The sequence below is a fragment of the Halomonas sp. SS10-MC5 genome (assembly GCF_015992245.1).
Classification (GTDB): domain Bacteria; phylum Pseudomonadota; class Gammaproteobacteria; order Pseudomonadales; family Halomonadaceae; genus Halomonas; species Halomonas sulfidoxydans.
In genome coordinates, this window is the sequence record NZ_CP065435.1 from 2,536,169 (window position 1) to 2,593,839 (window position 57,671).

The 57,671-nt window shown below is 64.1% G+C and carries 35 protein-coding genes (2 of these 35 running past the window's edge); 10 read left to right on the forward strand and 25 right to left on the reverse strand.

Features of this window, described 5'->3' with window-relative positions; all coding sequences use genetic code 11:
- A protein-coding gene (locus I4484_RS11930) for an SRPBCC family protein (RefSeq protein WP_197447512.1) crosses the window boundary here: on the reverse strand, window positions 1-107 show its start. Its footprint begins 304 nt before the window's first position; 107 of the gene's 411 nt are visible here — the first part of the coding sequence; it begins with the start codon at window positions 105-107; its stop codon lies off the left edge, out of view.
- 180 nt (window positions 108-287) lie between these two features.
- Between I4484_RS11930 and rimO the strand changes: the two genes are divergently transcribed.
- Window positions 288-1,649 carry a 30S ribosomal protein S12 methylthiotransferase RimO gene (gene rimO, locus I4484_RS11935; protein ID WP_197447513.1) on the forward strand — a complete coding sequence of 454 codons (1,362 nt, stop codon included), beginning with the start codon at window positions 288-290 and terminating at the stop codon, window positions 1,647-1,649.
- A 90-nt stretch (window positions 1,650-1,739) separates the two neighbouring features.
- Here the strand turns inward: rimO and rpsA are convergent, their stop codons facing one another.
- The 7 genes from rpsA to I4484_RS11970 form a co-directional block, all read right to left on the reverse strand.
- Window positions 1,740-3,416, reverse strand: a complete 1,677-nt coding sequence (rpsA, locus tag I4484_RS11940) for a 30S ribosomal protein S1 (RefSeq protein WP_197447514.1) — start codon at window positions 3,414-3,416, stop codon at window positions 1,740-1,742.
- Between the two features lie 178 nt (window positions 3,417-3,594).
- Window positions 3,595-4,284, reverse strand: coding sequence for a (d)CMP kinase (cmk, locus tag I4484_RS11945; protein ID WP_197447515.1), 690 nt, complete (start codon window positions 4,282-4,284; stop codon window positions 3,595-3,597).
- Entirely contained in the window at window positions 4,281-6,563 is a 2,283-nt protein-coding gene (locus I4484_RS11950) for a bifunctional prephenate dehydrogenase/3-phosphoshikimate 1-carboxyvinyltransferase (RefSeq protein WP_234283471.1), read from the reverse strand. The genes cmk and I4484_RS11950 overlap by 4 nt, the downstream gene beginning before the upstream one ends.
- A 2-nt stretch (window positions 6,564-6,565) precedes the next feature.
- A complete protein-coding gene (gene pheA, locus I4484_RS11955; protein WP_197447516.1) occupies window positions 6,566-7,657 on the reverse strand; it encodes a prephenate dehydratase in 1,092 nt (363 codons plus the stop codon).
- 3 nt (window positions 7,658-7,660) lie between these two features.
- The gene (gene serC, locus I4484_RS11960) at window positions 7,661-8,746 is read right to left on the reverse strand and encodes a 3-phosphoserine/phosphohydroxythreonine transaminase (RefSeq protein ID WP_197447517.1); all 1,086 of its coding nucleotides are present in this window, start codon (window positions 8,744-8,746) and stop codon (window positions 7,661-7,663) included.
- A 176-nt stretch (window positions 8,747-8,922) separates the two neighbouring features.
- Complete coding sequence (gyrA, locus tag I4484_RS11965) at window positions 8,923-11,661, reverse strand: DNA gyrase subunit A (RefSeq protein ID WP_197447518.1); 2,739 nt, start codon at window positions 11,659-11,661, stop codon at window positions 8,923-8,925.
- A 187-nt stretch (window positions 11,662-11,848) separates the two neighbouring features.
- Window positions 11,849-12,277 carry a thioesterase family protein gene (locus I4484_RS11970; protein WP_197447519.1) on the reverse strand — a complete coding sequence of 143 codons (429 nt, stop codon included), beginning with the start codon at window positions 12,275-12,277 and terminating at the stop codon, window positions 11,849-11,851.
- A 169-nt stretch (window positions 12,278-12,446) separates the two neighbouring features.
- Between I4484_RS11970 and I4484_RS11975 the strand changes: the two genes are divergently transcribed.
- The 3 genes from I4484_RS11975 to I4484_RS11985 are packed head-to-tail and all read left to right on the forward strand — an operon-like array spanning window position 12,447 to window position 15,762.
- The gene (locus tag I4484_RS11975; RefSeq protein WP_197447520.1) at window positions 12,447-13,376 is read left to right on the forward strand and encodes a recombination-associated protein RdgC; all 930 of its coding nucleotides are present in this window, start codon (window positions 12,447-12,449) and stop codon (window positions 13,374-13,376) included.
- Between the two features lie 26 nt (window positions 13,377-13,402).
- Window positions 13,403-14,590, forward strand: a complete 1,188-nt coding sequence (locus tag I4484_RS11980; protein ID WP_197451023.1) for a 1-acyl-sn-glycerol-3-phosphate acyltransferase — start codon at window positions 13,403-13,405, stop codon at window positions 14,588-14,590.
- Complete coding sequence (locus tag I4484_RS11985) at window positions 14,587-15,762, forward strand: cation diffusion facilitator family transporter (RefSeq protein WP_197447521.1); 1,176 nt, start codon at window positions 14,587-14,589, stop codon at window positions 15,760-15,762. Before I4484_RS11980 ends, I4484_RS11985 begins: the two co-directional genes overlap by 4 nt.
- Before the next feature lie 113 nt (window positions 15,763-15,875).
- Here I4484_RS11985 and I4484_RS11990 read toward each other — a convergent pair whose 3' ends face one another.
- The 5 genes from I4484_RS11990 to tssI form a co-directional block, all read right to left on the reverse strand.
- A complete protein-coding gene (locus I4484_RS11990; RefSeq protein WP_234283470.1) occupies window positions 15,876-16,757 on the reverse strand; it encodes a tetratricopeptide repeat protein in 882 nt (293 codons plus the stop codon).
- Window positions 16,758-16,861: 104 nt separating this feature from the next.
- Complete coding sequence (locus I4484_RS11995) at window positions 16,862-17,851, reverse strand: tetratricopeptide repeat protein (RefSeq protein WP_197447522.1); 990 nt, start codon at window positions 17,849-17,851, stop codon at window positions 16,862-16,864.
- 23 nt (window positions 17,852-17,874) lie between these two features.
- A complete protein-coding gene (locus I4484_RS12000) occupies window positions 17,875-20,988 on the reverse strand; it encodes a hypothetical protein (protein WP_197447523.1) in 3,114 nt (1,037 codons plus the stop codon).
- Complete coding sequence (locus I4484_RS12005; protein WP_197447524.1) at window positions 20,985-21,836, reverse strand: DUF4123 domain-containing protein; 852 nt, start codon at window positions 21,834-21,836, stop codon at window positions 20,985-20,987. Before I4484_RS12005 ends, I4484_RS12000 begins: the two co-directional genes overlap by 4 nt.
- On the reverse strand, window positions 21,821-23,974 hold the full coding sequence (gene tssI / locus I4484_RS12010; RefSeq protein WP_197447525.1) for a type VI secretion system tip protein TssI/VgrG: 2,154 nt from the start codon (window positions 23,972-23,974) through the stop codon (window positions 21,821-21,823). Before tssI ends, I4484_RS12005 begins: the two co-directional genes overlap by 16 nt.
- Window positions 23,975-24,215: 241 nt before the next feature.
- Between tssI and I4484_RS12015 the strand changes: the two genes are divergently transcribed.
- A complete protein-coding gene (locus I4484_RS12015; RefSeq protein WP_197447526.1) occupies window positions 24,216-24,923 on the forward strand; it encodes a transglutaminase-like cysteine peptidase in 708 nt (235 codons plus the stop codon).
- Between the two features lie 76 nt (window positions 24,924-24,999).
- Complete coding sequence (locus I4484_RS12020) at window positions 25,000-26,922, forward strand: EAL domain-containing protein (protein ID WP_197447527.1); 1,923 nt, start codon at window positions 25,000-25,002, stop codon at window positions 26,920-26,922.
- 54 nt (window positions 26,923-26,976) lie between these two features.
- On the opposite strand, the gene I4484_RS12025 is transcribed toward I4484_RS12020, so the two are convergent.
- The 7 genes from I4484_RS12025 to I4484_RS12055 form a co-directional block, all read right to left on the reverse strand.
- The gene (locus I4484_RS12025) at window positions 26,977-27,267 is read right to left on the reverse strand and encodes a tryptophan synthase subunit beta like protein (protein WP_330932854.1); all 291 of its coding nucleotides are present in this window, start codon (window positions 27,265-27,267) and stop codon (window positions 26,977-26,979) included.
- 128 nt (window positions 27,268-27,395) lie between these two features.
- Entirely contained in the window at window positions 27,396-31,049 is a 3,654-nt protein-coding gene (locus I4484_RS20985; protein ID WP_197447529.1) for a retention module-containing protein, read from the reverse strand.
- Between the two features lie 228 nt (window positions 31,050-31,277).
- The gene (locus I4484_RS12035) at window positions 31,278-38,621 is read right to left on the reverse strand and encodes a retention module-containing protein (RefSeq protein WP_197447530.1); all 7,344 of its coding nucleotides are present in this window, start codon (window positions 38,619-38,621) and stop codon (window positions 31,278-31,280) included.
- Between the two features lie 174 nt (window positions 38,622-38,795).
- Complete coding sequence (locus I4484_RS12040; protein ID WP_330932852.1) at window positions 38,796-39,407, reverse strand: response regulator transcription factor; 612 nt, start codon at window positions 39,405-39,407, stop codon at window positions 38,796-38,798.
- On the reverse strand, window positions 39,407-40,849 hold the full coding sequence (locus I4484_RS12045) for an HlyD family type I secretion periplasmic adaptor subunit (RefSeq protein ID WP_197447532.1): 1,443 nt from the start codon (window positions 40,847-40,849) through the stop codon (window positions 39,407-39,409). The genes I4484_RS12040 and I4484_RS12045 overlap by 1 nt, the downstream gene beginning before the upstream one ends.
- Window positions 40,849-43,020 carry a type I secretion system permease/ATPase gene (locus tag I4484_RS12050; RefSeq protein WP_197447533.1) on the reverse strand — a complete coding sequence of 724 codons (2,172 nt, stop codon included), beginning with the start codon at window positions 43,018-43,020 and terminating at the stop codon, window positions 40,849-40,851. The genes I4484_RS12045 and I4484_RS12050 overlap by 1 nt, the downstream gene beginning before the upstream one ends.
- A gap of 115 nt (window positions 43,021-43,135) precedes the next feature.
- Window positions 43,136-45,367, reverse strand: coding sequence for a TolC family outer membrane protein (locus I4484_RS12055; RefSeq protein ID WP_197447534.1), 2,232 nt, complete (start codon window positions 45,365-45,367; stop codon window positions 43,136-43,138).
- Between the two features lie 472 nt (window positions 45,368-45,839).
- On the opposite strand from I4484_RS12055, the gene I4484_RS12060 reads away from it, so the two are divergent.
- The 3 genes from I4484_RS12060 (at window position 45,840) to I4484_RS12070 (ending at window position 51,082) form a co-directional block, all read left to right on the forward strand.
- On the forward strand, window positions 45,840-46,124 hold the full coding sequence (locus I4484_RS12060; RefSeq protein ID WP_197447535.1) for a hypothetical protein: 285 nt from the start codon (window positions 45,840-45,842) through the stop codon (window positions 46,122-46,124).
- 127 nt (window positions 46,125-46,251) lie between these two features.
- Window positions 46,252-47,727: a tRNA uracil 4-sulfurtransferase ThiI gene (gene thiI / locus I4484_RS12065; RefSeq protein ID WP_197447536.1), complete on the forward strand. Its 1,476-nt coding sequence runs from the start codon at window positions 46,252-46,254 to the stop codon at window positions 47,725-47,727.
- 136 nt (window positions 47,728-47,863) lie between these two features.
- Window positions 47,864-51,082, forward strand: coding sequence for a biosynthetic peptidoglycan transglycosylase (locus tag I4484_RS12070; RefSeq protein WP_234283468.1), 3,219 nt, complete (start codon window positions 47,864-47,866; stop codon window positions 51,080-51,082).
- Window positions 51,083-51,124: 42 nt separating this feature from the next.
- On the opposite strand, the gene I4484_RS12075 is transcribed toward I4484_RS12070, so the two are convergent.
- The 5 genes from I4484_RS12075 to I4484_RS12095 form a co-directional block, all read right to left on the reverse strand.
- Window positions 51,125-53,500 (reverse strand): DNA polymerase II, encoded by a 2,376-nt coding sequence (locus I4484_RS12075; RefSeq protein ID WP_197447537.1) that lies wholly within the window; start codon window positions 53,498-53,500, stop codon window positions 51,125-51,127.
- An 85-nt stretch (window positions 53,501-53,585) separates the two neighbouring features.
- Window positions 53,586-54,440, reverse strand: coding sequence for a penicillin-insensitive murein endopeptidase (gene mepA, locus I4484_RS12080; RefSeq protein ID WP_197447538.1), 855 nt, complete (start codon window positions 54,438-54,440; stop codon window positions 53,586-53,588).
- A 33-nt stretch (window positions 54,441-54,473) separates the two neighbouring features.
- A complete protein-coding gene (locus I4484_RS12085) occupies window positions 54,474-55,679 on the reverse strand; it encodes a S9 family peptidase (protein WP_197447539.1) in 1,206 nt (401 codons plus the stop codon).
- Window positions 55,680-55,822: 143 nt separating this feature from the next.
- Window positions 55,823-56,092, reverse strand: a complete 270-nt coding sequence (locus I4484_RS12090) for a hypothetical protein (protein WP_197447540.1) — start codon at window positions 56,090-56,092, stop codon at window positions 55,823-55,825.
- A gap of 128 nt (window positions 56,093-56,220) precedes the next feature.
- The gene (locus I4484_RS12095; protein WP_197447541.1) at window positions 56,221-56,790 is read right to left on the reverse strand and encodes a DUF421 domain-containing protein; all 570 of its coding nucleotides are present in this window, start codon (window positions 56,788-56,790) and stop codon (window positions 56,221-56,223) included.
- A gap of 149 nt (window positions 56,791-56,939) precedes the next feature.
- On the opposite strand from I4484_RS12095, the gene metG reads away from it, so the two are divergent.
- Window positions 56,940-57,671, forward strand: the 5' end (the start) of a protein-coding gene (gene metG / locus I4484_RS12100) for a methionine--tRNA ligase (protein WP_197447542.1). Its footprint extends 1,311 nt past the window's final position; 732 of the gene's 2,043 nt are visible here — the first part of the coding sequence; the start codon lies at window positions 56,940-56,942; its stop codon lies off the right edge, out of view.

Here is a 57,671-nt window from a genome sequence, read left to right on the forward strand (position 1 = left end):
GCCTTGATCAGGTCGGAGTAGTCGGCGAAATCCTCGACTCGCTCCAACAGGGCAAAGACCCGCTCCGGCGGGGCCTTGAGAATGGCGCTGTGTTCGATCGTGGCCATGCGGTTCCCTATGCTGCTGTACGACGCTAAAATGCTCCACTTTCATTCCGCAGGTTACCCGTCCTGCTAGGCGATAGCTAACGCGAATAGCTAATCTTCGCTTACGCAAGCATTCGTCCAAGGTAACCCAACAAATCGTCGAGCGAGATAAAACGCCACATTTTTCCTCTGAGGTAGACCATGTCCACACCCAAGGTCGGTTTCGTCTCACTGGGCTGTCCCAAGGCGCTGGTGGATTCCGAGCGTATCCTGACCCAGCTGCGCACCGACGGCTACGAGATCGTGCCCAGCTATGACGATGCCGACGTGGTGGTGGTCAACACCTGCGGCTTCATCGACAGCGCCAAGGCGGAATCGCTCGACGCCATCGGCGAGGCCATCGCCGAGAACGGCAAGGTGATCGTCACCGGCTGCATGGGCGTGGACGAGAGCGCGATTCGCGACGTTCACCCCAGCGTGCTGGCGGTGACCGGCCCGCAGCAGTACGAGCGCGTGGTCGGTGCCGTGCACGAGGCGGCCCCGCACCAGCACCGGCACGACCCGCATATCGACCTGGTGCCGGCCCAGGGCGTCAAGCTCACCCCGCGCCACTATGCTTACCTGAAGATCTCAGAAGGCTGCAACCACAGCTGCAGCTTCTGCATCATCCCCTCCATGCGCGGCAAGCTGGTCAGCCGCCCGGTGGGCGACGTGCTGCGCGAAGCCGAGGGCCTGGCCAAGGCGGGCGTGAAGGAGCTGTTGGTGATCTCCCAGGACACCAGCGCCTATGGTGTGGACCTGCGCTATGCGCCGAGCGAGTGGCGCGGCCGCGAGGTCAAGACGCGCCTCACCGAGCTGTGCGAGGCGCTCTCGGAGCTGGGCATTCGCGTACGGCTGCACTACGTGTACCCCTACCCCCACGTGGACGAGCTGATCCCGCTGATGGCCGAGGGCAAGATCCTGCCCTACCTGGACATTCCCTTCCAGCACGCCAGCCCCAAGGTGCTCAAGGCGATGAAGCGCCCCGCCTTCGAGGACAAGACGCTCGCCCGCATCAAGCGCTGGCGCGAGCTGTGCCCCGAGCTGACCATTCGCTCCACCTTCATCGTCGGCTTCCCCGGCGAGACCGAGGAGGACTTCCAGTACCTGCTCGACTGGCTGAGCGAAGCCCAGCTCGACCGCGTGGGCTGCTTCCAGTACTCACCGGTTGAGGGCGCGCCGGCCAACGAATTGGGCCTGGAGCCGGTGCCGGACGACGTGAAGCAGGAACGCTGGGAGCGCTTCATGGCGCATCAGCAGCAGATCTCTGCCGCCCGCCTGGAGCGGAAGATCGGCCGCGAGGTCGAAGTGCTGGTGGACGAGGTCGACGAGGACGGTCCCATCGGCCGCAGCGAAGCCGACGCCCCCGAGATCGACGGCATGGTGTTTCTGGCGTCCAAGCGCACCCTGCGCCCCGGCGACGTGGTGCGCGCTCGTGTCACCAATGCCGACGAGTACGACCTGTGGGCGGAGGTGGTCGAGGAGGCGCAGCCGGTCAAGTTTCTAGACTTCTACTCCGCATAGAAAGCCCAGACGCAAGAACGCCGCCCTTCGAGGCGGCGTTCTTGTTTGAGCCTTGGCTCGTGGGCTCCGCGAGCGGAGCCCGGAGGACGATCAGTCCTGACCCATCTGCTGCTTGATCAGGTCGCCGATGGTGGTCGGGCCACCGGTCTCGACTTCCTGCTCGCGCAGCTTCTTCAGGTTCTGACGGGTGTCGTCCTGATCCTTGGCCTTGATCGACAGGTTGATCGTGCGGTTCTTGCGATCGACGCTGACGATGCGGGCTTCGACGGTATCGCCTTCGCTCAGCACGTTGCGCGCGTCTTCGACGCGGTCGGCGCTGATCTCGGAGGCCTTGAGCACGGCGACGACGTCAGTCGCCAGCTCGACGTGGGCTTCCTTGGCGTCGACTTCGACCACACGGCCGGAGACGATGGAGCCCTTGTCGTTGACCGCCAGGTACTCGGCCACCGGGTCGGAGTCGAGCTGCTTGATGCCAAGCGAGATGCGCTCGCGCTCCGGATCGATGGAGAGGATGACGGCTTCGGCTTCGTCGCCCTTCTTGAAGCGGCGCACGGCTTCTTCGCCGGTCTCGGACCAGGAGAGGTCGGAGAGGTGAACCAGGCCGTCGATGCCGCCTTCCAGACCGATGAAGATACCGAAGTCGGTGATCGACTTGATGGTACCGGACACGCGGTCGCCCTTGTTGTACTGGGCGCTGAAGGTTTCCCACGGGTTCGGGGTGCACTGCTTGATACCCAGGGAGATACGACGACGCTCCTCGTCGATGTCGAGGATCATGACATCCACTTCGTCGCCGATGTTGACGACCTTGGACGGGTGGATGTTCTTGTTGGTCCAGTCCATCTCGGAGACGTGAACCAGGCCTTCGACACCCTCTTCCAGCTCGGCGAAGCAGCCGTAGTCGGTGAGGTTGGTGACGCGGGCCGGTACCACGGTACCCTCGGGGTAGCGGTCCTTGATGTTGACCCACGGGTCTTCGCCCAGCTGCTTCAGGCCCAGCGAGACGCGGTTGCGCTCGCGGTCGAACTTGAGCACCTTGACGTTGATCTCGTCGCCCACGGCCACGATCTCGCTCGGATGCTTGATGCGCTTCCAAGCCATGTCGGTGATGTGCAGCAGGCCATCGACGCCGCCCAGGTCGACGAAGGCGCCGTAGTCGGTGAGGTTCTTGACGATACCGACGATCTGCTGGCCTTCCTGCAGGGTGGCGAGCAGGGCTTCACGCTCGGCGCTGTTCTCGGCTTCGAGCACGGCGCGGCGGGACACGACCACGTTGTTGCGCTTGGGGTCGAGCTTGATGACCTTGAAGTCGAGTTCCTTGTGCTCGAGGTGCGTGGTGTCGCGCACCGGACGCACGTCGACCAGGGAACCCGGGAGGAAGGCACGGATGGAGTCGATGTCGACGGTGAAGCCGCCCTTGACCTTGCCGTTGATCACGCCCTTGACGATTTCTTCCTTCTCGAAGGCCGCTTCCAGCACCTTCCAGGCTTCGGCGCGCTTGGCCTTCTCGCGAGACAGGCGGGTCTCGCCGAAACCGTCCTCGACGGCTTCCAGGGCGACACTGACTTCGTCGCCGACGGCGATGGTGAGCTCGCCGTTGTCGTCGCGGAACTGCGCCGCGGGAATCTGCCCTTCAGACTTCAGGCCGGCATTGACGGTGACCCAGTCACCCTCGATGTCGACGACGGTAGCCGTGACGATGGCGCCCGGCTCCATGTTGATGTCCTGCAGTGACTGTTCAAACAGTTCAGCAAAGCTTTCGCTCATGATTTTCCTACGTGATCAACGGTGTTGAGGCGTTGCCGCCTTCTCCGCACCACCAGCGAGTGCGGGCCTTATTTACCAAACCCCCGGGGATGTTAGCGCTGGTTGGACCTGGCCGGGCTTGCAAGAGTGAGTTGCCCGACCATGCCATGACATCCGCTCGAGGGCGCCGCAAGGGAGATCAAGTCTCGGGGACGAGGCCGCGCTCGGCGAGCCACTCCGTCAACCGTTCCACCACTTCCGGTATCTTCAGGCTCGTGGTGTCAAGCGTGATGGCATCATCGGCCGGCTTGAGCGGTGCCACGCTGCGCTGCATGTCGCGTGCATCGCGTGCCTGAATTTCCTTCAAAAGACTCGATAGACTAGCATCCACCCCCGCCTCCTGCAACTGAAGACGGCGCCTGCGCGCGCGTTCCTCGGCACTTGCGGTGAGGAACACCTTGAGCTCGGCGTCGGGGAATACCACGGTGCCCATGTCGCGCCCGTCGGCCACCAGCCCGGGGGGCTTTTTGAAGTCGCGCTGGCGCTGCAGCAGCGCCTGGCGCACACCGTTCAGCGCCGCGACCCGGGAGGCGGCATCACCCACCTGCTCGGTACGGATCTCGCGGCTGACGTCGTCGCCTTCGAGCAGCACGCGGGTGCTCGCCTCTTCGGCCACGAAGACCACGTCGAGTTCGGCGGCCAGCCGCTCCAGTGCCGGCTCGTCGTCCAGCGCCACGCCATGCCGCAGGGCCGCCAACGCCGTGAGGCGGTAGAGGGCGCCGCTGTCGAGCAGGTGCCAGCCGAGGCGCTCGGCGACCAGGCGGCTGATGGTGCCCTTGCCGGCACCACCGGGTCCGTCGAGGGTCAGCACCTTGGCCGTATCATTCATGCGCGTTCCTCTTGCTCTTCGCTGACTCGGAGCCCCACGACCCTGGCAAGTTCCGTGAAGCCGGGGAACGAGGTGGCGACGTTGGCGCAGTCGTCGATGACGATCTCCTCGCCGGCGCGCAGGGAGGCCACCACGAAGGACATGGCGATACGGTGGTCGCCCAGGCTGTCGATGCGACCCCCGCCGTAGGCCACTTCGCGATCGCCTGCGCCGACGATGTCGATGCCATCCTCCATCACGGTGTGTTCCACGCCCAGGGTCGCCAGACCGTCGGCCATGGCCTGGATACGGTCCGACTCCTTCACCCGCAGCTCCTCGGCGCCGCGCAGGCGCGTGGTGCCCCTGGCGCAGGCGGCGGCGACGAACAGCGCCGGGAATTCGTCGATGGCCAGCGGCACCTGGTCGACAGGGATGTCGATGCCCTTGAGCGGTGCGTAGCGGATGTGCAGGTCGGCCACCGGCTCGCCGCCCACTTCGCGCTCGTTGAACAGGCGAAGGTCGGCGCCCATTAGCTGAAGGATGTTGATCACGCCGATCCGCGTGGGGTTGATGCCCACGTGCTCGAGGATCAGGTTGGAGCCGGGCGTAATGGCGGCGGCTACCAGGAAGAAGGTGGCGGAGGAGATGTCGGAGGGCACGTCGATGGGCGCGGCGGTGAGCTTGCCGCCGCCCTGCAGCCAACAGGTATCGCCTTCGCGGTGGACCTCATAGCCGAAGCCGGCCAGCATGCGCTCGGTGTGGTCGCGGGTGGGCGCCGGCTCGCGCACGCGGGTCTCGCCTTCGGCATACAGCCCGGCGAGCAGCAGGCAGGACTTCACCTGGGCGCTGGCCATGGGCATGTCGTAGGTGATGCCCTTGAGCGCCTGGCCGCCGTGGATCCTGAGCGGCGGGCGACCGCCCTCGGCGGTATCGATCTTCGCCCCCATCAGCCGCAGCGGGTCAGCCACGCGGCCCATGGGGCGCTTGGTCAGCGAGGCGTCGCCGATCAGTTCGGTGTCGAAGGCCTGCCCCGCCAGCAGGCCGGCGAACAGGCGCATGGCGGTGCCGGCGTTGCCCACGTAGAGCGGGCCGGAGGGCGCCTTGAGACCGCGCATGCCGACGCCGTGCACGGTGACCCGCCCCTGGTGCGGGCCTTCGATGGCCACGCCCATCTCGCGGAACGCCTGCAGCGTGGCCAGGCTGTCCTCCCCTTCCAGGAACCCCTTCACTTCGGTGACGCCTTCGGCCAGCGCGCCGAGCATGATCGAGCGGTGGGAGATCGACTTGTCGCCCGGTACGCGAATGCGCCCGGCCACACGGCCACCGGGCGCGGCCCGGAAGGTGAGTCTGCCTTGTTCTTGCATCTGGTATTCCGCCTGATAACTGGTCTGGTTCAGGAGAGAGTCGAAATAGTGCCGGGCGTGGCTGGCACGGTCGAAGATGGCAAGCATAGCATCGCCGTCGCCCGCTTCCACTGCCTGGCGCAGCCGGCCGAGCCCCGCTTGGAAGTCGTCGAGGGAGGCCAGCACCGCCTCGCGGTTGGCGGTGAAGATGTCGCGCCACATCACCGGGTCGCTGCCGGCGATGCGGGTGAAGTCGCGAAACCCGCCGGCGGCGTAGCGGAAGATCTCCAGCCGCTCGTCCTGGCGCGCCAGGGTGTCCACCAGCGAGAAGGCGAGCAGGTGCGGCAGGTGGCTGGTGCGCGCCAGCACCTGGTCGTGGCGGTCAACGTCCATCTCCAGCACTTCCGCGCCACAGGCACGCCACAGCACCTGCACCCGGGCCACGGCGACGGGGGCCGTCTCGGCGGCGGGGGTGAGGATCACCTTGTGGTTGACGTAGAGCCGCGGATCGGCGGCCGCCACGCCGCTCTTCTCGGAGCCGGCGATGGGGTGGCCCAGCACCAGCCCGGCCGGTAGGCGGCCGAAGGCGGCCAGGGCGCAATCGCGCACCGCAGCCTTGGTGCTGCCGACGTCGGTGATCACCACACGCGGGGCTTCGCCGTCCAGCGCCTCCGTCGGCAGTGCGGCGGCCAGTTCGGTCATCACGCTGCGCATGGCCAGCACCGGCACCGCCAGCACGATCAGCGTGGCACCTTCCACCAGCGGCGCGAGGCGAGTGTCGCCAGCGTCGATCAGGCCCATCTCGATGCCGCGCGTGATCTCGCCGGGATCCGGGTCGCATGCCTGGATCGTGCCCGCAAAGCCTGCCGCGCGCAGCGCGGCGGCCAGTGAACCGCCGATCAGCCCCAGGCCGACGATGAGGAGGCGCGCTTCATTCGGTGTCGTACCGCCCACCACGCTTACAGCACACCCACGGGGTAGGAGCCGAGCACCTTGACTTCGGAGGCGCGCAGGCGCACCTCCTCGAGCACCGCGGCGACCCGCGGCTCGTCCACGTGGCCCTTGAAGTCGATGAAGAACACGTAGTTCCACACCCCGGTACGCGAGGGCCGTGTCTCCAGCCGCGTGAGGTCGATGCTGTGCCGGTGGAACGGCTCGAGCAGGTCGTGCAGCGCGCCGGGCTGGTTGCGCATGGCAACCACGATGGAGGTCTTGTCCTCGCCGGACATCGGCACGTGCTGGCTGCCGATGATCAGGAAGCGCGTGGAGTTGTCGGGGCGATCCTCGATCTTCTCGGCGACCTTCTCCAGGCCGTAGAGCTTGGCGGCCATGTCACCGGCGATGGCGGCGCTATGCCACTCGCTCTTGATCATGCGCGCCGCCTCGGCGTTGGACGACACCGGCACCCGCTCGGCGCGCGGGTAGTGGGCGTCGAGCCACTTGCGGCACTGGGCCAGGGACTGCGGGTGGGAGTAGACCCGAGAGACCTTGTCGCGCAGCGTGGTGTCGGCGACCAGCAGGTGGTGGTGGATACGCAGCACCACTTCGCCGCAGATGCGGATCGAGGAGTCCATGAACGAGTCGAGGGTGTGGCTGACCACGCCCTCGGTGGAGTTCTCCACCGGTACCACGCCGTAGTTGACCGCCCCCGCTTCCACTTCGCGGAAGACCTCGTCGATGGCGGCCATCGGCATGCTCACCGCGCTCTCGCCGAAGTGCTTGAGCGCGGCCTGCTGGGTGAAGGTGCCTTCGGGGCCGAGATAGGCCACTTTGGTGGGCTGCTCCAGCGCCAGGCAGGCGGACATGATCTCACGGAACAGCCGCGCCATCTCCTCGCTGTTGAGCGGGCCTGGGTTGAGCTCCATGATCCGGCGCAGCACCTGGGCCTCTCGCTCAGGACGGTAGAAGACGGCACTGGGGTCGTGCTTGGTCTTGACCTCGGCGACCTGCTTGGCGCAATCGGCACGGGCGCTGATCAGGCGCAGGATCTCGTTGTCGAGCTCGTCGATGCGCTGGCGCAGCGAGTCGAGGTTGGTGGGGCTATCGGTCATGGCTTATCCCCTGCGTTGCTCGAAGTCGGCCATGAAGTCGATCAGCGCATCGACGGCCGCTTCGGGTACGGCGTTGTAGAGGCTCGCCCGCATGCCGCCGACGCTGCGGTGGCCCTTGAGGTTGAGCAGCCCGGCCTCTTCGGCTTCCGCCAGGAACGGCTTGTCGAGACGTTCGTCGGCGAGCACGAAGGGCACGTTCGTGCGCGAACGATTGCGCAAGGCGATGGGGTTGGAGTAGAGGCCGCTCGAATCGATCGCCGCATACAGCTTGGCCGCCTTGCGCGCGTTGATGGTCGCCATGGCCTCGAGCCCGCCGATGTCGTGCTTGAGCCACTGGAACACCAGACCCGCCAGGTACCAGGCGTAGGTGGGCGGCGTGTTGACCATGGAGCCCGCCTCGGCCACGGCCTGGTAGTCGAACAGGCTGGGGATGCGTTGGCAGCGCCGATCCAGGAGGTCGTCACGCACCACCACCAGGGTGAGGCCTGCCGGGCCGATGTTCTTCTGCGCCCCGGCATAGATCACGCCGAAGCGCGATACGTCGAGCGGCTCGGCCAGGATGCTCGAGGAGTAGTCGCATACCAGCGGCACGCTGACGTCGGGAATGTAGTCGAACTCCAGCCCGCCGATGGTCTCGTTGGCGGTGTAGTGCAGGTAGGCCGCGTCACTCGACAGCACCAGCTCCGCCTGGGTCGGCACTTCGGTGTGGCCGCTGGCTTCACTGGAGCCTGCCAGGTGCACGGCAAAGCCAAGATGCTTCGCTTCCGCCAGCGCCTTCTTGCCCCAGATACCGGTGTAGAGGAAGTTGGCCGTGCCACCCTGCCCCAGCAGGTTCATCGGCACCATGGAGAACTGCAGACTGGCGCCGCCCTGCAGGAACAGCACCTTGTAGTTCTCGGGTATGGCGAGCAGCTCGCGCAGGTCGAATTCGGCCTGCTCGGCGATGGCCACGAACTCCGGCGAGCGGTGGCTCATCTCCATCACCGAGAGCCCGCGGCCGTTGTAGTCGAGCATTTCTTCCCGCGCGCGCTCGAGCACCGGGGTGGGCAGCGCCGCGGGACCGGCGCAGAAGTTGTAGTGGCGTGTCATCAGCGTGGTGTTCCGTTCTACTCATGTCGTGGCCAGGCGAGATGAGCGCCGGGGACGAGCCGGAGCGAGGGTCTTTTGCCATGGATGGCAAAAGTGGCGCCCAGGGATGGGTTCACAGCGCCCTCGCGAGGCTCGTCGCCGGAACAGCTCATCGCTTTCCGGTTATGCAGACGCGCTTATTCGTCGTTCCGGTTCTCTTCTACACCCTCGTTTCCGTCCGCATCCGGCCCAGCCTGCAGCTCGGCCTTCGGTGCGTCCTCCGCTTCGCCCTCATCGCCATTCTCAGGCTCGCTCTCCGCGTCGGGCTCGTCGATACGCACGGTCTTGACCAGCTTCTCGTCGTTGCCCAGGCGGATCAGCATCACGCCCTGGGTATTGCGTGAGGTGATCGAGACCTCGTCGACGCGAGTCCGCACCAGGGTGCCGCGGTCGGTGATCAGCATCATCTCGTCGGCAGAGTAGACCTGCATGGCAGCCACCAAGGAGCCGTTGCGCTCGCTGGTCTGCATGGCGATGACGCCTTGGCCGCCGCGCCCGCGCAATGGGAACTCCTCGAGCCGGGTACGCTTGCCGTAGCCGTTCTCGGAGGCGGTGAGGATGTATATCTGGCCGCCGTTGCCGTTTTCCAGCGCGGTGCCCTCCTCGCCTTCCGTCTCGCTGTCGGCGTCGGCGTCGGCGTCGATCTGCTGGCTCTGGGGGATGATCAGGCTGATCACCTCGGCATCGCCCAGCAGCTTCATGCCGCGTACGCCGCGGGCGGTACGCCCCATGGCGCGTACGTTGCTCTCCTCGAAGCGAATCGCCTTGCCATTGGACGACAGCATCATGACATGGTCGTTGCCGGAAGTGATGGCGGCGCCCACCAGGCGGTCGCCCTCTTCGATATCGATGGCGATCAGGCCGACGCTACGCGGACGCGAGAATTGGTCGAGGCTGGTGCGCTTGACCGTGCCCTTGGCGGTGGCGAAGAAGATGTAGCAGTCCGGGCTGTAATCCTTCACCGGCATGATGGCGTTGATCGACTCGCCCTCGTCCAGCGGCAGCAGGTTGACCAGCGGCTTGCCGCGTGAGCCGCGGCTGGCCGCCGGCATCTCGTAGACCTTGAGCCAGTAGACCTTGCCCTTGTTGGAGAACAGCAGCACGGTGTCGTGGGTGGAGGCCACCAGCAGGTGCTCGATGACGTCCTCATCCTTCATGCTGGTCGCCGACTTGCCGCGTCCGCCGCGGCGCTGGGCCTGGTAGTCGGAAAGCGGCTGCGTCTTGGCGTAGCCGGTACGCGACACCGTGACCACCATGTCCTCCTCGGCGATGAGATCCTCGATGGAGAGGTCGAGGTGGCTGGCCTGGATCTCGGTGCGGCGGGCATCGCCGAACTGGTCGCGCACCGCGGTGAGCTCCTCGCGGATCACTTCGAGCAGACGCTCGCTGGAGGCCAGGATGGCCATCAGCTCGGCGATCTTTTCGAGAATGCCCAGGTACTCGTCGAGCAGCTTCTCGGTCTCGAGGCCGGTCAGGCGGTGCAGGCGCAGCTCGAGGATGGCCTGGGCCTGGGCCGGCGACAGGCGATACTCTGTGCCGGTGGTGTTGAGGCCGAAACCTTCCTCCAGCTCCTCGGGCTTGCACGAGGTGGCCCCGGCGCGCTCGAGCATGGCGGTGACCTGGCCGGGCTGCCAGACCTTGTCGAGCAGCTTCTCCTTGGCCTCGGCGGCGCTCGGCGAGGCCTTGATCAGCTCGATCACCTCATCGATATTGGAGATGGCCACGGCCAGACCTTCGAGGATATGACCGCGCTCGCGGGCCTTCTTCAGCTCGTACAGGGTGCGCCGTGTGACCACTTCGCGACGATGGCGAATGAAGGCCTCGAGCACCTCCTTGAGGTTGAGGATCTTGGGCTGGCCATCCTCGATGGCGACCATGTTGATGCCGAAGACGTTCTGCAGCTGGGTCTGGGCGAAGAGATTGTTGACCACCACGTCCCCGGACTCGCCGCGCTTGACCTCGATCACCACGCGCAGGCCGTCCTTGTCGGATTCGTCGCGCAGTTCGGCGATGCCTTCGATCTTCTTGTCCTTGACCAGCTCGGCGATCTTCTCGATCAGCCGCGCCTTGTTCACCTGGTACGGCAGCTCGGTGACGATGATGTGGTCGCGGCCGGTCTTGTCATCGTGCTCGATGGTGTGGCGGGCGCGCACGTAGATGCGCCCGCGGCCGGTGCGATAGGCCTCGAGGATGCCGGCGCGGCCGTTGATGATGCCTGCGGTGGGGAAGTCGGGCCCGGAGATGTACTCCATCAGGTCGTCGACCGTCAGGGTGTAGTCGTCGATCAGCGCCAGGCAGCCGTCGATCACCTCGCCCATGTTGTGCGGCGGGATGTTGGTCGCCATGCCCACGGCAATGCCCGAGGAGCCGTTGATCAGCAGGTTGGGCACCTTGGTCGGCAGCACGTCGGGAATGCGCTCGGTGCCGTCGTAGTTGTCGACCCAGTCGACGGTGTCCTTGTCGAGGTCGGCCAGCAGCTCGTGGGCGAGCCTGGCCATGCGCACTTCGGTGTAACGCATGGCCGCGGCGCTGTCGCCGTCGATGGAGCCGAAGTTGCCCTGGCCGTCGACCAGCACGTGGCGCATGGAGAAGTCCTGCGCCATGCGTACGATGGTGTCGTAGACCGCGCTATCGCCATGGGGGTGATATTTACCGATGACGTCGCCCACCACGCGGGCCGACTTCTTGTAAGGCTTGTTCCAGTCGTTGCCGAGTTCGTGCATGGCGAACAGCACGCGCCGGTGCACCGGCTTGAGCCCGTCGCGCACGTCCGGCAGCGCACGGCCGATGATCACGCTCATGGCGTAGTCGAGGTACGACTGCTTCAGCTCGTCCTCGATGTTGACTGGCAGAATCTCTCTGGCGATGTCACCCATGGGTTGTCGAATCCTTTGCGCTACAGCGAACTGGCGCGCTCCTCGGGCCAAACCGTGACCAAGGCGGCGGCGCGCCATTACAGCCTGCCATCATACCACTCCGGGCAACACAAAGGCAGCGTGCGGGACAGTGCAAAGGAAGGCTGGACACAAGCGACAAGATGATGTTGCCGCTCATGTTTCCCCTTCATGCCTCCTTCGGCAGCACCAGCGGCTCCAGGGCCTGGCGGATCTCGCCCTCGATGGGCATGGATTGCTGGTTGCGTACGTCGAACAGCACGAAGGTGAGGTCGGCATCGGCAATCGGCTGGCCGTCACCGATGCGCCGGATCTCCTGATGGATGCGGGCGCTACGGTGGCCCAGCTCGGCGACTCGGGTGAGCACTTCGAGATCGTCACCACCCACCGCGGCCTGGCGATAGTTGATGTTGAGGTTGACCGCCACCAGGGCCGGGTTACCGGAAGCGAAATACCGCGCGAGCTCGGGGCGGTCATCGAAGTAACCCCAGCGCCCCTCTTCCAGGAACTCCAGGTAGCGGGCGTTGTTGACGTGGCCATAACCATCCAGGTGGTAGCCACGTACACGCAGGGTGACGCGGGAAATGCGGTTATCCATGGGCGGGCCCCCTTGCTCGGTCGATGATGCTGCCGCCCGATTCTAGGCCTGCCATCGCGCCGAATTCAAACAACAGTTTGAATTCAGGTGAATCCTGACACCGTTTGCCACTGGAACCCTGATCCCCCCTTCGCCATAATATGCGTCCTTTTGCCCAGGGAATTGCACCATGTGGTTCAAGCACTTGCACCTTTACCGCCTGCACGGGTCGGCGGGGATTCCGGCCGCCGACCTGGAAGCCGCCCTGGCCGAGCAGGTGGCTCGCTCGCCCGGCGGCCAGGAGGCCAGGCGCGTGGGCTGGTGCCCTCCCGCGGGGCGCGCCGGCACCTCCCTGCTGCATGAACTGCAGGGGCAGCGCCTGATGACCATGCTGCGGCATGAGCGACTGCTGCCCGCCGGCGTGGTGCGCGAAGAGTTGGAAGAGCGCGGCGCCGACATCGAGGCCCGCGAGGGGCGCAAACTGCGCCGCCAGGAGAAGCAGGAACTCAAGGAGCAGATCTACGAGGAGCTGCTGCCGCGCGCCTTCATTCGCAGCCAGAAGGTCGACCTGTGGTGGGATACCCGACGCAACCTGATCGCGGTGAATACCAGTTCGCGCAAGCGTGCCGAGGAAGCGCTGGACCTGCTCCGCGAGACCCTCGGCAGCCTCAAGGTGACGCCACTGGCGACCCAGACCCTGCCGATGCGCGCAATGACCCAGTGGCTTGCCGAGGAGGGCTCGCGCCCCGCCTCGCTGCAGCTCGGCGACCAGGTCGAGCTCAAGGCCAAGGGTGACGACGGCGTCCTGCGCGCCCGCCAGGTGGACCTGGACAGCGACGAGATCCAGCAGCTGCTCGCCGCCGGCCGGCAGGCCAGCCGCCTGGGGGTGGAGATCGAGGGCAGGCTCGCCTACGTGCTGCACGACGACCTGACCCTCAAGTCCCTGCGGTTCAGCGATGCCTTGATCGACGAAGCGGGCGAGATCGAGGACGATGGCGATGCCATCGTGCGCCTCGAAGCCGACTTCATGCTGATGGCCCAGGCCTTGGCCGAAGAGGTGGAGCAGCTGATCGCCTGGCTGGGCGGCGAAGCCAATGCCGCCCCGCAGGAAAGTGAATGATTCAACCCGGCAACCAAGACACACCGATGACCGACACCGCGACAGGTACGACTTCCACGGATCCCTGGGCCGACATCCGCCCCTACCGGGACGACGAGGTAGCGGCGGTATTGGCGCACCTGGCCACCAACCGCGAGCTATTGGACGCCCTGACCCGCTACCGGCTGCCCCGCCTGAGCCGAACGCTGCCCTGGCTTGCCCGCGCCCTGGCCTCCTACGTGATTCGCCGCGAGACGCGCGACGTGGCCAGCGTGCACGACTTCCAGATGCGCGTGGCCCACTACATGGCGCGCATGATCCGCACCTCCACCGACGATTTCCGCGTCGAGGGGCTGGAGCGGCTCAATCCCGATACCGCCTACCTGTTCATCGGCAACCATCGTGACATCTCGCTGGACCCGGCCTTCGTCAACTACGCCCTGCACCGCGCGGGGCGCGACACCGTGCGAATCGCCATCGGCGACAACCTGCTCAAAAAGCCCTACGTGACCGACCTGATGCGGCTCAACAAGAGTTTCATCGTGCCGCGTGCCCTGCGTGGCAAGCGCGCCATGCTGGCGGCCTACCAGAACCTCTCGAGCTACATTCGCCACTCGATCACCGAGGACAACCATTCGATCTGGATGGCCCAGCGCGAGGGACGCGCCAAGGACGGCATCGACCGTACCGACACGGCGATCATCAAGATGCTGACCATGGCCCGACGCCAGGAAGACCGCAGCGCCCCCATCGGCGATGCCATCGCCGAGCTGCGAATGGTACCGGTATCGATCAGCTACGAGTACGACCCCTGCGACCTGCAGAAGGCGCGTGAGCTGCACGCCATCCACAACCATGGCCGCTACGAGAAGAGTGAGTTCGAGGACATTCAGTCCATCGTGGCCGGCATCACCGGACACAAGGGCCGCGTGGAGCTGCGCTTCGGCGAGCCGCTTGGCACCGGCTTCGACACCCCGGAAGCGGTGGCCGCCGAGATCGACCGCCAGGTGGTCGGTGGGTACCACCTCTTTCCCAGCCACTACCTAGCCCTGGAAGCGCTGGGCGACGCGCCCGAGCTGCTGGACATGAGCGAGGTCAGCGACGTCGACCGGGCACGCTTCCAGGCGCGCCTGAACGAGGTTCCCACCGAGCTCCGCGACTGGTGGCTGGCCCAGTACGCCAACCCCGTGCGCAACAAGGCGGCGCTGCTCGCAGGCAGCGACACGTCGTCATGAACGCCCCCGGCCACCTGCCACCCGACCGCGGCGCCCAGGCGCGTGAAGCGCATCGGGTCACCTTGATCGGCGCCGTGATAGACCTGGCGGTCGGGCTGCTCAAGATCGTGGCCGGCTGGTTGGTCGGCTCCGCCGCCCTGATCGCGGACGGCATCCACTCCTTTTCCGACCTGGTCACCGATGGCTTCGTGATGGCGGCGACCCACTTCGGCCGCCAGGCGCCGGATAGCGACCACCCCTACGGCCATGGCCGGATCGAGACGCTGGCGACGCTGTGGCTGGGCAGTGTATTGATCTTCGTGGCCGGCGGCATCGCCTGGGCCAGCCTCACCCGCCTGCTCGCCGGCGAGCCCATCCCCGCCCCCGGTCTGTGGGCCATCGGTGTGGCCGTGGCCTCCCTGGCCGCCAAGGAGTGGATCTTCCGCTACACCATGATCGTGGCCAAGCGCATCCGCTCGCGACTGCTCGAGGCCAACGCCTGGCACTCACGCTCGGACGCCCTCTCCACCGGCGTGGTGCTGGTCGGCCTGGTGGCGGCACAGCTCGGCGCCGGCTGGGTCGATGCGGTGGCCGCCATCATCGTCGGCATCATGGTCGGCCAGGTGGGCTGGCGGCTGCTGTGGGAATCGGGTCGCGAGCTGATCGACACCGCGCTGCCAGAGAACGACCAGGTGCAGATGAAGGCCATCGCCGAAGCGGTGCCCGGGGTGGACAGCGTCCACGACCTGCGCACCCGCTCGGTGGGCAGTCACGTGGTGCTCGACCTGCATATCGTGGTACCGCCCCGGCTGACCGTTTCCGAGGCCCACGAGATCGGCAATGCGGTCAGCCGGCAGCTGCGCAACGCCTACCCCGAACTGGCCGACGTGACTTTCCATATCGACCCCGAAGACGATTCGGACCAGATCGAACACAGCCTGCGCCCCGGCCTGCCGCTGCGCCAGGACGTTGAGAGCATGCTCGACGAGGCGTGGCAGGGTTGCCCCGCCTGGCAAGACCGCATTGCCCTCGACCTGCACTACCTGGCCGAACAGATCGACGTCTCGGTCTACGTGAGTGAACTACCGCCCCAACAGAGCCTGGAAGAGGCCGCCCAAGAGTTGCGCCAAGCCTCCCACGAGCTGACCTGGCTGGGCCGGCTGCGGGTGTGGCAGGGGCCGGGGAAGGGCTGAAGCTGAAGCCGCATCCTCGTCCTTGGCGGCCTGGGTCTCGGCATTCAGTGCCCAGGCGCTGGCCGGGCTGAGCAGTAGCACAGCGAGCGCCCCTATTCCGATACGTGACGACATCAGAAACCGTATCTGGGTGGATACTCAGAAAGAGGCGGCCCCTTTCCCAGCCACTCTTGAGCTTGGGCTTCTGCTTCTTCGATTTCCTCTTCAGTCAGCCTTTCTCTATTCCTGGACATAATATTTCTTGACGCTCTGTCACCAGTTTCTTGATGAATAGAGAACAATATCGCCCATCCTTTAACTCGATCCTCTTCAGGAGGACAGAAGTCTTCTCCTCGCTCCTCAGGGTTAAGTAGACACCAGCCTATATTCCCTCTTGCGCTTTTGTGCCCCCCTTCCGACGCCTTGACAAGCCATGTCCAAGCTTCTTCATCACGCCCTTGCTGTCTCATGACCATAGCCAACCGATCCATTGCAGGGACATACCCTTGCTCGGCAGCATCTTGCAGCCAGCGCTCTGCGGTTCCGAGACGTTCTTCCTCGTCAGGGATATAGCTCTCATCCTCTTGAATAATTACACCCAGCACATATTGTGATACTGGGTCGTGAGTTTCTGCAGCACTTTTCAGCCAATCTACCGCTTCGGTATGTTCACCAAGGGCAAGGTACACATGAAATAGCGTACCCATCGCTTCGGCATCGCCGTCTTCGGCTTGGGGTAGGACGATGCTAAGTGCACTCTCAGCCCAATTGTCTCCTGCTTCAGGACATACGTCCCCGAGCTTGCATACATTGCCTGATTCGAGACGCAGCATGGCATAGGGATCGCCCTGCTGAGCGGCCATGTGATACCAGTCCAGCGCCTCACGCGTCATACCCATGTGACGCAGGCGGTGAGCCTCCCCTAGATAGTACATAATCTCAACGTCACCAGCTTCCGCTGCTTCTTCCAAATAGGGGATGGCTGAGGCACGCTTATGAATATTGTAAAGCCTCATACCCTCATCTTTCGCGGCTTGCTCACTTTCGTCAAGCAGAGCCCAGCTGGACGTCGGGAGCATTAGTAGTGCCAGGAGCACACCTGTTCCGACACGTGACATCATCAGAAGCCATATTTTTCTGGAAAGTTCGATAATGCCGGGTTATTAGAGGACCACTTTTCGACCAGCGGCTGAGCAGCCTCTCGCGCTTCTTCTCTCTGCTCATCCGTCAGCAGGTCATGCCTAAGCCTCATGGCCCGGCGAGAGTATTGGTCGTTAAGAACCTCTTGCATGGCTTCTAACACTGCCCAGCCCTTGATAGGATCTGGGGTAACAATACAGTCAACACTCAAACGCGGGTTAATATAACAGTTCGCTATGCCAAGCAACGCAGTCGTGGATCCTTTGTCTGCGGCTCTTTCCCCCCATTCCCAGGCTTCTTCAAACCTTTCTTGAGCTGATAGCACTGAGTTCAAGCCAAGCATAGCCGGAACATAGCCTTGTACCGCTGCCTGTCGAAACCATTCCTCCGCTAGTTGATGGCGTTCATCATTATCCGGGGTGAAGTTGCGGTCTTCATAGATAAGTGTGCCCAGCCAGTGCTGAGAGTGAGGGTTGCCTGCCTCCGCTGATTTTTCAAGCCAGGCGATGGCCTGCTGATGCTCACCAAGAGTACCATAAATATTAAACAATGCCCCCATGGCGTAAAGGTCACCTTCCTCAGCCTTTGGCAGCGTAATTTCCAGTGCAGCTTTTGCCCAGTTGTCGCCATTCTCGGGACAGACATCTGCTAGTGCACATACTTTACCCGACTCGAGGCGCAGCATGGCATAGGGATCGCCCTCTTGAGCGGCCAGGTGATACCAATCCAACGCCTCACGCGTCATACCCATGTGAGCGATACGATGCGACTCGCCAAGATAATACATGGCCTCGACATCACCTGCTTCGGCCGCAACTTCAAGCTTAGGAATAGCGTCAAGAAGATAGCCAAGGTTATAATCAATCATCCCTTCTTCTTTAGCGGTTTGCTCACTGTCGCCCAAGAGGGCCCATCCAGTTAATGGCACTAGTGTTAGGCAAATTCCCCACAGGGTCTTAATTTTTGACATAAAAACTTCCTGTTAAGACTTAATCAGCGTAAGTGAGAGCTCAGCTGCGCTGAGGACATTTTATAACTAGCGCGAGCATCTTGTGCTTGCTGGGCAATAAGACCTGTAGAGCCACTCAAACGCTTCATGAAATCATCTAGAGCATATATGCCATTCTGATAGTCCAATCCAGCAAAATTGGTGGTCCGCCGTCCATTGACGGTCATGCGAGCCACGGCCTTGGTGAACAATAGCTGGGCAGGGTGAGCCCCGCTTTCTGGCCAACGGCCGTACACATTACGCGTCATGCCATCCACGATCCATTCCAGACAATTGGCGATGGCGATCTGCTGGTAATCGAGAGCCTGGTCTGCGCTGAATGTGGGGCTGTCGTTCCCATCCCCACCATCCCCACTTAAGCTAACCATGGTCTGACGGTCGGCAATCGCGTCCATCGAGAAGCCTTGTGGTGTACTGCTCAGCAAGAAGAGCAGCGATCCCAAGGCTTCTGGCGTGAGTTGTTGTACCCATCGGATACGCTGATTCTCCTGCTCGCGACTTAGCGGGCGTGTCAGGGCAAGGGCAATCGGCCCGGCCCGTTCCGAGCGACTGAGCTCGTGGCGCAGGCTCCGGAACCACTCTCGCCCTTGGGCCAGCAGCAGCCCAGTGTTCAATAGCGTCAGGGTCAGGACATAGCCCAAGTTGCTGAATTCCTCGAAGGCTTCTTCGTCCAGCCAGTCGAGGTGTTCGTAGCCGTTGGCTACCAAGTCACGATGCAGCATGGTGAGCCACAGATCCAGATGGCGGTTATCGAGCTCCATGCCCACACTGCCACTCGCACCGGGGCCGAAGAATAGCGCTGCCTTGGCACGCAGCACGAACTTGCCGTTGTGGATGCCAAGCTGGTAGTCGAGTTCGAAGCCTTTGCCCTTGCCGCTTTCGAGGCTGCCCTTGACCATGCCCAGGCTGCGCCACTCCTGCAGTTGACTCAGCTGGTTGCGCCGGGTGAAGGCGTCCATTGCCTGGTGCATCGGTGCGCGCATCGCAATGTCCTCTGGCGGCTCCCAGCGCAGCTCGCAGCGGCTCTCCAACCCTCCGCGCACCCCGGCGAAAGCCTTGAGGTTGGCACCGACTCCCAATCGCGATACGCGGTCTTCACTCTCTACACTCAGGTCACGGTTGATCGACAGGCCGACCTTGCCGCTGAGAGCCAGGCTGGCCCCGGCGAACCCTTTGGCCACCGTTTCCAGGCGTAAGGCGTAGCGGCCCAGGCTGCGCTCCTCGTTGTCGCGAGCCGGTAATCTCACCGAGACGCGTGGGGCCTCATCGGCCTTGGGGAGTTCCAGCACACCCAGGCTCACCTCGCCACGTGCCAGATGATAGGTGCCTTTGAAATCCCACTCCTGTCGCAGCGGTTCCTCGCTGCTACCAGCGTTGACTTCCAACTGGTGAGTTTCCAGTTCGCTTTCGAGCGGTTCGGCCAGTCGCAGCGGGCCGGAAAATTCCACGGAGATTCCGTCCTTCAACTCCCCTTGGGTCATTCCCACCAATCGCAGCATCTGCGCTTGGGCGCTGGCGTCGAACAGCCGCAGGGTGTCCTTGGCCGGCCCGGTAAACAGGATCCGCTCCAGCGTCTCGCCCCAGCGCGTGCGGGTCGCGTCGTCCGCCAGGCTGGCGATTTCGTATCCTTGGGCGTCCAGGTCGGCAAAGAAACGCTCGGGCTGAAACAGCCCCAGTTCGTCGTCGTGCCACTCACCACGCCAGTCGATGGGTTGGCAACCTTTGAGGCTCAGCCAATGGCTAAGGGCTTGCTCGGGAGCCTCCCATAACGTTTCCGGCAGTACCCCGTCGACTACCAACAATGGAGCCACGGCGTTGCGTTCAGCGGTGGCCATACGGTCCATCAGCACATGCAGGCTGACATGGCTCAAGGAGCGCTCGCCTCCCGCCGCGCTGCATTCACGCAGCGGCCAGTCGTTACGCACCAGCACATCCAGTTGACGTTTCTCATAGCCGAACGCATTGCGCTCGTCCGCCAAGTCGGCCTGCCAGAACAGGACGCGGTGCGGACGCATGGCTTCCATCGCACGCTTGGCCTGCTCGTGCAGGGCATCGAGTTCTTCGGTCATGCTCTGGTAGCGGTCGCGCTCGTCGCTGAACAGGAACAGAGGCAAAGCGGTATGGCCGCCGGTGCTGGCCTGCCACTCCTGAAGCTTGGTTTCCACCTCGGCGAGCAGCTCGGCTTGTTCACGCAGCACGTCGTTGTAGCGGTCGAAGCCACTGATACCGTCCCTCACCGTGGGAGCGGCTGGAGAGGGAGCGGCCAGGGCGTATTCCGGTGTGGCGAAGCCCAATGCGGCGAGGTCGAGTATGCTTTCCAGGTAGTTGCCATACAGGGTGCCGCTGCGAAGCTGTTCCATGGTGAACATGTCGGCCAACTGGCACTCGGCACTGGCAGCATTCGGCGTTTGCGTTTCGCAGCGCTGGATGAAGCCTTGATACTCGACCAAGGCTTCCTGCAAGGTACGCAGCGGCGCCATTTCGGCTTCATCCGCACTGGGCGGCACCGCCCGTGAACGCCGAACGGCGTCACGTCTCGCCTGGCGATAACGCTCCAGAGCTTGCTGGATCTCCTCTTCCCAGGGCCCATAAAACCTGTCGCCAGCAATTTCATAGCCAGCACTTCGGGCGATGCGCTTCCCTTCCTGATAGAGCCGTTGCTGCTCCTGCGCGATGGCTGCCATCTCATAGCCGCCGGTCATCCGCTGCCCCATTGGGGCCCCCGGATCCAGAGAGCGGACCTGAACGTCTTCCAGTTGCCGGCTGAGTCGCTGGTACTTCTCACGGTCTGCCTCACTGAGAAAGCTGATCGGTGAAGCGGGCAGGAAGCACTCCATGATCCCGGCGTTCTCGGACAAGGTGGCGTTGCGCTGGTCCGGATCCTCGAGGCTGGCCCACTGATGAAGCTCATGGGCCGCCTCGTGCAGAAGCTCGGCGGCGTCTTCGGTCAGCAGCCAGAAGCGGCCGGTTCCGACCAGATAGAGGATATCCACCCACTCCGACGCCTGGCATACGTGCTGGCTCTCGCCGACAATGGAACCGCCTGCGGTCGTCGCGGGCATGAATGGTGGCCATTCGGTGGTGTTGTCCTGAGTCATGCGGACGCCTCCAGTGCGTCGACTTTCTTCCAGGCCGGCATGGCCGCTTGAAGGATCTCCGTGGTGGTCGCCTGGGCCCACCAGCCCGTCTCGGGATTCGGCTCATGCTGCACTCTAGGCAGCAAACGCTGGAGATGATGGGCCTGGTGGATACCCGCGGTCTCGAGCCGCCCGAGCCGCTCCAGCCACGCCGGTGGCAGCTCCTGCAGTGGCATGTCGGTTGCCGCGCTCAGCCACCAGGCGCGGGGACTCTCCTTGAGGGCTTGTTCCAGCTCATGGGTCAGCGGCGGTGCCATGGTCTCGCTCGCGTCCTCGCCAACTTCATCGACCTGCTGCCACGCCTGCCAGTGCAGCAGCGGCGTTGGCGTGACGACCTGCCCCAGCGGCCCGATGAGCTGGGCGTAGGCGGTGTCGCTGCCGGCGGCGAGCAGGGCCGTCCAGGCGGTGGGGTCCTGCACGTTGACCAGCGACTGGCCGCCGTGGGGGTCGTCGAGCACGAACAGCTGGCGCAGGTGATCGGCCAGGTCGTCGAGGCGGGTGTCATGCGCGGGCTGGAAGGCCCAGCCAATGCGCTGCTCTTGGCACAACGCGGCGGCGGCCTGCCAGGCCTGGCTGCCTATGCTGAGTTCGACCAGCCAGGGGCTGGCTTCGATGAGCGGCGCCAGTGTCGTGCCGGCGAACAGCGTCAGGTAGTCGCGCCAGCCGGGCTGGCCCACGAGGGCGGCGCAGCGCTCTGGGGCACGGCGCTGGTCGAGCACCAGATAGGCGGGACGATGAGCGGCGAAGCCGCTTGCCAGGGTGTCGACTCGCTGGCTGCGCTCGTCGATTCGACTCAACCAGCCAGGCATGGGCAATCCCCCCGACTGCAGGTGGTCTCGCTCAGCTTGCCGCACAGCGGCATAAGCGTGGCCTCGGAGAGCTGGTAGTCCTTGAGCTTGGGCAGCACGGTGGGCGGTATCGCCTCATGCACCTCCGGCACTGCCCGGCCCGGCAGCAGCGGCGCTTCCACCGCCTGGCCCGAACCGGAGCCGGGGCTGCCGCCGGCGTTGACTTTCACCGTGGGCCCGACCAGGGTCACGCCGCCGCCGTCGAGCTTGAGGAAGCTACCGCCGGCGTTGAGCGTCATTTCGCTGCCGGCTTCCAGTACCACCTTGTGGCCGGCCTTGACGTGCAGTTCGCGGCCGCATTCGCTGAGCCAGGCCTGGCCGGCCTTGACGTGCAGCGTGCCCTGCACCGTGAGGTGCTGATTGCCGTCGGTCTGCTCATGGCAGTTGCCGCGTACGGTGTGGTGCTCGTCAGCGTCGATCTCGCCGATACGGTCGTGATGCACGGTGAGGAAGCTGTCGTGGCCGATCTCCTCGGTGCGGTCGTTGTTGGTCAGCAGCTCCAGATCCTTCTGGGCGTGCAGCCAGATCTGCTCTTCGCCGGCCTGGTCTTCGAAGCGAAGTTCGTTGAAGCCTTCGCCCTGGTGACTCTGGGTGCGAAGGACGGTGCGGGTCTTGTGCGCCGGCAGCGCGTAGGGCGGTGTATTCACCGCGTGGTAGGTGCGCCCGGTGATCAGCGGCTGATCGGGGTCGCCCTCCAGGTAGCTGACGACCACCTCGTGACCGATCCGCGGAATGGCGATGCTGCCATAGCCGCCGCCGGCCCAGCCCTGGGAGACGCGCACCCAAGCGCTGGGCGCTCTTCCAGCGGCTTCGCCTTCAGCCCCGGCGGTATTGGGTTCGGCGTAGCGGTCCCAGGGGAACTGCACCTTGACCCGGCCATGCTCGTCGCAGTGGATCTTCTCGCCCTCGGGGCCGACGACGAAGGCGATCTGCGGCCCGTCGACGCGGGGCTTGGGATTGGGCTTGGGGCGCCAGGCGCGGTCGGCGGGGGTGAGGATCAGTTCGTTGTCGAACTTGGTCATGTGCCCTAGCCCTGCCGCATCACCCTGGGTGATGCCGTCCTCCTCCAAGGCCTGGGGCTGGCTGCCATGGTGGGTGACCTTCACCACCTGCCAGTCGACGTTGAGCTCGTCGAGGTCGTGGTCGGTGAGGGTGAAGCGGGTGCCCGGAGCGAGCTCGGGCAGGTCGCTTTCGGCGGCGCAGGTCAGGGCGTCGCTTCTCAGGTGTTCGAGGCGAATACGGGTGAAGGCCTGGCCGGAGGCGTCGGCCTTGTAGCGGCCGGGGTAGTCGTAGTGTTCGTAGTCGTCTCGCTGCGCGTGTTCTTCCAGGCCGTCCGCGGCATGTTCATGCAACTGGGCGTAGGCGGGGTTCTTGAACGAATAGTCCTTGAGCGTGACCGAGGCCGGGGCGACCCGGGCGAGCTGCTGGAGCTTGCGCACGTGGCGCTTGGGCGGGGTGCCGCCGGCCCGGCCGTGGTAGGTACGCTCACCCAGGTGGGCCAGCGCCTGGGGCGCGTCGGCGAACACCAGGCGGTGGGCGGCGCTGGGTGTCTCGCCGCCCGACTCGAAGCCTATCTCGAAGAACTCGTGAAAGTAGAACAGCCCCTCCTCGGCGGCCAGGCGCTCGACGAAGGCGAGATCCGTTTCCCGGTACTGGGTGAGGTACTCCCTCTCCTGCGGTTCCCGGGTGGCGGCGAAGGCGATATCGGTGAGGCTGCGCTCGTCGCACAGGGTATTGATGACCATGAGCGGCGAGACCTGCTGGAAGATGCGCGAGTTGTGGCGCAGGCCGAGGCGCCACAGCGCCGGGCGGGCGACCAGCGAGTACATGGTGCGGCGGTGGCCGCGGTCGCCGCGACCGAACTCGCTGACGATGGCGTTGACCCGGCGCAGCACCTCGCCGTCCTGCCAGATCGTCAGGGTTACCGGGCGGTCGAGAATGTCAATCGCGGTGAGGCTGCCGTCGCGGCTGGCGAAGCGCAGCGTGAGGGTGAAGGGCTCTGAGAGCGCCTCCTCCAGGGTGAAGTCGATGACCGCCAGGTCGGCCGAGTCAGCCCCGGCAAGCTGCAGGGTGAATTGCAATCCAGTTGCGTCGGCCATGTGAGGTTCCTTCTGGTCACCCGGGTGAAAGGCAAGTGAGAAATACGCAAGGTTACGCAAGCGAAGCGAGGGAGCAAGGCGCAACGTGCACGAAGCGTTTTTAGCTGACGCAAGATGTCGGCAATGTCTTACAAAACCTGGTCATATCGACTTACTCTTTCCCTATCTATCGTGCTGAGGTTGGCACTCCTCTATACTCGGCCCATGGCTTACATTCCTTAACAAGCTTTCGGCGCGCCTGATGACGCATCGCCCTGCCCCACATGGTTTCAAGCCTGGCCGACGCCGATTCCTCTTCGGCCTGGGCGGGTTGCTGCTGACCACGGGGCTGGGGCTATCCCCCACGGCGCTCGAGGCGCGAATCAACCGTGGGCGGCTGCGCGAGAGCATGCAGCGCCTGTATGGCAGTTCGGGCCTCGCCATTCTCGAGGAGTGGTTTGCGCTGCTCGACCGGCTGCAAGGCAGCGACCTCGACACCCAACTGCGCGAAGTCAACGACTTCTTCAACCGCCGCGTGCGCTGGCTCGAGGACACCCAGATCTGGGGAGCCGAGGACTACTGGGCCACGCCGCTGGAAACCATGGGCAAGCGCCAGGGCGACTGCGAGGACTATTCGATCGCCAAGTACGTGACGCTCAAGGAGCTCGGCATCCCCGGCGCGAAGCTGCGCATGATCTACGTCCGCGCCCGTATCGGCCGCAGCCAGATCAGTCAGGCCCATATGGTGTTGGGCTACTACGAGACGCCATCGGCGGTGCCATTGGTACTCGACAACCTGATCCCTTCCATTACGCCTGCCACCCAGCGCACCGATCTCGACCCCGTCTTCAGCTTCAACAGCGAAGGCCTGTGGGCCGGCAGTTCCAGCCAGTCGCGCGCGGATCCGGTGGCACGCCTGTCGCGCTGGCGCAGTGTGATCGAGCGCATGCAGCAGCAGGGATTCATCTGATGACAAAGCCACACAACAAGAAAAGATCGACGCAACGGAACGAATCAGGGCGTTCATTCCCAGGGGGAACGAAGACATGTCATTGATCAAGCAGCTCTGGCTGACCATAACGACACTGCTGCTGCTGGCCTTCGTGGGCAGCCTGCTCATCGGCGTGACGAGCAGCCGTCATTACATCGAGCAGGAGATCGAGATCAAGAACAACGACAACGCCAATGCCCTGGCCTTGTCGATGAGCCAGATGGAGAAAGACCCCGTCATCCTGGAGTTGCTGCTGGCCGCCCAGTTCGACACCGGGCACTACCGGCGCATCGAGCTGCGCGACGCCGAGGGAGAGATCATCGAGCAGCGCACCGCCGGCGAATATGTCGACGACGTGCCGGCCTGGTTCGTCAAGCTGGTACGCTTCGACGTGCCAGCGGGCCATGCGGTCGTACAGGATGGCTGGCAGCAGTACGGCACCCTGGAGCTAGAGAGCCAGCACAGCTTCGCCTATCGCTCGCTATGGCTCAGCACCCTGGAGCTGGCCGGCTGGTTCGCCGTTGCCGGTGCCATCAGTCTGCTGCTGGCAAGCTGGATCGTGAACACCATTCGTCGGCCGCTGCGCAACGTGGTCAACCAGGCCCAGGCCATTGGTCAGCGCCGCTTCACGATGGCAAGTGAGCCACGTACGCGAGAGCTGCGCGAGGTGGTGCAGGCCATGAACCAGCTCTCTTACGCCGTACGCCAGATGCTCGGCGAAGAGAGCGACAAGCTCGACCAGCTCCGGCGCCGCATGCAGCATGACCCGGTCACCGATACGCTCACCCGCGCGCCCTTCCTGGCCCAACTGCAGGCACATCTCAAGAGCGAGAAGGACGATGCCAGCGGCACCCTGGCGATGGTGCGCGTCGCCCGCCTGGCCGAACTCAACCAGCAGCTCGGCCATGCAGCCACCGATGCCCTGCTCGCCCAACTGGCACGTCGTCTCGAGCAAGTCGCCAAGACCCATGGCCTCGGCACGGTCGGCCGGCTGAACGGCAGCGACTTCGGCGTTATCCTGCCACGTCACCACGATCTCGAAGCGATCGGAATGGCGCTGCAGCAGCAACTGGAAGCGCTGAGTGGCGAACAGGCCAGCGCTTCCCTGCCCTCTGCCCTGCGTCAATACAGCCAGGGCGAAAGCCAGGCCGAGCTCTTGGCCAGCCTCGACGGTGCGCTGGCTGCCGCCGAAGGTCGCGGCGAGAACCATCAGGAGATCGTCGACCAGCCCGCCAGCAGTGTGCTCTTCACGCGTCATGACGACTGGCGTCAGGCCCTTGGCGACGCCCTCCAGCAGGGAGTCTTCCTGGCCCACTATCCTGTGCTCGATGCGCGGGGCCAGTTGGTTCACTACGAAGTCCCGTCACGGCTGCGCCTGAAGGGGGAGTGGCGCCCCGCAGGAGTCTTCTTGCCCTGGGTATCGCGCCTGGCGATGGCACCGACCCTCGACCTGGCCGTCGTCTCGGCGGCGCTGACGGATGTCGAATCCAGCGGCAAGGCGGTGGCGATCAACCTGTCGGCCGAGTCGCTCAACGATGGCCACTTCGTTGGCGAGCTGCTCTCTCGCATCGGTGCCCACCGGAGCATTGCCGACAAGCTGTGGTTCGAGCTGCCGCAATCCGTTGCCATACAGCAGCCACAGGCGCTGAAGACCCTCTGCCATGCCCTGCTTGGATTGGGCTGCCGAGTCGGCCTGGAACATGTCGGCACCCAGTTCGGCAAGATCGAAGGGCTACAGGACCTGGGCCTGAGCTTCATGAAGATGGACGGCGCCTTGAGCCAGGAGATCGAGAGCCGTAGCGATCAGCAGAGCCTGCTGAGAGGTATGGCCACGCTGGCTCACTCGCTTGGCATCATGGCCATTGCGGAAGGCGTGGAGAGCCAGGAAGCCGCGAGCATGCTGTTCGAGCTGGGGCTGGATGGCGTGACGGGACCAGGCGTGCGCCATCACGAGGGTAGCGGCGGGAGCGGTGCATGACAGCCGCTCGAAGTGACGAGGCCGGCAAAAGCCGGCCTCGTGGCCTTCTGGAGGTTAGATGATGTCGTCGTCGATGTCCGCCATCAGCCCCACACTGTTCCGACGCTTGCGCAGCGACTGGCGCTCCAACAGCTTCTGCTGAGCCGGCTCTGGAAGATCGGTGAAACTGATCACCCCTTTGTCCATCAAGACGTTGATCACATCTTCGAGAACCCGCACGAAGGCCAGATCGGACTTCGACAGCGCCAGGTTATCGGCATCGCCATCCTCGGCGACGAAACTCTGCAGCTCGGGCGAGCAAGGCGGCACGAATTCACGGCACTCTGCCGTCGCCTCACGGCTCACCTGAACGACCTGCCCTGATTCGTTGCGCTTTATGTACATGGCTCTGCCCTTGAACGTTCCTTACGTAGAGTAACAAACGCCCTGCCCGGTGTCTCCAGGCAGGGCGATGGCGTCGGCTCGACGCCGGCTTACGGGTCGATGTGGAGTTGGCCGCTTTCCAACATCTCCTGGAGGAAGTCCGCCGAGCTGGCCCCTTCCATGTTGACGTTCTCCAGCACGATCACTTGAGTGGCATTGCTGCCATCGGCGCTGATACCGCCCTCGTGACTGATGTAGAGCACGGTGTCGGTACCTTCCTGCGCGGCAAGGATGAAATTGTCGATACTGTCGGTGCTTCCACTCTGCAGTAGATCCACCAGGTCCAGCACGTCTTCACCGAGCCCGAAGTCCTTGATCGTATCGGTAGCCGGCACGCCCTCCTCACCTTGGTCGCCCAGCTGCCATTGGAAGACATCGTCCCCTTCGCCGCCGATCAAGGTGTCATGACCGGCCCCGCCCGCCAGGGTGTCGTCCCCCTCGGTGCCATGCACCACGTCATCACCGTCGGTGCCGGTGATCTCATAAGTGCCGTCTTCGGTGGTCTTGACGAAAACCGTGAACGCCGCGGATGCCAGATCCCCATCTGCATCCGAGCCGGCCAGCTCGAAGTCGAGCTGGTAATCGTCTGGGTAGATCTGGGTCACGTAGCTGGTTGAGACGCCATCGATCTTGAAGCTGTTGTTACCCGCCGGGCGCAGTTCCAGGTAATCGATGTTGTGCGATGGATCGATGTCGAAGAGGAACTCCCCATCGGATGTCGCGAGAGTCGCGGTGTAGATCGTCGAGCTTCCATCCACGTCGTAAACCGTCAACTTGGCCTGGTCACCCGCCTTGGTGCCTCCCGTGCCGGATACGCTGAAGACGAAAGAGGCGATACCGATCGCTCCTGCATCCTCCATGGGGCGGACGTCGAACCTCAGCATGTCGTTCTTGTTGCCTTGAACCACATTGGAATGTACGCCCAGATCCGTTGAGGACAGGCTGACATTCTCTCGGCTGCCGTTACTGAAAGCTTCGACCGCTAGCGCGAACTTGCCATCGAAGAGATCTGCCGAGAACAAGTAGGCGAGCTTGCCCTCCTCCTGGTAGAAGCCGCTTGGATCGAAGGCACTCAACATGCTCTCTATTTCCGTCTCGACGACAGGCGCAGGAGATACCAGTTCGAAGCTGTAGGTCCCGTTCGTATGGAGCGTGAGATTGAAGAACGCGAGGGCTCCCGACTGTGCGGTATAGGTGATCGAAGTATCTGAAGAACCGGTAATGATCAGCTCGTAGCCTGCCGGCATGCCTGTCCAGATCAGCGAACCTTCACCGAAGCTGTCGAGGAAGCCCTGAGCATCCGGCCCCACGTCGAACTCATAAACTCCATCATACGTTCCGGCCACGTTCCCGATGGCCAGGTTCAGGCTGGTCAGGCTAGGTGTGTCGTCAATGATGTCGACCGTCAGCGTCGCCGATGCCGTGCTTCCGCCCACACCGGTCACACTGAGCGACACGCTGTCCGTCAGGGTTTCGTCGGTACTACTGGTCGGCACCCCATGCATCTGGGCTTCACCAAGGGCGTAGACATAGCTGACGGTGCCGGCACTGGCTGTGCCGCTGAAACCGGTCAGGTACAGTGTGCCCATGACGGTGGAAATCGCTAACGATGGCGTGGCCTCGCTGAAGCCCTGCAACTGAGCCAGGGTAAAGCTCTGACCGCCCACCGTGACGCTGGCGATGCCGTCGGTGGCTGCAACATGGAAGCTACCGCTAGCGCTCTCACGGGTATCGGACTCAGAGGTCAGGCCGGCTTCGTGAACGGTGCTGTCGGCGCCGCTGGCATTGACGATCACCTGGGCACTGTCGTCCGCGCCCAGGATGGACAGGCTCAGGGTGGCGCTGGAGGTGTCGCCATCGGCATCGGTAATGGTGTAGCCGAGGCTGAAATTCAGCAGCTCATCGGCGCCCAGCGCCTGCACGGCGGCCAGGTTGTTGTCGAGTGTGAAGCTCCAGCTGCCGTCGGGGTTCAACACTAGGCTGCCGTACTGGCCGAGCTCGGCCAGTTGTTCAGCGCTGACATCCCAGGTCAATGAGCCGAAACCGTCTGCGCCTAGGGTGTCGTTGGCGAGAACGCTGCCGCTGAGTACGTTGCCGGCAGCGTCTTCGGCCACGGTACCGCCGTGGTCGTCGGCAGCCTGGGGCACGTCGTCGACGATGTCGATGACCAGACTGTCACTGGCGGTGCTGCCATCGCTGTCGGTGACGACCAGGCTGAAGCTGTCGCTGGTCGCGTCGCCGTCGGTGGCGCCGTCCAGGGTGTAGGTCCAGCTGTAGCTGCCGTCAGTGAGCGTGACGACCAGGGTGCCGTGCGTACCCGCGACCGTGCCGCCATTGGTGACGTTGACGCCTTTGATGAAGAGCGATTGTAGCCCGTCGTTGCCGGTGTCAATGGCAAGGGTGCCGCTGGTGGCGTGCGAGCCGTCGCCCGCGCTGCCGCTCGGCAGGCCGGCTTCGGCGACGCTGCTACTGTCGGCATTGACGGCGATCACCGGTATGGAGTCGGGCGCGACCGTGACGGTCAGGGTGGCGCTGGACGTGTCGCCATCGGCATCAGTAATCGCGTAGTCGATCACCGCCTCGCCCTCGAAGCCCGGCGCCGGAGTGAAGGTGACCTCCCCGTTGGCCTGGAAGCTCAGCGTGCCCTGGCTGGGATTGCGCAGGCTCGCCGAGGTCAGCCTCATGCCATCGGCGCCCGCACTGTCGTTACCCACCACATTGACGATGACGGCGGTGTCTTCATCGGTGCTAGCACTATCGTCAGCCGCCTGCGGAGCGTCGTCGACGAAGGTAAGCTGGAGCGTACCCGTGGCGCTGCCGCTACTGCTCGACACGGTGTAGACCAGGCTGGCAAGTGCATCGTCCATGCCCATACCGTGCAACAAGTTGTTCACTTGGATGATAGTGAACGCGCCCGTTGCAGGGTCGAGCTCGACGGTAAACACCGTGACCCCACGCGCCTCTGAAATCGCCTGGAGTGTGTTGGTAGCGGCATTCCAATTGAACAGCAGTGTCTCGCCGCCCAGTTGGAGTTGCGCACCGTTCATGCCGGCAAAGGTCACGCTGCCATCACTGCCAGAGCCAAAGGAAGCCGGCAGAACACCGCTGGCAACCGAACTGCTACCGCCCAGCGTTTCGACATCATGCAGCGTCGCTTCGATACTCCCCGCCGTTGGCGGGGTACCGGCAGGCGCTTGAGGTTCCTCCACTTCCTCGGCTTCCTCCGCCACGAAAGCGCCTCCCTGCTCTTCCGACGGCCTGCCCAGTGCATTCAAGCCGAAGTTGTATGCCAGGGGATCGACATTCTCGACGATACGGGCCAAGCGTACGAAACTATGGCCTCCATCGGCCCCACCACCAGGGCCGGCTCCTGCGGCGGTGGCATCGAGCACGTCAAGCAGATCCGCCGAGTCGTCATCCAGCGCCGAGAGCAGCGCTTCGAGGTCCTCGTCGAGGGCAGCGAACTCGCTCGCATCGGCAGGCTGGTCGGCACCAAGCTCTTGTGTCAAGACTACCTGCTCGCCACCTTCAATCAGGGTGGGGGCGAAGCTATCGCCAAAGTCGAGCTGCACACCCCCTCCATTGGATGTGATGACAGTTTCGCCTTCCTGCAGCGCGTCTCCGACATGTAGCTCGCGCAGATTGCCCGAGGCATCACGTGCCCAGGCCTGACCGGAGAGAGAGATAACGGTTGCAATAGACATGAGGGATCACCCCGCAAAATGAAAAAACTGTTTACGAGGCTCGCCACGGCCAAACGGTCCATGCCTGGAGGGCGTGCTTAAGATGAAGTATGGGCCAAGGCTTACAGCGCGATATTGGACCGTAGTACAGTGTGAGAGAAAAAGTTGAGGCCGATCAAGAGTTAGTGTGAGTGGTTATCAATAAAAAATGCCCGGCCTAGGCCGGGCGTCTATAGTCCTTGCGGTAAATCAGTCGATATTGAGGCTCGACTTCAGCGCCTCGAGATCCCCACTGAAGTTCTCCAGCACGATGACCTGGTCGGCCAGCGCATTGTCGAAGTTCCCCTCATCGGTTCCGAAGTTGCCTTCCGTGCTGATGTAGAGCTTGGTGGTGCCGCTCCCATCGGCTTCGAAGCGCAGGTGCTCGAGCCCATTGCCGTCGCTGAGCAATTCGCTCAGATCCAGGCTGTCACCCTGGGCCAACGAGAAGTCCTCGACAGTATCGACCGCGGCGCTGCCCTCTTCGCCCTGGTCACCGAGTTTCCAGGCGAAGGTATCTGCGCCAAGGCCGCCGAGAAGGGTGTCGTCACCAGCACCGCCGATCAGAGCGTCATCGCCCGCACCGCCGATCAGGACGTCATCCCCCGCACCGCCGATCAGGACGTCATCCCCCGAGCCTCCGTCGAGGAAATCATTGCCGCCATCGGCTCGCTGAGTATCTACCAGCTCCTCCCAGCGTGACTTCACATAGGCGATTATCTCAGCGTCGCTCGGGGCCTCACCTGGAGTGCCCTCCGCCCAGCGCAAGTATTCGACCAGCCCCGCATAGCCCAGTCCATCGTGGCTGCCATCGGAGAAGATCTCGCCAGTGTCGAGGTTCGTCCACTCGAGGTGGTCGGAATTGATGGCATCGCCGAAGATGATGTCATCACCGTCACCGCCGGTGAGCACGTCGTCTCCCAGCTCGGCCAACTCATCGCTGCTAGAGCCACCCTTGAGTGCGGCGTCGAGGTCCTCTGCTGTATTGACGATATCCACATAACCGAAGGGAGCCGTGACTGTCGTCGCTCCGTTGCTTGCTGTCAGGTACCCTTCACCAGCCACTTCGGAATTGTCAAAAAACTTCAAGATATGCTCGCTTACACCACTGCCGATACCAGTGGCATGCACGGCTGAGACCGCCGAGAGTTCTTCGAAAGCCTCCACCGAAGCATTGAAAGTATTTATATCAGTTGCATCACCTGGCCCACGCAAATTTCCGTCAGCGTCATAGTACTTTGTCGGATCTCCGTCGGTCAGAAAGTAGGTCAGGTTCTTGAAGCCATCACTAACTGATGCATCGTTTCCATGCTGGGCATTGAACCAGGCAACAGCCTGCTCGAACGCCGATTCATAGTTCGTTCCCCCACCAGCCGAGACCGCATCAATAGCTAGCAAGAGATCGTTTACGTTGTCAGCGTTAAGATTCTGGATGCTGGCCAAGGTGCTAGCGTGATAGGAGAAGACCATCATCTGTACATTGACGGTGCCGTCGTGCTCCTTGAGCTGATTGGCCAAGTTCACCAGCGCCTGCTTGGTCAAGTCCATGCGACTCAGGTAGCCAGTACCCGAGTAGTCATTCATGCTGCCGGAAGCATCGACGATCAGCGAGATATTGTAGTTCTGACCGGGCTCGACGATGGTGAACTTGCCTCCCGCATCGCCTATCAATACATCACTGCCACTGGTGCTGTCGTGATTATTCTCGCTGTTGTTGCCGACGTAGAGCGCATCAGGGGCTGGCGAAGACAACGTAATGCTGCTGTCGACGGTATCCCCATCAGCATCCTGGCCTTCGATCTTCAGTTCGATATCGAAGTCAGAGGCAGTTCCGCCCGTCTGGAACGAAAGGTCACCAAGTTTGAAGTTGTCTCCGTTGGCACCAGTGACCTCGATGGCTTCAAAGGGCTCCTCAGTCTCGACTCGATAGCTCCAGCCATCCTTCACTCCGTCGATGCGGATGCCATCCCCAACCTGGGTCAATGTGACTTCAGAGGTAACGTCGACGCCATTGCCATCGAGAACGACGATGTCGTCTGGCGACAGTGTCAGATATTGATCCGTGACGTCTGAGGGGTGGCCACTGCTGGCCTCGGCATCGGCCACTGCCTTGACGATGAACGAGGCAGTGCTATTTTTCCCGCCGGTCAGGTAAACGTCCTGAGTGAACTGCGTGGCTTGCTGGCGAGCTTCCCATTCGGGAGAACCAGATACGCCTGTGAAACTCAGCCCCTGCAGGAAATCGAAGCGGATGAATTCACCGTTCGTAATACTCTGGCCTTCGCTGACACCCAACCGCCCTGAGCTGGTATTGATCGTGTCATTTGTGGTGGATGAGATCAGCACGTCATTAGCGATATCGCCATCCTCGGAGTTCAGCGCATAGTAGCCAGAGTTGCCGCCGCTGATGCCCGCCGCGATGTTGCCTTCGACCAGTGTGCCGTTCAGAACCTGGTCATTCACCTGGATAGTGAATCCGTCGCCATTCGGCTTGAGCGTCACGACGAAGGCTTCTTCGCCACTCTCGGTCATAGCCGTCAGTTGCTGCCCATCGCTACTCAACGCATAGAAGAGCGGCTGGCCCTCGAACGAGAGTGCATTGCCATCCGTGTCGACGGCCGGCTGACCCTCCAGGCTGGCCTTGAACACAACGTTGCCCAAGCCATCGGCCCCAACCGCATCGGCGAAGTTGAGCTTTCCTGCCGCACCATCGACAAGCGCCGCGGCATCCGGCGTGAACTCGCTGGGAATGTCGTCGACGATATCGATGGTCAAGCTGGCATTGGCGCTGTCACCGTCGCTGTCGGTGACCACCAGTGCGAAGCTATCCTTCACGCCATCAATGTTAGGCCCTTGGGTACTGTGCTCGTCGGTGGCGCCGTCGAGGGTGTAGGTCCAACTGTAGCTGCCGTTGACGAGCGTGACGACCAAGGTGCCGTGCGTGCCCTGCACCGTGCCACCACCGGTGACGTTCTCGCCGTTGATCACCAGCGACTGCAGCCCGTCGTTGCCGGTATCGATGGCCAAGGTGCCGCTGGTGACGTGCGAGCCGTCATTGGCACTGCCGCCCGGCAGGCCGGCCTCGTCGACGCTGGCTTGGCCGTCGTTGACGTCGGGGCCACCGACCTCGATCGTCGGCTCGGAGTCGTCCTGCAAGGTCAGGGTGACCGTGGCGGTGCTCTCGTCGCCATCGGCGTCGGTGATGGTGTAGTCGAAGCTCACCCCCCCTTCCTCACCCGCCGCCGGGGTGTAGGTGAAGGTGCCGTCTTCGTTGTACACCAGCGTGCCGCTGCCGGTGAGGCTGCCGGCCACCAGGGCCACGCCGTTGGTCAGGTCGATGCCATCGGCGCCGCCCGTGTCGTTGCCGAACACGTTGATAGTGACCGGGGCGTTTTCGGTTTCCTGAGTCGCCGCGTCGTCCACCGCCTGCGGCACGTCGTCGATGATGGCGATGGTCAGGCTGTCGTTGGCCTCGTCGCCGTCGCTGTCGGTGACGACCAGGGTGAAGCTGTCGCTGGTCGTGTCACCGTCGGTGGCACCGTCGAGGGTGTAGGTCCAGCTGTAGTTGCCGTCGACGAGCGTGACGACCAAGGTGCCGTGCGTACCGTTGACCGAGCCGCCGCCGGTGACGTTCTCACCGTTGATCACCAGCGACTGCAGCCCGTCGTTGCCGGTATCGATGGCCAGGGTGCCGCTGGTAGCGTGGGAGCCGTCATTGGCACTGCCACTCGGCAGGCCGGCCTCGTCGACGCTGGCTTGGCCGTCGTTGACGTCGGGGCCACCGACCTCGATCGTCGGCTCGGAGTCGTCCGCCACGGTCACGGTCAGCGTGGCGCTGGAGGTATCGCCGTCGGCGTCGGTGATGGTGTAGTCGATCACCGCATCGCCTTCGAAGCCCGCCGCCGGGGTGAAGGTGACCGCGCCATTGGCATCGAAGCTCAGGCTGCCCTGGCTCGGGTTGCGCAGGCTCGCCGCCGTCAGCGTGGCGCCATCGGCACCGGCCGTATCGTTGTCCATCACGTTATAAGTGATAGGGGTATCTTCCGCGGTCCCGGCGGTGTCATCCACCGCCTGCGGCACGTCGTCGATGATGGCGATGGTCAGGCTGTCGTTGGCCTCGTCGCCGTCGCTGTCGGTGACGACCAGGGTGAAGCTGTCGCTGGTCGTGTCACCGTCGGTGGCGCCGTCGAGGGTGTAGGTCCAGCTGTAGCTGCCGTTGGCGAGCGTGACGACCAAGGTGCCGTGCGTACCGTTGACCGTGCCGCCGCCGGTGACGTTCTCGCCGTTGATCACCAGCGACTGCAGCCCGTCGTTGCCGGTATCGATGGCCAGGGTGCCGCTGGTAGCGTGGGAGCCGTCATTGGCACTGCCGCTCGGCAGGCCGGCCTCGTCGACGCTGGCTTGGCCGTCGTTGACATCGGGTCCGCTGACCTTGATGGTCGGCTCGGAGTCGTCCTGCAAGGTCAGGGTGACCGTGGCGGTGCTCTCGTCGCCATCGGCGTCGGTGATGGTGTACTCGAAGCTCACCCCCCCTTCCTCACCCGCCGCCGGGGTGTAAGTGAAGGTGCCGTCTTCGTTGTACACCAGCGTGCCGCTGCCGGTGAGGCTGCCGGCCACCAGGGCCACGCCGTTGGTCAGGTCGATGCCATCGGCACCGCCCGTGTCGTTGCCGAACACGTTGATAGTGACCGGGGCGTTTTCGGTTTCCTGAGTCGCCGCGTCGTCCACCGCCTGCGGCACGTCGTCGATGATGGCGATGGTCAGGCTGTCGCTGGCCTCGTCGCCGTCGCTGTCGGTGACGACCAGGGTGAAGCTGTCGCTGGTCGTGTCACCGTCGGTGGCGCCGTCGAGGGTGTAGGTCCAGCTGTAGCTGCCGTTGGCGAGCGTGACGACCAAGGTGCCGTGCGTACCGTTGACCGTGCCGCCACCGGTGACGTTCTCGCCGTTGATCACCAGCGACTGCAGTCCGTCGTTGCCGGTATCGATGGCCAGGGTGCCGCTGGTGACGTGCGAGCCGTCATTGGCACTGCCGCTCGGCAGGCCGGCCTCGTCGACGCTGGCTTGGCCGTCGTTGACGTCGGGGCCACCAACCTCGATCGTCGGCTCGGAGTCGTCCGCCACGGTCACGGTCAGCGTGGCGCTGGAGGTATCGCCGTCGGCGTCGGTGATGGTGTAGTCGATCACCGCATCGCCTTCGAAGCCCGCCGCCGGGGTGAAGGTGACCGCGCCATTGGCATCGAAGCTCAGGCTGCCCTGGCTCGGGTTGCGCAGGCTCGCCGCCGTCAGCGTGGCGCCATCGGCACCGGCCGTATCGTTGTCCATCACGTTATAAGTGATAGGGGTATCTTCCGCGGTCCCGGCGGTGTCATCCACCGCCTGCGGCACGTCGTCGATGATGGCGATGGTCAGGCTGTCGTTGGCCTCGTCGCCGTCGCTGTCGGTGACGACCAGGGTGAAGCTGTCGCTGGTCGTGTCACCGTCGGTGGCGCCGTCGAGGGTGTAGGTCCAGCTGTAGCTGCCGTTGGCGAGCGTGACGACCAAGGTGCCGTGCGTACCGTTGACCGTGCCGCCACCGGTGACGTTCTCGCCGTTGATCACCAGCGACTGCAGTCCGTCGTTGCCGGTATCGATGGCCAGGGTGCCGCTGGTAGCGTGGGAGCCGTCATTGGCACTGCCACTCGGCAGGCCGGCCTCGTCGACGCTGGCTTGGCCGTCGTTGACATCGGGTCCGCTGACCTTGATGGTCGGCTCGGAGTCGTCCTGCAAGGTCAGGGTGACCGTGGCGGTGCTCTCGTCGCCATCGGCGTCGGTGATGGTGTACTCGAAGCTCACCACCCCTTCCTCACCCGCCGTCGGGGTGTAGGTGAAGGTGCCGTCTTCGTTGTACACCAGCGTGCCGCTGCCGGTGAGGCTGCCGGCCACCAGGGCCACGCCGTTGGTCAGGTCGATGCCATCGGCACCGCCCGTGTCGTTGCCGAACACGTTGATAGTGACCGGGGCGTTTTCGGTTTCCTGAGTCGCCGCGTCGTCCACCGCCTGCGGCACGTCGTCGATGATGGCGATGGTCAGGCTGTCGCTGGCCTCGTCGCCGTCGCTGTCGGTGACGACCAGGGTGAAGCTGTCGCTGGTCGTGTCACCGTCGGTGGCGCCGTCGAGGGTGTAGGTCCAGCTGTAGTTGCCGTCGACGAGCGTGACGACCAAGGTGCCGTGCGTACCGTTGACCGTGCCGCCACCGGTGACGTTCTCGCCGTTGATCACCAGCGACTGCAGCCCGTCGTTGCCGGTATCGATGGCCAGGGTGCCGCTGGTGACGTGCGAGCCGTCATTGGCACTGCCGCTCGGCAGGCCGGCCTCGTCGACGCTGGCTTGGCCGTCGTTGACGTCGGGGCCACCAACCTCGGTCGTCGGCTCGGAGTCGTCCGCCACGGTCACGGTCAGCGTGGCGCTGGAGGTATCGCCGTCGGCGTCGGTGATGGTGTAGTCGATCACCGCATCGCCTTCGAAGCCCGCCGCCGGGGTGAAGGTGACCGCGCCATTGGCATCGAAGCTCAGGCTGCCCTGGCTCGGGTTGCGCAGGCTCGCCGCCGTCAGCGTGGCGCCATCGGCACCGGCCGTATCGTTGTCCATCACGTTATAAGTGATAGGGGTATCTTCCGCGGTCCCGGCGGTGTCATCCACCGCCTGCGGCACGTCGTCGACGATGGCGATGGTCAGGCTGTCACTGGCCTCGTCGCCGTCGCTGTCGGTGACGACCAGGGTGAAGCTGTCGCTGGTCGTGTCACCGTCGGTGGCGCCGTCGAGGGTGTAGGTCCAGCTGTAGCTGCCGTTGGCGAGCGTGACGACCAAGGTGCCGTGCGTACCGTTGACCGTGCCACCGCCGGTGACATTCTCACCATTGATCACCAGCGACTGCAGCCCGTCGTTGCCGGTGTCGATAGCAAAAGTGCCGCTGGTGGTGTGCGAGCCGTCACCCACGCTGCCGGTCGGCAGGCCGGCCTCGTCGACGCTGCTGCTGTCGGACATGATTGTAATGGTCGGCTCGGAGTCGTCTGGAGCGTTCTCGTCCGGCTCAGCCAAGGCGAAAGCCAGCCCGTCCTCTTCCGGCGAGCCACGCAGATCATTCATGCCGAAGTTGAACGTCAATGGGTCGACGTTCTCGGCAATGCGCGCCAGGCGCACGAAGCTGTGACCGCCATCGGCGCCACCACCGGGGCCGGCGCCAGCTGCAGTGGCATCGAGCACCTCCAGCAGGTCGACGCTGTCGTCGTCCAGCGCCGTCAGCAGGGCTTCGAGATCCTCGTCCAAGGCAGAGAATTCAGAAGCGTCGGTCGCTTCGGCGGCATCCAGCTCCGCTGTCATGACCACTTGCTCGCCGCCTTCTACCAGCACCGGATCGATTCCATCAGCGAAGTCGAGTTGGACGCTGCCGTTGTCGGAGGTGATCAGCACCTCACCTTCCTGAAGGGTATCGCCCACGCGCAATTCGCGCAGGTTGCCCTCGGCGTCGCGCGCCCAAGCTTGGCCGGTAATCGAGATAACTGTGGAAATGGCCATGACATGGCTCCTGTATCGTCTGTATCTCTTACATTAACCTCACAAACGACACATTAAGTAACATACCGAAACATTGATATTGGACCGATGGACAAGTAGCAAAGCGAATGGACGCGAACGAAAAAAGGCTTAACAATAACTAGTTAAGCCTTTGTTTTATAAAACATAAGCTGCCTAGACGACGTTCGCGTCCTGTCTGGACAGACTGAGCACCAGCTGCATGCGGTCGCGTACGCCGAGCTTGCGAAATACCGCGCCGAGATGTGCCTTGACCGTGCGCTCGGTGATGTCGAGCTGGCGGGCCACCTCCTTGTTGCTGCGTCCTTCTGCTACCGCCAGTGCCACGGCTCGCTCGCGCTCCGTCAGCACGGACAGGTTCTCCTGCGGCAGGCCGTCACGCCCACCTAGGGTGGCGAATGCGCCTCCAACCACCTTGCTGAGCAATTCGGCCGGCACCCATACCCCCTGATGGCCGGTGACCAGAGCCACCTGCCGCAGTAGCTCGGGGGGTGATAGCGCGTGGACATAGCCACGCGCCCCCACCTGTAGCGCCATGAGCGCTTCCACTTCGCTCGGCGTCAGGGACATGACGACAACAATAGCGCCATGGCCAGCCAGCGCTCCCGCCAGCCCGGGCCATTCCGGATGATCCGTCAACAGCCAGATCCGGTCGCCATCGTCCACCATGACGCGCGCCTGGTCCGGGTTGATTCGCCGTATATCGCGAAAGGCGCTGTGCAGCCGTGGAATGTCTGCGCGCCTCTGACTCACGAACAGAACTGCCATCATCGTTCCCCCATGGAGTTGCTCCATGCCCGCAGTACGGGTTTGAGCAGATACTGCATCACGGTGCGCTTGCCGGTCATGATGTCGACCTGAGCCGTCATGCCGGGAATGACCTGGATGTCACTGCCCAGGTTTTCCCCTTCGACCGTTTTCACACGCACCAGATAGAAGGTGTTGTCGTCGTCGTCAGTGATGGTGTCGGCACTGATGTGGTCCAGCTCGGCTTCGAGACCGCCGTAGATGGCGAAGTCGTACGCCGTCAGCTTGATGGTGGCCGGCTGGCCGGGTCGCAGGAAAGCAATGTCCTGCGGTGCGATACGCGCCTCGACCAGCAGCTGATCGTCGCTGGGTATGATGTCCACCACTTCCTGCCCTGGCTGTACCACGCCGCCCAGGGTATTGATCCCCAGGCGCTGCACGATGCCATCCACAGGGGATCGGACCTCGGCGAGGCGCACCCGATCCTGCAGGCCGGCACTGGACTCATCGAGTGCCCCCAGATCCCCAATGGTCTGAGCCAGGTCGTTGCGCCATTCGCTGCGCCGTTCGGCGCCAATCTCGCGTAGCTGGGTACGCGCCTCTTCTACGGCGGCCTCGAGGCGCGCGACAGCAGCCGCGGCCTGGTTGCGCTCGCCGGTAGCACGCGAAACCTCACGTTCGAGGCGCAGGATGTCGACCTCCGAGACCGCCCCCGAGGCCAACAGTGGTCGTGTCAGGTTCAACTCCTGGCTCGCCATGTTCGCCTCACGCTGGGCGGTATCGCGCCGCGCCTTGGCTTCGTTGAGCTCCTCTTCACGCTGACGAATGCGATCGCGCAAAATGCTCTCCTGCTCGCGAAGCTCCTCACGCCGGCTCTCGTAGACCTCGCGCTCTTGCGCGACGATTTCCGGCGCCCCGCTGCGCAATTCGTCGTCGGGGTTGAAGGGCGTATCGGTCACCAGAGCGCGCAGCCGTTCGGCGCGGGCACGAAGGGCCAATGCCTGGGCACGGTTCTCACGGAAGTTGGCAACGAAGCGCGTGGGGTCGATGCGCATCAGCACTTGCCCCGCTTCGACCATCTCCCCTTCACGCACCATGATCTGCTGCACCACACCGCCATCGAAGGACTGCACCTTCTGCAACTGGCTGGAGGGAATCACTCTCCCGGTCCCGCGTGTCACCTCGTCGATCGAAGCAAAATAGGCCCATGCGATCAGCGCGCCGAAGGCAAGCAGTATGGTGTAGAGGAAGAGCCGTGCCCGGATCGGGTCCTGCTGCATGCGCGCCCAGTCGGCATCGCTGGCCCAGTCGCGATTGAGGTGGGCGGAAGTCACCCGCTTGGAGAACAGACGGTCCATGAACGGACGAAACGGCTTGCCGCCGACATCGGTGAAACGCCCGATCGCCTCGAAGCCTTGCTGCTCGGCACTCTTGCCCTTGGCCTTGGGAGACGTGGCGGTCATCAGTTGGCCCTCCCGATCTGGCCCTTGCGCAGGGCTTCCACGACCTTGTCACGCGGGCCGTCGGCAACGACCTTGCCGGCGTCGATGACGATGATGCGATCGACCAGCGACAGCAATGAGGTACGGTGAGTCACCACGATCAGCGTCTTGCCCTGCCCGTAACTTGCTAGATTGGCCTTGAAGGCCTCCTCACTGGCGTGATCCATGGAGCTGGTCGGTTCGTCGAGCAACAGGATCTTCGGGTCATGAACCAGTGCTCGCGCAATGGCCACTGCCTGGCGCTGGCCCCCGGAGAGCATCTGGCCACGTTCGCCCACCTGAAGCTCGACGCCTTGGGGGTGGCCATTGACCAGGCTTTCCAGGCCGCTGAGCTTGATCGCATGCAGCAGCGCCTCGTCGTCGACACCATCGCTGCCGCCACCGGCCACGATATTGTCACGCAGCGAACCGAAGAACAGGCTGACGTCCTGCGGCACGTAGCCGATGTGGCGCCGCAGCTCCACCGGATCGAACTGTCGCAGGTCCACCCCGTCGAGCATTACCGAACCCGCCGTGGGCGCATACAACCCCAGCAACAGCTTGTTGAGCGAGGTCTTGCCACAACCGACACGCCCCAGCAAGGCCACCTTCTCGCCAGGCTCGATCTTGAGCGAGATGTCGCGTAGCGCATCGCGCTCCTCGTCCGGGTAGCGTAACGACGCCTTGTCGAAACGAATCTCACCATGAACGACCGGGCGCGAGATGAAGGACTTGCCTTCGGGCCGCTCCACCGGGCGCTGCATGACGTCGTCGAGAGACTTCAAGGCGGTGGACGACTGATGGTACTGGGCCAGCAACGCGGCTGCCTGGCTCACCGGCGCCATGGCACGGGACGAGAGCATATAGGCAGCAATGAGCCCACCCTGACTGAGATTGCCGTCGATGATCAGGTAGACGCCAATCAGGATCACGCAGACCGCCACGGTATGCTGGGCCCACATCGCCACGTTGGAAACCGAGGTGCTGACCAGGCGCAGTTGGGCCGAGGTACGCGACAGAAAGGCCGTCGACTTCTCCCAGATTCCCTGGAGCCGGCTCTCGGCGCGCAGGGTCTTGACCGTTTCCAGGTGCGACAGCGACTCCACCAGCGTGGCATTGCGTTGGGCACTGACTCGCCAGGTGGTCTCGGAAAGCTCGTGCAGCTTGCCCTGGGCCGCCATGGCGTAGAGCAGCACGACAACGATGCCGGCAAGTACCGGCAGCGCCAGCGGCGCCCCGATCAAGGCAATGATGGCGGCGAAGAACAGCACGAAAGGCAGGTCGACCAATGCCACCACCGTGGCCGAGCCGATGAAGGCGCGCACCGACTCGAAGGATTGCAGGGTGGAGGCGAACGAGCCGGTCGAGGCGGGCCGGGCTTCCATGCGCAGGCCCAGTACCTGGGACATGATCTTCGCGGAGAGCTTGACGTCGGCCCGACTCGCCGCCAGGTCGATGAAGGCGCTGCGCATCAGACGCAGTGCCAAGTCGAAGCAGAGCACGATGAAGATGCCGGCGGCCAGCACCCATAGCGTCTCCGTGGCATGGTTGGGCACCACGCGGTCATACACGTTCAGGACGAACAGCGGCATGGCCACGGCAAACAGGTTGATGATGATGGAGCCGGCGATCACGTCGCGATAAAGCCGTCGGTTCTCGCGGATGACGCCCCAGAACCAGTGGCGCGAGCGCTGCTTGCCGACCTCGGGACCGCGCGCATCGAAACGAAAGCGCGGACGCACGTAGATGGCCTGGCCGCTGTAGCTCTCGCTCAGGCCTTCGAGATCGACCTCGCTCACGGCATCGCCAAGCTCGGGGAAGATCACCCTGGCACGGCGCGCCTTGAAGTCCAGTGCCATGAGCACGCAGGCACGCCCCGGCTCCAGTAGCAGTACGGCGGGAAAGAGTGCCGGATTGAGCTGCGCCAGCCGGCTCTTGACGATTCGCGCCGTCATGCCGGCCCGGGTGGCGGCCCGGGGAAAGACACCGGGAGTGAGCCGCCCCTCTTCCAGCGGCAGGCCCGCCGTCAATGCATCGGGCGTCACCGCATGGTCATGGGCCAGGGCGATGGTTTGCAGGCACTCGAGCAGCTCGTCGCGAACGGCCGAGCGGGCTGCACCCAGGGAGGAATCCAGTACTTCTTGCTGTGTCACGGGGACCTCGGGCATGAGGCCCGTCCGACCATACCGGACGGGTGGCGCTATAAACGATTGCTGCTTGCTGCTTGCGCCGAGCGAACTCGGCACAAGCAGCCTTTACCCAGGTCGCTCAGCCTTGTACGACGTAACTGTCGGCGTAACCGAGACGCTTCAGTTCGGCACGCAGGGCCGCCAGCTCGCCAGGGTCGCCGATGGGGCCGAGCTGCACGCGGTGCAGGTCGGCGCTGCTGACCAGCCGCATCGGCTGGGCCAGCGTGGCGCTGAGCTGATGACCTATGCCCTGTGCACGCTCGGAGCTGCTCAGTGCGACGACTTGCAGGTAAGCGCCCTGTTCCACGACCATCTCTTGCCGCTCGACCTGCTCTGCAATTCTCGCTTCTCCGTAGAGGCTGACCACGGGCTGGGTTTCGCCCCAGACGCTGGCGACATCCAACGTCTCTGCGGCTTCAGTTGCCTGGCTCACCTCTCCGGGCCACTGCTGGGTGGAAGACAGGTCGAGATTTTCCCCCACGCGCTCGAGAGTCACCTCCACGCGACGGTTCTGACGTCGTCCTTCTGCCGTGTCGTTGGAGGCGACCGGCTGTCGCGAGCCATAGCCGCGGGTCTGGACCAGGCCACGATCGACGCCTTGGCTGACCAGGTAATCCGCCACGCTGTCGGCCCGCCGCTGTGAAAGCGGATCGTTGATGGCATCGCTGCCGGTGCTGTCGGCATGGCCGGCAACGAAGATCCGCGCCAGATCGGTACGATTGCGGATCTGGCCCGCCAGCTCGGTGAGTTCCTGGCGCGCATCGGGACCCAGCTCGGCGCTGTTGACGGCAAACAGCGCATCGGCGGAAAGCGTGATGTCGGGAGCGCGCGTCGGTGCCGGCGCGCTGATGCCACGGGTAAAGTCGGCCAGGGTGTAGCCGCCGGGACCTTCGACCGGACAGAGGATGCTGGGGTCGAGTGCCACACCGTCGCTGCCCAGCTCGGCCAGGGTCGGCATGTCGTCGCGCATCACGCCCAGAGCCTGCATCAGTTGCCCCATGGCGGCCAGCGTACGCGCATCGGCAAGGGCAATGTCGTACTGAGCGTTGGTATAGGCCCGGCTTGCCTCGAAGTATTCGTTCTCGCTGTCGAGCACGTCGAGCAGGGTGCGCTGGCCGATGTCGAACTGCTGCTGATAGGCACCACGGACACGGTCAATCGACTGACGGTGCTCATTGAGATAACGAATCTGTTCACGCAGGCGCTGGGTGTCGTTGTAGGCGATCTGAGTGGTCTGCCTCACGTTGGTGCATGCCAGGTCGCGCTGATCGATCGCCTGTTCGACGCGGTCGCTGGCCGCCCGGTACGAGGCCAGATCACTCCCGCCACGGTACAGGTTCATGCTGGCCACCAGCTCGATGCTGTGGCGATCGCGCCGACCGAAGCCATCGAAACCGTTCTCGTTGTTGTTGGTACCTGTGCGTCCCCGCAGGTCCAGGCGCGGCTGGAACCCAGCCTTGCTGCCCGCCTGCTCCGCTCTCGCCGCCTCGATGTTCTCGATGGCGGCGTGGAAGTCCGGATTGCCCTGGAAGGCGAGGTCGACGGCTTCTCTCACCGAGGGCGGCAAGCGCTCGTCGAGCGGCGGCGGCGGGGTGAGGTTTTCGGCCGGCAGCCCCCCGACGATGCGCTGATAACGGGCCGTGACGTCATGCAGGTTGGACGCCTCGGTCATCAGGTTCGACTCGGCCAGCGCCAGGCGGCCGCTGATCTGCTCGAGGTCGACCCCGCGCCCGGCGCCGGAGCGCACGCGCTCTTCGATCTGGTTGTAGACACGCAGGTGGTCGGCGTAGTTGCTCTGGGCCAGCCGGACGAGCTCACGATAGCGGCTGACGTCGAGATAGGCCTGCGTGGCTTCGAGCGCCACATTCTCGCTGGCCCCCAGCAGTTCGTAGTAGCGCACCAGCTCGGCACGGTCGAGACGCTCGACCTCGCTGCGAGTAGCGAAACCGTCGTAGAGCATCTGCGTCAGGCGCAGCTCGGCGAAGTCGGTGTCGTAGCTACCGCGCCCGTCGCCTTCCCGTTCCTCTATCCCGATGCCAGCCGCCAGGTCGATGCTCGGGAGGTAGTTGCCCCGTGCCACGCCGACGTCATGTCCGGCAGCACTCAAGGCGTTCATGGCGGCCTTGACTTCGGGATTGCTGGTGAGCGCCTGGCGCACCACCTGCTGAATATCGGCGGCACCCGGCGCCGCCAGGCCTGGGGGCAACGCCTGGGCTACCGCAGCGGTCACCGGCAGAAGCGCAAGCGACGTGCCCATCATCGCAGCCTTGGCCAGTCGATGCGCACGGGAGAGGTCAATCGCGTATTTCATGGGTGTTCCCTTTTCATGATTCGGATGCCCCGTCTGCACAGGCAATCCGTCGAGTTGTGAAGATATGTTCTTGTTATGGCGGGGCTCATCCGGCGTGACCGGATGGTGCATCCATTCCCGATTCCCTTGGAAAACCGACTGCACCCGATCGACCTGGCTTAATGTAAATGAAGCGTAACTCCCACGGAGGGGCTTCTAACTACACTTCACTACTAAAGTCATTTACTTATAAGGCCATCAGGCATAGTTGCTGCACTTTTGTAAGTTAGCGTAACCGAGGCACTAAAAAAGTCCAATAGTTTCTGACCACGAGGCTTCGACTTTTAGCATGGGTCTGATCTACATCAAGCATTAGGCCTCCAACCCCGATCCGATCAGGCCCGTACCCTTCAGCGGCGCTCTCCCGGTGCCCCTCAAACATGCTATCGTCAGCGCATTGACCGAATGGGCCATCAGCACAAGGAGAGACCTCATGTCTGCCTCATCCGAGATCCAGAAAGCGCGGGTCATCAATGAACTGCGCGGTTTCATCAAGAAGCTGCTCCAGGAGCCGCAAATCCTGGAGCGTTCCCTGGAGATCGCCCGCCGCCACTATGGCGAGGGCAATGCGGAAGGTGCCCAGGCTCGCATCGCCAACGAGATTTCCGACACCACCAGCGTGCACATTCCCGAGGACCCGCAGGAGCACTCGGAAGCCGACAAGCTGTTCCTCGAACTGCTCAAGGAGGTGATCAGCGAGGAGCAAGCCCTCTACTGAGCGGGTTGGCATGCCGAACGGGCGCCTCGTGCCCGTTCGGCGCCTCCACGAACCGGGCGCACGCCTGACCTACGCTCTGATATAATGGCAAGCAATTGTTTTCCAAAACCTTTACAAGTACTTGCCAATGTATTACCTGCTGAAGCTGTTTCCCGAGATCACCATCAAGTCACGCTCCGTGCGTCGCCAGATGACGCGCTGCCTGGTCGGCAACATCCGCAACGTGCTGCGCCCACTGGGCGATTCGCTTCGCGTTCAGGGCGGCTGGGATGCCTTGAAGGTTCTGGTGCCTGACGATGCCTCTCCGGATTGGCTGCGTCAGCTGGAAGGCCTGTTGTGTCGTATCCCCGGCATTCACGAGGTGCAATGCGTCGAGGAGGTGCCGTTCGTCTCCTTCGCCGACACGACCGAGCGGCTACTGCCGGTCTGGCGGGATGCCATCACGGGCCGAACCTTTCGCATCACGGTGAAACGCCGGGGCCAGCACGCTTTCACTTCGGAGGATCTCGAGCGCCACCTCGGAAGGGAGCTGCTCGATGCCGCGCCAGGCTCCAGGGTTCAGCTCAAGTCGCCGGACGTGGACGTGCGGGTGGACGTGGTCGAGAGCCGCCTGCGCCTGGTGCGCCAGCGCTGGCCGGGGCTGGGGGGGTATCCCCTGGGCCTGCAGGGGCAGGCCCTGGCGCTGATCTCGGGTGGCTACGACTCACCGGTCGCCGCGTGGAAGATGATGCGGCGCGGCATCAAGACCCATTTCCTGTTCTTCGAGCTCGGTGGCACCGGCCACGAAGCCGCCGTGCGCGAGGTCTCCGCGCACTTGTGGGAGACCTATGGCCGTTCGCACCGGGTGAAGTTCTTCTCGGTGCCGTTCGAGGGCGTGGTGGCGGAGCTCCAGCGCAGCATACCCGACGGACTCATCGGCGTGGTGCTCAAGCGCATGATGGTGCGGGCAGCGAGCCGCATCGCTACGCGCGCGCGCATCCCCATGCTGGTGACCGGAGATGCCATTGCCCAGGTCTCGAGCCAGAGCCTGACCAACCTGGTGCTCATCGATGACGCCTGCGAGATCCCGATCCTGCGGCCGCTGATTGCCGAGGACAAGCAGTCGATCATCGATACCGCCCGCCAGATCGGCACCGCCCCCTTTGCCGAAGGCATGCCGGAGGTGTGCGGCGCCGTCTCCCAGCGACCCAATACCCAGGCCCGTCACGACAAGGTCGTCGCCGCCGAAGCAGATTTCGATTTCAGCGTGCTGGAGGCCGCGGTGGAGCTGGCCGTATTGACTCGCTCCGACCAACTCCTGGAGCCGCTGCCCGACAGTGAGCCCCGGTTGGAGGTGGTAACCGACCTGCAGGACATGGCTGGCGCATCCAATGTCAGTGTGATCGACATTCGCGCACCGGCGGAGCGTGAAGCGGCACCGCTCAAGCTCGATCAGGTCGAGTGCCTGGAGATTCCCTTCTTCGAGCTTCAGTCACGCGCCGCGGCCCTGCCCGACGACCGCCGCTACCTGCTCTACTGCGACCAGGGCGTGATGAGCCGCATGCAGGCCATGCACCTGCATGATCGTGGGCTGTGGCACTTCGGGGTCTATCGCGCTCGATGAGCCCTACATGAAAGGCTGAGCCGGCGAATTTCAGCGCTGGCCGGCCTGTTACAAATTCTTTTTTAGCAACCACTTTATTGCCCCGCTGGACTGCGCTAAAACGAAATTAACAGGTCGCGGTCGGTGGGAGTGGCGCATGGGTGCACGCAGGTCTTCGTCACGCCGGGATTCGTCTACCGTGGCGTGGCTAGACAACGGCGAGTCGCTCGAGAAGCGCTCGCCCTTCATTCAGGAACCGAAGCTCGCTCCGGCCCCGCAGGAAGCGCCGTCCCATCGGTATCTCTACCTGGTGCTGGGGATCTTGCTGCTGCTGTTCGGCGTGTCGCTCGCCACGCTGCTGGTCGCCGAGGCCAAGACGTCGCATTTCCAGGCCCAGGAGTTCTCGCGCTATGCCGCGACCCTGCGCTATACGCTCGAACAAGGTAGCAGCAGCCGAATCCAGTTTCCCGAGCATGGCCCCTTTGACCAGCGCCTGGGCTATACCCAGCTACCGGCGCTGGAAGCGCGCCTGCTATCGCGCGGTTATGAGATCACCGAGCAGGCACACTTCTCGCATGCGCTGCTCGACTATACCCGCCGCGGCTTTTTCCCGCCCTACACGGAAAAGACCCAAGCGGGCCTGACCATCGAGGAGTGCCGGGGCGACACCCTCTATCACTTCCGCCACCCGCAGCGTCAGTACGCCAGTTTCGACACCATTCCCGCGGTCGTGCTACAGACGTTGCTGTTCATCGAGAACCGGGAGCTGCTGGACGAGAGCACGCCTTACGCCAACCCCGCCGTCGATTGGCCGCGCTTCACCAAGGCGGCCCTGTCCCAGGTCGGCCGGGCCCTGGACCTGCCCGGTCAGGCGGCAGGAGGCAGCACCCTGGCCACTCAGCTCGAGAAGTATCGCCACTCTCCCCAGGGCCGGACCTATTCGTCGAGGGAAAAGCTGCGCCAGATGGTGTCAGCCAGCGTGCGCAGCTACCAGCATGGCCCCCAGACCTTGACGGCTCGCCAGGATGTGGCACTCGATTATCTCAATACCGTGCCGCTCTCGGCCGCCCCCGGCTACGGCGAGGTACATGGCATCGGTGATGGCCTGTGGGCGTGGTTCGGTACCGATTTCGATACGTTCAATCGACTCCTCACTACGGATGACGGAGGCGGCCATGCGCAGCAAGGGCTGGCGCTGCGCCAGGTCGTGGCACTGATGATCGCGCAGCGGCGCCCCTCCTGGTATCTGAATGGCGGTCGCCAGGCGCTGGAGGAACTGACCGACAGCTACCTGCGACTGCTGCGACAGGAGGGGGTGATGTCGGATGCCCTCGCTCGAGCGGCGCTGGAACAGCGCCTGACCTTTCGCGATGACAGCGTGACGCCCTTCAACCTGCGCATCGAGCCGGACAAAGGGATCCAGGTGGCGCGTCAACGCCTCGGGAGCATGTTGGGCATGTCCTTGTACGACCTCGACCGCCTCGACCTCAGCGCCCGCACGACGCTCGACGCCAGCCTCCAGCGCGAAGTCACCGCCTACCTGCATCGCCTGGCAGACCCTGAGTACGCCGGCGAGATCGGCCTGCTGGGAGAGCGCCTGCTCTCGCCCGGACGTACCCAGGACGTACGCTACAGCTTCACCTTGTTCGAGCGCAGTGAAGACGGCTTCCTGGTGCGCGTGCAGACCGACAACACCGACCAGCCCTTCGACATCAACCAGGGCAGCAAGCTCGAGCTCGGCTCCACCGCCAAGCTGAGGGTCCTGGCCACTTACCTGGAGGTGATTGCCGAGCAGCACCAGCGTCATGGCAGCAAGAGCCCCGAGATGCTGCGCGCGGTCGAGACCGACCGCCAGGACGTGCTCAGCCGCTGGGTACTGGATCGCCTCATCGAGACCCCCGGACTGACTCTCGACGAGCTGCTGGCCATGGCCATGGAGCGGCGTTACTCGGCAAGCCCCGCGGAAGCGTTCTTCACCGGCGGGGGACGGCATACGTTCAGCAATTTCCGCCGTGAGGACAACGGCCGCAACCCGACGCTGACCGAAGCCATGCGCGAGTCGCTCAACCTGCCCTTCATACGCCTGATGCGCGACCTGGTACGCTACAGCACACACCTCAACGAGCATCGGACCCAGTTGCTGGAGGACGATAGCGACCCGCGGCGCCTGGAGTATCTGCGCCTGTTTGCCGACCGCGAGGGGCAGACCTTCCTGCAGCGTTTCTGGCGCAAGTACCGCCAGCAGACCAGCGACGAGCGCCTCGTCACCTTCCTCGAGGGGCTCAATGCCTCGGCGCCACGCCTCGCCGCGGTGCACCGCTACCTGTTCCCGGAGGCCGGTCGCGAGGAGTTCGCCGCCTTCCTTGGGGTCTGGCTGGCCGATGCCGCCCGCCCGAGCGAGCGTGAGATCGATACGCTCTATGAGCGCTACTCGCCCGGCAACTATTCACTTACCGATCAGGGTTATGTGGCTCGGGTGCATCCCCTGGAGCTGTGGCTGCTGGGCTACCTGCTCGATTATCCCGACGCGAGCTTCGCCGAGGCAGCCGCGGCCAGCGCCGACGAGCGTCAGGAAGTCTATGGCTGGCTGTTCCGTACGCGACACCGCAGTGCTCGCGACGTGCGCATTCGCACCATGCTCGAAGTCGAAGCCTTCCTCGACATCCATGAGCGCTGGCAACGCCTGGGCTATCCGTTCGATCACCTGGTACCTTCGCTGGCCACCGCCGTGGGATCGTCGGGCGACCGCCCAGCCGCATTGGCCGAGCTGATGGGCATCATCCTCAACGATGGCGTCAGGCAACCCACGCTGCGCATCGATGAGCTGCACTTCGCCGCCGATACCCCTTACGAGACCCGCTTCCTGCCCGCTCCCGACCGTGCCCAGCGGGTCATGGCCCCCGAGGTGGCAGCCGTGCTGCGCGAGACGCTATCGCAGGTCGTCGAGGGCGGCACCGCCAGGCGCCTGCACGGCAGCTTCACGCTGGAAGATGGCACGCCGCTGGTGCTGGGCGGCAAGACCGGCACCGGCAACAATCGTATCGAAACGGTGGGCCGCGGCGGCCAGGTTACCAGTTCACGGGCGCGCAACCGTACCGCCACCTTCGTCTTCTACCTCGGCGAGAACCACTTCGGCACCCTCACCGCCTACGTAGCGGGCAGCGCCTCGGACGACTTCCGCTTCACCTCCGCGCTGCCGGTTCAGGTACTCAAGGGGATGGAGCCGATACTGCGCCCCCACCTCGAGCCCGGCACGGGCAGCTGTCCTCCCATACCACGCGACGAGTACCATTTTGCCGATGACGGCGAAGCGGATCCGACGCCCGACGATGCCGGCGGCGACTCCTCCTCGTCGCCGGACCTCGCCCTGCGATAGCCCGGGTGATGACCTCGGCGTTGCCATGCACTCCCATTCGGCTCAGAACAGTCCCAACTGGCGATCGGTCAGACTGGCAAAGTCATCGCCGAGGAAAGGCAGGATGGCGTCGGCCACCGGCTGTAGCTGGCGGGTGAGATAGTGCTGGTAGTCGATGGCAGAGCGCCGCGCCTCGAGCGGCTCCGGCCCCGCCACGGTGATGACGTAGCGAATCCAGCCACCGTGCTGGTACTGCCGAGGGCGCCCCAGGCGGTCGTTGAGCTCGTCGGCCATGCGCGCGGCGCGCACGTGGGGCGGCACGTTGCGACGGTATTCGTCGAGCCGCCGACGCAGGCGCCTGCGATAGACCAGCCGCTCGTCGAACTCACCGGCCAGTGTGCGGCTCACGTAGTCGCGCAGATAGTCACGATAGGGTTCGCCGACGAAGATGCGCCGGTATAGCTCCTGCTGGAAAGCCTTGGCCAGCGGTGTCCAGTCTGCGCGCACCGTCTCCAGTCCCTTGAACACGACGTGTTCGGCGCCCTTTGCATCACGCACCAGCCCCGCATAGCGCTTCTTGCTGCCCTCCTCCGCGCCGCGGATGGTGGGCATCAGGAAGCGTCGAAAGTGGGTCTCGAACTGCAGTTCCAACGCGCTGACAAGGCCGTATTCCGTTTCGAGATGCTGCGTCCACCAGCAGTTGACCCGCTCAGCCAGGCGTTGACCGATGGCCCGGGCCTCTGCCTCCTCATGGGCACTCCCCAGCCAGACGAAGGTGGAGTCGGTATCGCCGTAGATCACCCGGTAGCCCTCGGCTTCGATCAGCTCCCGGGTACGGCGCATGATCTCGTGGCCGCGCAGGGTGATCGATGAGGCCAGCCGCGGGTCGAAGAAACGGCAGCCTCGCGAGCCGAGCACGCCGTAGAAGGCGTTCATGATGATCTTGAGGGCCTGGGAGAGAGGCGCATTGCCCTCGCGCTTGGCCGCCTCGCGCCCCTGCCATACCCGCGCCACCATCTCGGGCAGCGCATGCCGGGTGCGCGAGAAGCGGGCCCCGCGGAAGCCGGGTACCGTCTCGGGCTCGGGCGCCTCCAGCCCCGCCACCAGGCCGACCGGGTCGATCAGGAAGGTACGGATGATCGAGGGGTAGAGGCTCTTGTAGTCCAGCACCAGCACCGAATCGTAGAGCCCCGGCCGCGAGTCCATGACGAAGCCGCCGGGGCTGTCCTGGCCGGCCTCGCGGCCGTGGGACAGACTGGGCGCCACGTAGCCCAGGCGATGCATGCGCGGCAGGTAGAGATGCGAGAAGGCCGCCACCGAGCCACCGCTGCGATCGGCCGGCAGCCCGGTGATGCTGGCCCGTTCGAGCAGGAAGTCGATGAGCTCGGTCCGCGCGAAGATGCGCGTCACCAGTTCGCAATCCTTGAGGTTGTAGCGCGCCAGCGCCGGCTTGTCCTCGGCGAACATGCGGTCGATCGCTTCCATGCGCTGGTAGGGGTTGTCGATCGCCTTGCCCTCGCCGAGCAGCTCCTGGGCGACGTTCTCGAGGCTGAACGAGGCAAAGCGCCAGGTGGCCTGGCGCAGCGCCTCGATGCCGTCGACGATCAGGCGCCCGGTGGCGGCGGCAAAGAAGTGATTGGGGTTGCTGCCGTGGGCACGCCAGCCGAGGGGTTCGCCACCGCGCCCGAGCCGCAGCGGCACCCCGAGTCGCTCGGCGTGCCGCTGCAGGATGCGCAGGTCGAACTGCACCAGGTTCCAGCCGATGATCGCATCCGGATCATGCCGGGCCATCCAGCCGTTGAGACTCTCCAGCAGCGCCTCGCGACTTTTGCAATAAGTGAGGGTGAAGTCGCGCTGCCGTTCGGCCTCACCGCCCTGCCCGTTGGCGGGCCCCAGCATGTAGACCTGGCGCTCGCCGCAGCCCTCGAGGGCAATGGAGTAGAGCTCGCCGCTGGCGTTCGTCTCGATATCCAGCGAGGCCAGTGCCAGCCGGGGGCGGTATCGCGCTGCTGGCCTGAGCTGGGCTTCGCCAAGTGTGCCGTCGGCATCCGCCCTTCCCGAGAACCACACCGGCGCGGTGATGAAGCGCTCCATCAGGTAGCGTTCCGGCGGTCGCACGTCGGCTTCGTAGACCTCGATGCCGGCCTCGTCCAGGCGCCTGGCGAGGTGCATCAACTGGCGATGCTGGCGACAGTAAAGGCCGAACACGGGCCGGTGCTGGAAGTCGCACAGCGCCAGCGGGCGCAGCTCGACGTCGCGCTCGCCGCGCAGCAACGCCTCGGCCCGGTCGCGCTGCTCGGCGGGCACGAAGGCCACCGAGGGCTGCAGCGGCAGGCGCACATGGCGTGGCCCGGCGTCGGTGGCCAGCCAGAACGAGACCTCGGTGCCGGCAGCCGACTCCCGCCAATGCCGAGTCAGCACGAACCCCTGCTGTTCCACCGTCGCCTCTCGCCCTGTCCGCTCGTGCCGTCATGGTACCTCTGCAGGCTCCTTTCTGTCGCGGATCAGGCTCCGCCTGGGTTCGTCAACGATTCAGCACGGCACGACACGCAGGCGGCAGGGTACGACTCGGCAGAGGATAGGCTTCCGGGCGAGGCGTCGGAGCCAAGGCCTGACAGCCGTCTCCGGGAGGCGGCGGAGGCTGGTCGGCGCACTCCGTCTGGCCCGGTGGGCAGCGCAGGCGTACGTGGAGATGCTCATCGTGAGAGTGCCAGGGGCGGATCACACGCAGCCATGAGCGGTCGTCCCATTCCCGCTCGCACAGGTCGCGCTTCACCGCGGAGTCGACGAAGATCCGCATCACCCGCGGGTCGTCAGCTGCATGGCGAATGAGCTCGGCATGCTGGTCCGTCCAACGCTCGTCCAGGCGTTGGCTGCGTGGATCCACCAGAATTGGCTGCTCGAGCTCATCGCGCTCGCTGCGCTCGAGGAACGGCAGGTCGAGGCGAAACCAGATGTCGACGTCGAGTCCGGTCTGGTGGCTGACATGGCCGTAGGGCATCGGCCCACCGCGCGGCTGGGCCATGTCACCCACCAGGATCGGGCCGAAGCCGGCTTTGCTGATGCGCTCGCCCAGGCGCTCGATGTAATCGACGAGAGAGGGGTGTCCATAGTGGCGGTTACGCTTGAGATCCACCGCCTGGTAACCCTCCCCCTCTTCGGGCAGCCGTTCCGCACCGGCGATGCAACCGCCATCGTAGGGGCCGATGACACGCGGCGGGCCGGACAGTGGTTCGTTGACGTCGGCCCAGTCCGCCGGCGTGGTAGGCGACGAGGCGGGGGATTGGGCAATGGCGCTCGACATGCCCCCGGCGATGAGGGTAGCCGACAACATGACGCCCACGAAACGTGGGCGTCGGCTGAGGTAGCGTAACAACATCGAAGGTTCATCCTTGCCAGACGGTAAATTTCCTCATTCGCGTTCTTGCAGGGCTAGCCATTCAAGGCCGGGGCGATAGAGCATGTCGTGTTCGCCATCGAACAGCGCCAGCTCGGTCGGCCCCGACTGCAGATGCAGCAGGACCGGTGCCTCGGCGTCGTCGAAGCGCTGGTAGTCCCGCTGCTGGTGCAACGACACCTCGAGCAAGGCGTCGGGTATCTCCCCGCTCTCCATGATCGCATCGATATCCTCCCGGGACAGGCGCGCCTCCTCTTCGACCAGGTCATTGTAGGCGTGCAGCGCCTGTTCGACCGGCACGGTCCCGTCGTCGATACCATGCGCGATCAGCACACGGATCTTGCCGGCCACGTCGGGCACATGCGCCTTGGGGCTCCGCTGTCGGCACTCTTCATGGGCCTCGCCGCCCTCCTCCGGCACGCCACCGCAGGCCTCGGCAATCTCCTCGGCATACTTCTCGCCCTGCTGCTCGTTCCATTCATACCAGCTGACGAGATCGAAGACCGGCACCCAGGCGGCCACGCCGGCGAACGTATCGGGATGCCGGCTGGCCAGGTGCAGCGCGTTCATGGCGCCACCTGAGTAACCCAGCAAATAGATACGCGACTCGTCCACGCGGGCGTTCTCGCGGGCGTACTCCAGTGCATCTTCCATGTCAGAAATGACCAGGTCGGAGGCCGTTGATTCAGGGCGACCATCGTTGGGGCCACGAAAATCGGGGTGCATGAAGGCCCAATCGTTGGCCACGGCGAACTGCGCCAGGGGAATATCAATGTTCTGAAGGTAATCGGTACTCCAGCTGTGCAGCACCAGGAGCAGCGGCCGCTTCTCCCCGCCGTCCGGCGCGTAGAACAGTGCCGGCTGCTCGTATTCGTCCGCCGAGGCGGGAATGGTGACGTCTTCCACCTCGGGAACGTATTCCTGCCAGGTGTCAAGTTCGGCATCGATCAGCTCGCCGGGGAAGTCCGTTACCACGAGATGTTCGCTGGGATGCTCCAGCCCGGCCTCGTCCCCCGCCTCGGTTCCCAGTAGGCGGTTCGATTCCGGCTCCCGTGGCTGTGCTTCGCCAACGCTGGCCTGGAGAACGACGAAGAGCATCGCCAACAACAGGATCACGCCGCCCACCCGCGCGCCGGGAGCCGACCCATGGGAAGAAGCGCCTGCCAACGGACGTAGGGTGCGAAGCAATGGATGTAGTGGAGTGAGGGCTTTTCGTTCCATGGCATGCCTCCTGACAGCGACAGGTTCCTTGACGTTGTCTCCCCCAGTCTAGGCGGTGAGGCGGGCGGTGCCAGGTGCCCATAACGAACCGGCCCATGCCGAGGCATGGGCCGGTAGTGCCGTTGCTTTACCCTGGCAGGGGCTCAATCACACGGCACGACGGCGCGGCGCGTATCCTTGGCCCACAGGGTCTGGCCATTCGGCGTTTCGCCGTGAGCGTTCCAGGTCTCGGTGATTTCCACACAGTAGGAGCCGAGATCTTCGACGGTCTTCTCGGGATTGGCGGGTTGCTCTTCGCTGATGCGCATGATGTCGGGATTCGAGCTGGTATAGCGCGGGGCGACGGCGTTGGTGCCACAGCCAACCAGCAGGGCGGCTGCCATCAGCAGCGGAAGAACGTTGCGCAGTTTCATCGTATCATCCTCAGTCGGTCGTTCGGCGATCGGATGATGCGTAACCTGCGGTGCATGAGGCGTACCTGGAGCCCATCCTTGGGTTCACTCGTCTGCATTGTAACGAAGCACATGGCCGATCGCACCCTTTAGCCACTTCGCTCGGGAGGTCCGCTGCGCTCGGGTCCGCTTGACCGGGTTCCCGGCTCCTTCACCCCTGCGAGGCTTGGTAGTGTTGCGCCGTCCGCCCCATTCACCACGCTGAAGGAGCCGTCGGTCTCCAGGATGACGGCACCGACATCGGCGAGTTCGGCCTTGCCGGCGGCACGTACCGCCGCGCGCACTTCATCCTCGGTGACACGCGCCTGCCGCATGGCCTCAGGCAGATAGCCGCCGCGAAAGAACAGCAGCGCCGGCTCGCCGGTCACCAGTTGGCGCACCCAGCGATAGCGGACACTTGCCCAAGTCACCAGGTATTGCATGCCGATGAGAAGACCGAACGCCAAGATGCCCTGGGCCAGGGTCACGTCCTTGCTGAGCATGACCGACGCCAGCACCGAGCCCAGCGCGACGGTCACGACCAGATCGAAGGCGTTCATCTTCGATAGCGTGCGCCGGCCGGATACACGCAGCAGGAATACCAGCCCCACATAACCCAGCACGCCAAGCACCGCCGTGCGCAGCAGCGCCTGCCATTGATCGAAGAAAATTGGATCCACACCTGCCTCCCTCGTAGCCGTATGGGATCAGCCTAGCGCACAGAATCCAGCCGCATGGTGCTGAACGCCCCTTCCCGCCACCGGATGCAGTGGCGCGCCAACAGGGATACAATCGAAAGCCTGTTTTTCTTGGGAATTCCAGAGCCGATATGTCGAACTCTACCAGCGCCCCGCGCAAGATCCTGGTCACCAGCGCCCTGCCCTACGCCAACGGCTCGATTCACCTTGGCCACCTGCTGGAGTACATCCAGACCGACATCTGGGTGCGTTTTCAGAAGAGCCGCGGCCATGAGTGCCACTACGTGTGCGCCGACGACGCCCACGGCACCGCGATCATGCTGCGCGCGGAGCAGGAAGGCATCTCCTCGGAAGCCCTGATCGAGCGCGTCTCCAGGGAGCACCAGGCCGACTTTGCCACCTTCGGGGTCGCCTTCGACAACTACCACTCGACGCACTCCGAGGAAAATCGGCATTACAGCGAGCTGATCTATACTCGCCTGCGCGAGCACGGCCATATCGCCACCCGCGATATCGAGCAGATGTACGATCCGGTCAAGGGGCTGTTCCTGGCCGACCGTTTCATCAAGGGGACCTGTCCCCGGTGCAAGACCGCGGATCAGTACGGCGACAACTGCGAGGCGTGTGGCGCCACCTACACCCCGGCGGAACTGATCGATCCCGTGTCGGCAATTTCCGGCGCCACGCCCGAGGTGCGCAGCTCCACCCACTACTTCTTCAAGCTTCCCGATTTCGCCGACTTCCTCAAGCAGTGGACCCGCGGCGGCCACGTGCAGACCCAGATCGGCAACAAGCTGCAGGAGTGGTTCGAGTCCGGCCTCAACGAGTGGGACATCTCCCGCGACGCGCCGTACTTCGGCTTC

What these genes read in the sequence shown, in the direction of transcription:
- rimO (WP_197447513.1), top strand. Translation starts at nt 288, where the DNA reads ATGTCCACACCCAAGGTCGGTTTCGTCTCACTGGGCTGTCCCAAGGCG.
- rpsA (WP_197447514.1), bottom strand. Translation starts at nt 3,416, where the DNA reads ATGAGCGAAAGCTTTGCTGAACTGTTTGAACAGTCACTGCAGGACATC.
- cmk (WP_197447515.1), bottom strand. Translation starts at nt 4,284, where the DNA reads ATGAATGATACGGCCAAGGTGCTGACCCTCGACGGACCCGGTGGTGCC.
- pheA (WP_197447516.1), bottom strand. Translation starts at nt 7,657, where the DNA reads ATGACCGATAGCCCCACCAACCTCGACTCGCTGCGCCAGCGCATCGAC.
- serC (WP_197447517.1), bottom strand. Translation starts at nt 8,746, where the DNA reads ATGACACGCCACTACAACTTCTGCGCCGGTCCCGCGGCGCTGCCCACC.
- gyrA (WP_197447518.1), bottom strand. Translation starts at nt 11,661, where the DNA reads ATGGGTGACATCGCCAGAGAGATTCTGCCAGTCAACATCGAGGACGAG.
- I4484_RS11970 (WP_197447519.1), bottom strand. Translation starts at nt 12,277, where the DNA reads ATGGATAACCGCATTTCCCGCGTCACCCTGCGTGTACGTGGCTACCAC.
- I4484_RS11975 (WP_197447520.1), top strand. Translation starts at nt 12,447, where the DNA reads ATGTGGTTCAAGCACTTGCACCTTTACCGCCTGCACGGGTCGGCGGGG.
- I4484_RS11980 (WP_197451023.1), top strand. Translation starts at nt 13,403, where the DNA reads ATGACCGACACCGCGACAGGTACGACTTCCACGGATCCCTGGGCCGAC.
- I4484_RS11985 (WP_197447521.1), top strand. Translation starts at nt 14,587, where the DNA reads ATGAACGCCCCCGGCCACCTGCCACCCGACCGCGGCGCCCAGGCGCGT.
- I4484_RS11990 (WP_234283470.1), bottom strand. Translation starts at nt 16,757, where the DNA reads ATGAGGCTTTACAATATTCATAAGCGTGCCTCAGCCATCCCCTATTTG.
- I4484_RS11995 (WP_197447522.1), bottom strand. Translation starts at nt 17,851, where the DNA reads ATGTCAAAAATTAAGACCCTGTGGGGAATTTGCCTAACACTAGTGCCA.
- I4484_RS12000 (WP_197447523.1), bottom strand. Translation starts at nt 20,988, where the DNA reads ATGACTCAGGACAACACCACCGAATGGCCACCATTCATGCCCGCGACG.
- I4484_RS12005 (WP_197447524.1), bottom strand. Translation starts at nt 21,836, where the DNA reads ATGCCTGGCTGGTTGAGTCGAATCGACGAGCGCAGCCAGCGAGTCGAC.
- tssI (WP_197447525.1), bottom strand. Translation starts at nt 23,974, where the DNA reads ATGGCCGACGCAACTGGATTGCAATTCACCCTGCAGCTTGCCGGGGCT.
- I4484_RS12015 (WP_197447526.1), top strand. Translation starts at nt 24,216, where the DNA reads ATGACGCATCGCCCTGCCCCACATGGTTTCAAGCCTGGCCGACGCCGA.
- I4484_RS12020 (WP_197447527.1), top strand. Translation starts at nt 25,000, where the DNA reads ATGTCATTGATCAAGCAGCTCTGGCTGACCATAACGACACTGCTGCTG.
- I4484_RS20985 (WP_197447529.1), bottom strand. Translation starts at nt 31,049, where the DNA reads ATGTCTATTGCAACCGTTATCTCTCTCTCCGGTCAGGCCTGGGCACGT.
- I4484_RS12035 (WP_197447530.1), bottom strand. Translation starts at nt 38,621, where the DNA reads ATGGCCATTTCCACAGTTATCTCGATTACCGGCCAAGCTTGGGCGCGC.
- I4484_RS12040 (WP_330932852.1), bottom strand. Translation starts at nt 39,407, where the DNA reads ATGGCAGTTCTGTTCGTGAGTCAGAGGCGCGCAGACATTCCACGGCTG.
- I4484_RS12045 (WP_197447532.1), bottom strand. Translation starts at nt 40,849, where the DNA reads ATGACCGCCACGTCTCCCAAGGCCAAGGGCAAGAGTGCCGAGCAGCAA.
- I4484_RS12055 (WP_197447534.1), bottom strand. Translation starts at nt 45,367, where the DNA reads ATGAAATACGCGATTGACCTCTCCCGTGCGCATCGACTGGCCAAGGCT.
- I4484_RS12060 (WP_197447535.1), top strand. Translation starts at nt 45,840, where the DNA reads ATGTCTGCCTCATCCGAGATCCAGAAAGCGCGGGTCATCAATGAACTG.
- thiI (WP_197447536.1), top strand. Translation starts at nt 46,252, where the DNA reads ATGTATTACCTGCTGAAGCTGTTTCCCGAGATCACCATCAAGTCACGC.
- I4484_RS12070 (WP_234283468.1), top strand. Translation starts at nt 47,864, where the DNA reads ATGGGTGCACGCAGGTCTTCGTCACGCCGGGATTCGTCTACCGTGGCG.
- mepA (WP_197447538.1), bottom strand. Translation starts at nt 54,440, where the DNA reads ATGTTGTTACGCTACCTCAGCCGACGCCCACGTTTCGTGGGCGTCATG.
- I4484_RS12085 (WP_197447539.1), bottom strand. Translation starts at nt 55,679, where the DNA reads ATGGAACGAAAAGCCCTCACTCCACTACATCCATTGCTTCGCACCCTA.
- I4484_RS12090 (WP_197447540.1), bottom strand. Translation starts at nt 56,092, where the DNA reads ATGAAACTGCGCAACGTTCTTCCGCTGCTGATGGCAGCCGCCCTGCTG.